Annotated in this window: 55 protein-coding genes, 4 tRNA genes and 2 pseudogenes (1 of these 61 cut by a window edge); 29 read left to right on the top strand and 32 right to left on the bottom strand. The window is 66.4% G+C overall.

Annotated elements, in window-relative coordinates; all coding sequences use genetic code 11:
- From M3B11_RS05015 to M3B11_RS05005, 3 genes are all read left to right on the top strand, one after another.
- On the top strand, window positions 1–1,431 hold the 3' portion of the coding sequence (locus M3B11_RS05015; RefSeq protein WP_259875647.1) for a fatty acyl-CoA synthetase. It extends 81 nt beyond the left edge of the window; 1,431 of the gene's 1,512 nt are visible here — the last part of the coding sequence; the start codon falls outside the window, past its left edge; the stop codon is at window positions 1,429–1,431.
- Between the two features lie 111 nt (window positions 1,432–1,542).
- Window positions 1,543–1,616: transfer RNA gene (locus M3B11_RS05010), tRNA-Val, on the top strand.
- A 269-nt stretch (window positions 1,617–1,885) separates the two neighbouring features.
- Entirely contained in the window at window positions 1,886–2,992 is a 1,107-nt protein-coding gene (locus M3B11_RS05005; protein ID WP_259875646.1) for a glycosyltransferase, read from the top strand.
- 51 nt (window positions 2,993–3,043) lie between these two features.
- Here M3B11_RS05005 and M3B11_RS05000 read toward each other — a convergent pair whose 3' ends face one another.
- Entirely contained in the window at window positions 3,044–3,433 is a 390-nt protein-coding gene (locus tag M3B11_RS05000; RefSeq protein WP_259875645.1) for a DUF4870 domain-containing protein, read from the bottom strand.
- A gap of 113 nt (window positions 3,434–3,546) precedes the next feature.
- On the opposite strand from M3B11_RS05000, the gene M3B11_RS04995 reads away from it, so the two are divergent.
- The 7 genes and pseudogenes from M3B11_RS04995 to M3B11_RS13380 all read left to right on the top strand — a co-directional run bounded on the left by M3B11_RS04995 (window position 3,547) and on the right by M3B11_RS13380 (window position 7,953).
- A complete protein-coding gene (locus M3B11_RS04995; protein WP_102159913.1) occupies window positions 3,547–4,209 on the top strand; it encodes a hypothetical protein in 663 nt (220 codons plus the stop codon).
- Window positions 4,206–4,502: a transcriptional regulator gene (locus tag M3B11_RS04990; protein WP_102159911.1), complete on the top strand. Its 297-nt coding sequence runs from the start codon at window positions 4,206–4,208 to the stop codon at window positions 4,500–4,502. The genes M3B11_RS04995 and M3B11_RS04990 overlap by 4 nt, the downstream gene beginning before the upstream one ends.
- A complete protein-coding gene (locus M3B11_RS04985) occupies window positions 4,502–5,446 on the top strand; it encodes an ABC transporter ATP-binding protein (protein ID WP_259875644.1) in 945 nt (314 codons plus the stop codon). Before M3B11_RS04990 ends, M3B11_RS04985 begins: the two co-directional genes overlap by 1 nt.
- A 24-nt stretch (window positions 5,447–5,470) precedes the next feature.
- Window positions 5,471–6,262 (top strand): ABC transporter permease, encoded by a 792-nt coding sequence (locus M3B11_RS04980; RefSeq protein ID WP_102159908.1) that lies wholly within the window; start codon window positions 5,471–5,473, stop codon window positions 6,260–6,262.
- 95 nt (window positions 6,263–6,357) lie between these two features.
- Window positions 6,358–7,724 (top strand): annotated as a pseudogene (locus tag M3B11_RS04975) (FAD-binding dehydrogenase).
- 4 nt (window positions 7,725–7,728) lie between these two features.
- Window positions 7,729–7,857, top strand: a complete 129-nt coding sequence (locus M3B11_RS04970; RefSeq protein WP_259875643.1) for a hypothetical protein — start codon at window positions 7,729–7,731, stop codon at window positions 7,855–7,857.
- The gene (locus M3B11_RS13380) at window positions 7,858–7,953 is read left to right on the top strand and encodes an NUDIX domain-containing protein (RefSeq protein WP_257995013.1); all 96 of its coding nucleotides are present in this window, start codon (window positions 7,858–7,860) and stop codon (window positions 7,951–7,953) included.
- A 14-nt stretch (window positions 7,954–7,967) separates the two neighbouring features.
- Here M3B11_RS13380 and M3B11_RS04960 read toward each other — a convergent pair whose 3' ends face one another.
- From M3B11_RS04960 to M3B11_RS04935, 6 genes are all read right to left on the bottom strand, one after another.
- Window positions 7,968–8,567 (bottom strand): DNA-3-methyladenine glycosylase I, encoded by a 600-nt coding sequence (locus M3B11_RS04960; RefSeq protein ID WP_259875642.1) that lies wholly within the window; start codon window positions 8,565–8,567, stop codon window positions 7,968–7,970.
- Complete coding sequence (locus tag M3B11_RS04955) at window positions 8,564–9,157, bottom strand: methylated-DNA--[protein]-cysteine S-methyltransferase (RefSeq protein ID WP_396121531.1); 594 nt, start codon at window positions 9,155–9,157, stop codon at window positions 8,564–8,566. The genes M3B11_RS04960 and M3B11_RS04955 overlap by 4 nt, the downstream gene beginning before the upstream one ends.
- Window positions 9,158–9,201: 44 nt before the next feature.
- On the bottom strand, window positions 9,202–10,038 hold the full coding sequence (locus tag M3B11_RS04950; RefSeq protein ID WP_259875641.1) for a M48 family metalloprotease: 837 nt from the start codon (window positions 10,036–10,038) through the stop codon (window positions 9,202–9,204).
- Window positions 10,039–10,041: 3 nt separating this feature from the next.
- Entirely contained in the window at window positions 10,042–10,476 is a 435-nt protein-coding gene (locus M3B11_RS04945) for a BlaI/MecI/CopY family transcriptional regulator (RefSeq protein ID WP_175294640.1), read from the bottom strand.
- Between the two features lie 26 nt (window positions 10,477–10,502).
- Entirely contained in the window at window positions 10,503–10,898 is a 396-nt protein-coding gene (locus tag M3B11_RS04940) for a hypothetical protein (RefSeq protein WP_259875640.1), read from the bottom strand.
- A 73-nt stretch (window positions 10,899–10,971) separates the two neighbouring features.
- Window positions 10,972–11,454 (bottom strand): TetR family transcriptional regulator, encoded by a 483-nt coding sequence (locus M3B11_RS04935; RefSeq protein WP_259875639.1) that lies wholly within the window; start codon window positions 11,452–11,454, stop codon window positions 10,972–10,974.
- A 75-nt stretch (window positions 11,455–11,529) separates the two neighbouring features.
- Here M3B11_RS04935 and M3B11_RS04930 point away from each other — a divergent pair.
- Window positions 11,530–11,603 (top strand) — tRNA-Pro (locus tag M3B11_RS04930).
- Between the two features lie 27 nt (window positions 11,604–11,630).
- Here M3B11_RS04930 and M3B11_RS04925 read toward each other — a convergent pair.
- Both M3B11_RS04925 and M3B11_RS04920 read right to left on the bottom strand, forming a co-directional pair.
- On the bottom strand, window positions 11,631–12,026 hold the full coding sequence (locus M3B11_RS04925) for an HIT family protein (RefSeq protein ID WP_259875638.1): 396 nt from the start codon (window positions 12,024–12,026) through the stop codon (window positions 11,631–11,633).
- A 138-nt stretch (window positions 12,027–12,164) separates the two neighbouring features.
- Window positions 12,165–12,611: a DUF3052 domain-containing protein gene (locus M3B11_RS04920; protein ID WP_165883034.1), complete on the bottom strand. Its 447-nt coding sequence runs from the start codon at window positions 12,609–12,611 to the stop codon at window positions 12,165–12,167.
- A gap of 282 nt (window positions 12,612–12,893) precedes the next feature.
- Between M3B11_RS04920 and aceE the strand changes: the two genes are divergently transcribed.
- The 6 genes from aceE to M3B11_RS04890 all read left to right on the top strand — a co-directional run bounded on the left by aceE (window position 12,894) and on the right by M3B11_RS04890 (window position 20,759).
- On the top strand, window positions 12,894–15,653 hold the full coding sequence (aceE, locus tag M3B11_RS04915; RefSeq protein WP_259875637.1) for a pyruvate dehydrogenase (acetyl-transferring), homodimeric type: 2,760 nt from the start codon (window positions 12,894–12,896) through the stop codon (window positions 15,651–15,653).
- 102 nt (window positions 15,654–15,755) lie between these two features.
- Window positions 15,756–16,967, top strand: coding sequence for a CdaR family transcriptional regulator (locus M3B11_RS04910; protein WP_259875636.1), 1,212 nt, complete (start codon window positions 15,756–15,758; stop codon window positions 16,965–16,967).
- A gap of 58 nt (window positions 16,968–17,025) precedes the next feature.
- On the top strand, window positions 17,026–17,964 hold the full coding sequence (locus M3B11_RS04905) for an ACP S-malonyltransferase (RefSeq protein WP_259875635.1): 939 nt from the start codon (window positions 17,026–17,028) through the stop codon (window positions 17,962–17,964).
- A gap of 41 nt (window positions 17,965–18,005) precedes the next feature.
- Window positions 18,006–19,016, top strand: coding sequence for a beta-ketoacyl-ACP synthase III (locus M3B11_RS04900; RefSeq protein WP_259875634.1), 1,011 nt, complete (start codon window positions 18,006–18,008; stop codon window positions 19,014–19,016).
- A gap of 168 nt (window positions 19,017–19,184) precedes the next feature.
- The gene (locus M3B11_RS04895; RefSeq protein WP_102159882.1) at window positions 19,185–19,436 is read left to right on the top strand and encodes an acyl carrier protein; all 252 of its coding nucleotides are present in this window, start codon (window positions 19,185–19,187) and stop codon (window positions 19,434–19,436) included.
- Window positions 19,437–19,517: 81 nt separating this feature from the next.
- Window positions 19,518–20,759, top strand: coding sequence for a beta-ketoacyl synthase (locus M3B11_RS04890; protein ID WP_259875633.1), 1,242 nt, complete (start codon window positions 19,518–19,520; stop codon window positions 20,757–20,759).
- Between the two features lie 249 nt (window positions 20,760–21,008).
- On the opposite strand, the gene M3B11_RS04885 is transcribed toward M3B11_RS04890, so the two are convergent.
- Window positions 21,009–21,500 (bottom strand): DUF3145 domain-containing protein, encoded by a 492-nt coding sequence (locus tag M3B11_RS04885; RefSeq protein WP_102160700.1) that lies wholly within the window; start codon window positions 21,498–21,500, stop codon window positions 21,009–21,011.
- Between the two features lie 175 nt (window positions 21,501–21,675).
- Between M3B11_RS04885 and M3B11_RS04880 the strand changes: the two genes are divergently transcribed.
- Window positions 21,676–21,749, top strand: a tRNA-Ile gene (locus M3B11_RS04880).
- 322 nt (window positions 21,750–22,071) lie between these two features.
- Here M3B11_RS04880 and M3B11_RS04875 read toward each other — a convergent pair.
- From M3B11_RS04875 to M3B11_RS04865, 3 genes are all read right to left on the bottom strand, one after another.
- The gene (locus M3B11_RS04875; protein ID WP_259875632.1) at window positions 22,072–23,337 is read right to left on the bottom strand and encodes an EAL domain-containing protein; all 1,266 of its coding nucleotides are present in this window, start codon (window positions 23,335–23,337) and stop codon (window positions 22,072–22,074) included.
- A gap of 170 nt (window positions 23,338–23,507) precedes the next feature.
- Window positions 23,508–26,765 carry a beta-phosphoglucomutase family hydrolase gene (locus M3B11_RS04870; protein WP_259875631.1) on the bottom strand — a complete coding sequence of 1,086 codons (3,258 nt, stop codon included), beginning with the start codon at window positions 26,763–26,765 and terminating at the stop codon, window positions 23,508–23,510.
- A gap of 152 nt (window positions 26,766–26,917) precedes the next feature.
- Window positions 26,918–28,357, bottom strand: coding sequence for an MFS transporter (locus M3B11_RS04865; protein WP_259875630.1), 1,440 nt, complete (start codon window positions 28,355–28,357; stop codon window positions 26,918–26,920).
- Between the two features lie 132 nt (window positions 28,358–28,489).
- Here M3B11_RS04865 and gluQRS point away from each other — a divergent pair, with 132 nt between their 5' ends.
- The gene (gluQRS, locus tag M3B11_RS04860) at window positions 28,490–29,527 is read left to right on the top strand and encodes a tRNA glutamyl-Q(34) synthetase GluQRS (protein WP_259875629.1); all 1,038 of its coding nucleotides are present in this window, start codon (window positions 28,490–28,492) and stop codon (window positions 29,525–29,527) included.
- Window positions 29,528–29,555: 28 nt separating this feature from the next.
- Here the strand turns inward: gluQRS and M3B11_RS04855 are convergent, their stop codons facing one another.
- Both M3B11_RS04855 and M3B11_RS04850 read right to left on the bottom strand, forming a co-directional pair.
- Window positions 29,556–30,764 carry a glycosyltransferase gene (locus M3B11_RS04855; protein ID WP_259875628.1) on the bottom strand — a complete coding sequence of 403 codons (1,209 nt, stop codon included), beginning with the start codon at window positions 30,762–30,764 and terminating at the stop codon, window positions 29,556–29,558.
- Window positions 30,761–31,672 (bottom strand): DMT family transporter, encoded by a 912-nt coding sequence (locus M3B11_RS04850; RefSeq protein ID WP_259875627.1) that lies wholly within the window; start codon window positions 31,670–31,672, stop codon window positions 30,761–30,763. The genes M3B11_RS04855 and M3B11_RS04850 overlap by 4 nt, the downstream gene beginning before the upstream one ends.
- 255 nt (window positions 31,673–31,927) lie before the next feature.
- Here M3B11_RS04850 and M3B11_RS04845 point away from each other — a divergent pair.
- Window positions 31,928–32,003 (top strand) — tRNA-Asn (locus M3B11_RS04845).
- 72 nt (window positions 32,004–32,075) lie between these two features.
- On the opposite strand, the gene M3B11_RS04840 is transcribed toward M3B11_RS04845, so the two are convergent.
- The 5 genes from M3B11_RS04840 to M3B11_RS04820 all read right to left on the bottom strand — a co-directional run bounded on the left by M3B11_RS04840 (window position 32,076) and on the right by M3B11_RS04820 (window position 36,033).
- On the bottom strand, window positions 32,076–32,396 hold the full coding sequence (locus M3B11_RS04840; protein ID WP_259875626.1) for a GNAT family N-acetyltransferase: 321 nt from the start codon (window positions 32,394–32,396) through the stop codon (window positions 32,076–32,078).
- A gap of 34 nt (window positions 32,397–32,430) precedes the next feature.
- A complete protein-coding gene (locus M3B11_RS04835; protein ID WP_259875625.1) occupies window positions 32,431–34,014 on the bottom strand; it encodes an amidohydrolase in 1,584 nt (527 codons plus the stop codon).
- Window positions 34,015–34,053: 39 nt separating this feature from the next.
- The gene (locus tag M3B11_RS04830) at window positions 34,054–35,085 is read right to left on the bottom strand and encodes a transporter substrate-binding domain-containing protein (protein WP_259875624.1); all 1,032 of its coding nucleotides are present in this window, start codon (window positions 35,083–35,085) and stop codon (window positions 34,054–34,056) included.
- Window positions 35,072–35,398, bottom strand: coding sequence for a hypothetical protein (locus tag M3B11_RS04825; RefSeq protein ID WP_259875623.1), 327 nt, complete (start codon window positions 35,396–35,398; stop codon window positions 35,072–35,074). Before M3B11_RS04825 ends, M3B11_RS04830 begins: the two co-directional genes overlap by 14 nt.
- Before the next feature lie 83 nt (window positions 35,399–35,481).
- On the bottom strand, window positions 35,482–36,033 hold the full coding sequence (locus M3B11_RS04820) for a hypothetical protein (RefSeq protein WP_259875622.1): 552 nt from the start codon (window positions 36,031–36,033) through the stop codon (window positions 35,482–35,484).
- Between the two features lie 218 nt (window positions 36,034–36,251).
- Here M3B11_RS04820 and M3B11_RS04815 point away from each other — a divergent pair, with 218 nt between their 5' ends.
- Window positions 36,252–37,889, top strand: coding sequence for a thiamine pyrophosphate-dependent enzyme (locus M3B11_RS04815; protein ID WP_259875621.1), 1,638 nt, complete (start codon window positions 36,252–36,254; stop codon window positions 37,887–37,889).
- Window positions 37,890–37,900: 11 nt separating this feature from the next.
- Here the strand turns inward: M3B11_RS04815 and M3B11_RS04810 are convergent, their stop codons facing one another.
- The 4 genes from M3B11_RS04810 to M3B11_RS04795 all read right to left on the bottom strand — a co-directional run bounded on the left by M3B11_RS04810 (window position 37,901) and on the right by M3B11_RS04795 (window position 40,745).
- On the bottom strand, window positions 37,901–38,608 hold the full coding sequence (locus tag M3B11_RS04810) for an ABC transporter ATP-binding protein (protein ID WP_259875620.1): 708 nt from the start codon (window positions 38,606–38,608) through the stop codon (window positions 37,901–37,903).
- The gene (locus M3B11_RS04805; RefSeq protein WP_259875619.1) at window positions 38,605–39,390 is read right to left on the bottom strand and encodes an ABC transporter permease; all 786 of its coding nucleotides are present in this window, start codon (window positions 39,388–39,390) and stop codon (window positions 38,605–38,607) included. The genes M3B11_RS04810 and M3B11_RS04805 overlap by 4 nt, the downstream gene beginning before the upstream one ends.
- Entirely contained in the window at window positions 39,387–40,157 is a 771-nt protein-coding gene (gene modA / locus M3B11_RS04800) for a molybdate ABC transporter substrate-binding protein (RefSeq protein WP_259875618.1), read from the bottom strand. Before modA ends, M3B11_RS04805 begins: the two co-directional genes overlap by 4 nt.
- Window positions 40,158–40,346: 189 nt before the next feature.
- Window positions 40,347–40,745, bottom strand: a complete 399-nt coding sequence (locus tag M3B11_RS04795) for a molybdopterin-binding protein (protein ID WP_102159852.1) — start codon at window positions 40,743–40,745, stop codon at window positions 40,347–40,349.
- A 184-nt stretch (window positions 40,746–40,929) separates the two neighbouring features.
- On the opposite strand from M3B11_RS04795, the gene M3B11_RS04790 reads away from it, so the two are divergent.
- Together M3B11_RS04790 and M3B11_RS04785 are read left to right on the top strand one after the other, a co-directional pair.
- Window positions 40,930–41,346: a thioesterase family protein gene (locus tag M3B11_RS04790; RefSeq protein WP_165883055.1), complete on the top strand. Its 417-nt coding sequence runs from the start codon at window positions 40,930–40,932 to the stop codon at window positions 41,344–41,346.
- Window positions 41,347–41,419: 73 nt separating this feature from the next.
- Complete coding sequence (locus M3B11_RS04785; protein WP_165883056.1) at window positions 41,420–41,683, top strand: hypothetical protein; 264 nt, start codon at window positions 41,420–41,422, stop codon at window positions 41,681–41,683.
- Window positions 41,684–41,997: 314 nt separating this feature from the next.
- Here the strand turns inward: M3B11_RS04785 and chrA are convergent, their stop codons facing one another.
- A complete protein-coding gene (chrA, locus tag M3B11_RS04780) occupies window positions 41,998–43,248 on the bottom strand; it encodes a chromate efflux transporter (RefSeq protein WP_217005183.1) in 1,251 nt (416 codons plus the stop codon).
- A gap of 9 nt (window positions 43,249–43,257) precedes the next feature.
- A complete protein-coding gene (locus M3B11_RS04775; protein ID WP_259875617.1) occupies window positions 43,258–43,512 on the bottom strand; it encodes a hypothetical protein in 255 nt (84 codons plus the stop codon).
- A gap of 117 nt (window positions 43,513–43,629) precedes the next feature.
- On the opposite strand from M3B11_RS04775, the gene M3B11_RS04770 reads away from it, so the two are divergent.
- Complete coding sequence (locus M3B11_RS04770; RefSeq protein WP_259875616.1) at window positions 43,630–44,835, top strand: hypothetical protein; 1,206 nt, start codon at window positions 43,630–43,632, stop codon at window positions 44,833–44,835.
- A 169-nt stretch (window positions 44,836–45,004) separates the two neighbouring features.
- On the opposite strand, the gene M3B11_RS04765 is transcribed toward M3B11_RS04770, so the two are convergent.
- On the bottom strand, window positions 45,005–45,616 hold the full coding sequence (locus M3B11_RS04765; protein ID WP_259875615.1) for a TetR family transcriptional regulator: 612 nt from the start codon (window positions 45,614–45,616) through the stop codon (window positions 45,005–45,007).
- Window positions 45,617–45,682: 66 nt separating this feature from the next.
- Between M3B11_RS04765 and M3B11_RS04760 the strand changes: the two genes are divergently transcribed.
- Both M3B11_RS04760 and panC read left to right on the top strand, forming a co-directional pair.
- Window positions 45,683–46,288: a GNAT family N-acetyltransferase gene (locus M3B11_RS04760; protein ID WP_259875614.1), complete on the top strand. Its 606-nt coding sequence runs from the start codon at window positions 45,683–45,685 to the stop codon at window positions 46,286–46,288.
- 1 nt (window position 46,289) lies between these two features.
- Window positions 46,290–47,204, top strand: coding sequence for a pantoate--beta-alanine ligase (gene panC, locus M3B11_RS04755; protein ID WP_259875613.1), 915 nt, complete (start codon window positions 46,290–46,292; stop codon window positions 47,202–47,204).
- Window positions 47,205–47,527: 323 nt separating this feature from the next.
- Here the strand turns inward: panC and M3B11_RS04745 are convergent, their stop codons facing one another.
- Window positions 47,528–47,806 (bottom strand): hypothetical protein, encoded by a 279-nt coding sequence (locus tag M3B11_RS04745; protein WP_259875612.1) that lies wholly within the window; start codon window positions 47,804–47,806, stop codon window positions 47,528–47,530.
- A gap of 143 nt (window positions 47,807–47,949) precedes the next feature.
- On the opposite strand from M3B11_RS04745, the gene M3B11_RS04740 reads away from it, so the two are divergent.
- The 3 genes and pseudogenes from M3B11_RS04740 to M3B11_RS04730 all read left to right on the top strand — a co-directional run.
- Complete coding sequence (locus tag M3B11_RS04740; RefSeq protein WP_259875611.1) at window positions 47,950–48,453, top strand: MarR family winged helix-turn-helix transcriptional regulator; 504 nt, start codon at window positions 47,950–47,952, stop codon at window positions 48,451–48,453.
- A complete protein-coding gene (locus M3B11_RS04735) occupies window positions 48,453–49,769 on the top strand; it encodes a hypothetical protein (protein ID WP_259875610.1) in 1,317 nt (438 codons plus the stop codon). The genes M3B11_RS04740 and M3B11_RS04735 overlap by 1 nt, the downstream gene beginning before the upstream one ends.
- A gap of 171 nt (window positions 49,770–49,940) precedes the next feature.
- A pseudogene (locus M3B11_RS04730) lies at window positions 49,941–50,087 on the top strand (IS3 family transposase); the annotation flags it as partial.
- A gap of 50 nt (window positions 50,088–50,137) precedes the next feature.
- Here the strand turns inward: M3B11_RS04730 and M3B11_RS04725 are convergent.
- From M3B11_RS04725 to M3B11_RS04710, 4 genes are all read right to left on the bottom strand, one after another.
- A protein-coding gene (locus tag M3B11_RS04725) for an IS3 family transposase (protein ID WP_259875609.1) occupies window positions 50,138–51,372 on the bottom strand; the annotation gives its coding sequence in 2 pieces (ribosomal slippage) (window positions 50,138–51,090 and window positions 51,090–51,372; 1,236 coding nt in all).
- Window positions 51,373–52,073: 701 nt separating this feature from the next.
- A complete protein-coding gene (locus tag M3B11_RS04720; RefSeq protein WP_259875608.1) occupies window positions 52,074–52,943 on the bottom strand; it encodes a DNA adenine methylase in 870 nt (289 codons plus the stop codon).
- Window positions 52,940–54,457, bottom strand: a complete 1,518-nt coding sequence (locus M3B11_RS04715) for a hypothetical protein (protein WP_259875607.1) — start codon at window positions 54,455–54,457, stop codon at window positions 52,940–52,942. Before M3B11_RS04715 ends, M3B11_RS04720 begins: the two co-directional genes overlap by 4 nt.
- A gap of 343 nt (window positions 54,458–54,800) precedes the next feature.
- On the bottom strand, window positions 54,801–55,516 hold a 716-nt coding region (locus M3B11_RS04710; protein WP_259875606.1), incomplete at its 5' end, for a recombinase family protein.

Genomic DNA, 55,516 nt, shown 5'->3' with positions numbered 1-55,516 from the left:
GGCGTCGTCTTCGCCGACCGCACGTGGACCTACCCGCAGCTCGATGTCGCCGTCACCGCCGTGGCCCGGCATCTGGTCTCACTCGGACTCAGCAAGGGTGAGCGCGTCGCCGCCTACGGCAAGAACTCCGACCTGTATCTCATCGTGTTCCTCGCTGCCGCGCGGGCCGGCCTTATCCACGTGCCGGTGAACTATCAGCTCAAGGAGGACGAGCTCCAGTACATCCTCACCGACTCCGGCGCCGGTGTCGTCATCGCTGATGCCGACCTCATGGAGCATGTCGAGAACACCGAGGCCGGCCGGGCCGCCCAGCGCCTGACGATGGATGGCCTGGTGCCGGTCGCCACCGCTGCAGATGTCGAGCCAGTCGCCGACGGCGAGTTCGATGTCATCGACACCGACGCCGTCCAGCTGCTCTACACCTCGGGAACCACCTCGGCACCCAAGGGCGCAGTGATGACGCACCGGTCGCTCATGCATGAATACCTCAGCTGCCTTGACGTCCTCGACTTCTCTGCTGAAGACCGGCAGGTCCACGCGCTGCCGATGTACCACTCAGCGCAGATGCACGTGTTCCTGCTGCCGAGCCTGCTCAAGGGCTCATACAACGTCATCGTGCCTGCTCCGGTGCCGGCTGAGCTCATCGAGATCTTCGCCGCCGAGCGGATCACCTCATTCTTCGCTGCGCCGACGGTATGGGTGGCGCTGGCGAACACCCCGGCGTTCTTCGCACGCGATCTCTCCAGCCTCAAGCGGGCCTACTACGGCGCATCGATCATGCCCGGCCCGGTGCTGAAGAAGCTGCGCGAGCATCTTCCGGAGCTCGGCTTCTACAACTGCTTCGGCCAGTCAGAGCTCGGACCGCTGTGCACGGTGCTCCGGCCCGAGGAGCACGACGATCATCCCGGCTCGGCAGGCCGGCCGGTGCTGTTCGTCGACGCCCGCGTCGTCGACCCTACGGGCAAGGAAGTCGCCCCCGGTGAGCAGGGCGAGATCGTCTACCGGTCCCCGCAGCTCATGCGCGAGTACTGGAACAAGCCCGAAGCGACCGAAGAGGCGCTGCGGGGTGGCTGGTTCCACTCCGGTGACCTCGTAGTGGCCGATGACCAGGGCTTCATCGAGGTCGTCGACCGGGTCAAGGACGTCATCAACACCGGTGGCGTGCTGGTGGCCTCCCGCCAGGTCGAGGACGCGATCTTCGAACTCGATGCCGTGGCCGAGGTCGCAGTCGTCGGCATGCCCGATGACAAGTGGATCGAGGCGATCACCGCGTTCGTCGTACCGAAGGGCGAGATCACTGAGGAGCAGGTGGTCGACCACGTCAAGGGCCGTCTGGCACCGTTCAAGGTGCCCAAGGCCGTGCACTTCGTTCAGGAGCTGCCGAAGAACACCTCGGGCAAGATCCTCAAGCGCGAACTGCGCGACCGGTGAGCGGGAGAGCCGGGTCGTGCCGCTGGGCGCGAAAGCCGGGTCGTGCCGCTGGGCGCGTCCCGGCTTGCTCGTATGGCATACTGTTGTCCGGCCGGAGGCGACTCCGGCTGAGGGCCTATAGCTCAGTTGGCTAGAGCATCTCGTTTACACCGAGAGGGTCGGGGGTTCGAGTCCCTCTGGGCCCACATTGTGAAGTCTCGGGACATCGTTCATTCGATGTCCCGAGGCTTCTTTCTGCTTCAGCGGCGATCTTGCGCGTCACCGTTCCGGGTTTCGGGGTCGGCTGCATGCATGCGCACGTGCGTGCGGTGTCTCGGCGGTCGTGCAGTCGGGTCTGCGCATTCGCGGAGATCCCGCTCGACCGCGGTGACCGGCACTGCTGCAGTAACCTGAGCGAAGAACGCACCAGCGCGTGCGATCCAGCTCCCGATACCGATAGCGAGAGGATGCGGCAGTGAAGGCACTCTTCTTCACCGCTGACCTCGGGGGCAATGTCCCGCCGGTCCTTGCTGTGGCGCAGGAGCTGGCCGGCAGAGGCTGGGATATCGAAGTCGCCGGCCTGGCCGCTGGCGAATCCGCATTCGCCCAGCCGCGCTTCCCGGCAGGGATCGCCGCCGGCCCCGTCTCGGGAATGGGTATCACGCGGATCGCGTCGATCGCCGGAATCACTGCCAGCCGGAACGCTCGCAACGACGCTGCGGCGATCATCGCCTCCAGCCAGCCGGATGTCGTTGCCGTTGACTGCCTGCTGCTCACTCCGCTGCGCGCCGCCCTCGCCTCCGGCATCCCGGTCGCCGTCCTTGCTCACACCGTCGGCGCGTACTGGTCCCGGCTGTATCACCCATTCACCGCCACGAGCCTCGGCCTGTTCGGTGTGAGCCTGAGCATGTACTGGGACCAGGCCGCGGTACGGCTCATGCTCACCGATGCCGAACTCGACCCCGGCAGCCGCGATCCAGTGCTGAGCCACTGGACGTGGACTGGATCGACCGAACAGGCGTCCCCTCCGAGCCCACGCGCATCTGGGCACCGCCCCCGTGTCCTCGTCTCACTGTCGACGACGGACTGGCCGGGCATGCGGCCGATCTACCGGCGCGTCATCGAAGCGCTTTCCCACCTGCCCGTCGATGGCATCGTCACCACCGGCAGCGCAGCATTCACCGATCCACTCAGCGGCGCGGGCAATGTCGAGGTGCACGGCTGGCTCGATCATGCCGCGCTCATGCCGCAGGTGGATCTGCTCATCGGGCATGGCGGCCATTCGACGACGTTCAAGGCACTCGCCCACGGCATCCCGGTCCTCGTTCTGCCGGTCAACCCGGTCTCGGATGAAGCCGGGATCGGCGATGTGCTCAGAGCTCGCGGTCTGGGGATGCGCTTGCGGCCGTGGGCGCGTCCGCGCAGGCTGGCGGCTGCGATCGCTGCGCTGCTGACGAACAGCGCTGTGCACGAGAACGCCGCATCCCATGGACGGCGCCTGCGCAGCCTGCGGTCTGGTGCTGCTGTCGCGGCCGACCATGTCGTCCGCATCGCCGCCAGCCGGCACCCGAGCTCAGCCTGAGGCGGCCTGAAACCGTGACGTGCTCCTGCCCCGATAGTGCCGCGTACCCTTTCAACGCAGCAGCGGAAGGGTCAGCGGGTAGCGGTACTTCTCGTAGCGAGCAGCAGCCATCGCGGCGATGATCGGGATCAGGATGCTGACGATGTAGATGACGGCCCAGATGATCCAGGCTGCCGGCAGCAGGATAACGGTGAAGGCGAGGATCGAGGCGACCATCGAGGCCAGCGCCAGGGTGGCTGCGAAGTTGAAGGAGCCGGCTGCCGCGTTGCGGATGAGATCGCTTCTGTCTTTGTAGATGAACCAGAAGACGAGCGGGCCGACGAAGGCCAGCATCCCGAAGCTCAGCACCGCGGAGATGATGAGCGAGAGGTGGCACAGGATCGCCCAGGTGCGGTCGGTGGACTGGCAGCTGGTCGGGTGCGGGGCGTGCGTCTCGTTCATCCCCTCCATCCTCCCCTGCTCAACTGGGCGCGACCATGCGGTTTTCCTCCGCGTTCCCGCGGGGCCATTTAGAACGGTTGACACAAACCAGTTTGCATTACAAACTTGTTTGCATGAACCAGATTCCGGAGCCGAATCCCGAACCGCTCGACGCCGAGGGCGCACCAGCTCTCGATCCGCGTCACGCACTGGAGATCGCCACCTCCGGCCAGCGCACCATCAGCCGGCGTGAACAGCGCGCGGGGATCCTCACCTCACTGCTGTGGTCGGTTGCCTGGCTCGTCGCCTACAGCGCCATGGCTGCCGCTTCCGTCTTCGGGCTCATGCCCACAGCCATCGCCGGCATCATCTTCGCCGGCGGCATGACGACTGCCCTCATCGCCACGAGCATCATCAATATGCGCGCAGCCTCCGGCCGACGGGGGCCGGCCGCCCGACAGGGCACGCTCTACGGTGTCACCTGGGCGCTCGTCGTCACGGTCATCATCATCGCGAGCATGCAGGTGGGCACCTACCTGCCCGATCCCGAGGTCATCGGCTGGCTGGCGAATGCGATCGCCGTCTTCGGCGTGGGCATCATGATCGTCATGGGCGGCATCCTGTTCTCCGACCGGATCATGTTCGGATTCGGCATCGGAGCGATCGTGGCCCTCATCATCAGCCTGCTGGTCGGCCCGGCGCTCTTCACGCTCGTCTTCATAGCAGCGGCCCTGGCGGGACTCATCGTCAGCATCATCGCCCTGGCGCGCACCGGACGGGAAGCAGACCGGTCATGACGGCGCTGGATCCGGTCATCCACGCTGACTCGCGCCTGCGCATCATGGCCGCCCTAGCCGGACTGCCGGCCGGCGACGAGGTGCTCTTCACCCGCCTGCGAAAGGACCTGTCGATGACCGCCGGGAACCTCTCCACCCATCTGCGCAAGCTCGAAGAAGCCGGCTACCTCACCCAGACCAAGACCATCGAAGGCCGCACACCGGCCACCTATCTCGCACTCACCGCCACCGGCCGTGCGGCCTATGAGACCTACCTGACCAATCTGCGCACCATCCTGGAAGGAAACCCCTGATGTCACCGACCCCCACCCTCAGCCAACCGCACCCTCTGAACGCGCCCACCGCCTCGGGCGCGGCCGCTGTCACCGTCGACAACGCCGCCAAGTCATTCGGCACCACCACCGTGCTCTCGCGCATGAACCTGCACATCACCCCCGGCGAGGCCATCGGGATCCTCGGGCCCAACGGCGCAGGCAAGTCCACGCTGCTCTCCCTCATCACCGGTGAGCGGAGCCCCGATGCCGGCAGCGTGACGATCTTCGGCGCCAACCCGCGCACACCCGAGGCACGCCGCAGGATGGGCGTGACCCCGCAGGCGACCTCCCTGCCGGAGGTGCTCAAGGTCCGCGAAGTCCTCGATTTCGTCGCCGCGCACTACCCGAACCCGCTGCCGGCCAGCGAGCTGCTCGACGACCTTGACCTCACCGCACTGGCCGGCAAGCAGTGCGGCGGGCTCTCCGGCGGGCAGAAGCGCCGCGTCATGCTCGCTGTCGCGCTCGTCGGCAACCCCGACATGCTCGTCCTCGATGAGCCTACGACCGGCCTCGACGTCGAATCCCGCCAGCAGGTGTGGCAGCGCATCCAGGCCTTCAGCGCAGCAGGTGGCACCCTGCTTGTCACCAGCCACCACTTCGATGAGATCGAGTGCCTGGCAGACCGGGTCGTCATGCTCGCTGACGGGCAGATCGTCGTCGATGACCAGCTCGAACGCGTCCGCACAGCCGTCGAGCTGCGCCACGTCACCGTCACGCTGCCAGACACCCCCGAAGCCGTCATCACCGCACTGCCCGGTGTCACCGGCTTCCAGCCCGGCGAGGGTGCCCGGCGGGTCATCACCTGCAGCGATTCCGATGCCTTCATCCGTGCCCTCATCACCGAGGGCCTGCCATTCGCCGATCTCGAAGTGCGCGGCGCCAGTCTCGAAGAGGCCGTCGCCGTCCACACCGCAGGTCACTGAGCGACAGCCCTGAGAGGAACAGACATGTCCACCACCGCCGCACCCGCCGTGTACCTCCCGCATTTCATCTACCGCACCCGCGACACTCTGCGCGTGCCTGTCGTCGTCATCTCCGCCGCCGTCTTCCCCGTCATGGTCTTCGCGATCTTCTTCCTGCCCTTCATGGACAGCACCCCTGCCGACCAGCAGGCAGCCATTGCCCTGGCCGGGGTCGCCCAGCTCGGGCTCATGGGCGTGGTGAGCACGTTCCTGTTCAACTACGGCATCGGCATCGCCGAAGAGCGCAAGGCCGAATGGTCGAACTACCTGCGAACCCTGCCGGCCGGCCCGGGCCCGTTCTTCTCCGCCCGCGTGGCGGTGGCCGTCATCGTCGTACTCATCGCCGTCGTGCCGCTGTTCATCGTCGCAATAGCCGCCACCCCGGTCCTCGAGCCCTTCATCGCCGGTGAGCTGGGCTGGTGGCGGCTGGCCGCACTCATCCCGGCGTGGATCCTGGCAGCGCTGCCGTTCCTGTTCGGCGGGCTGCTCATCGGCTACCTCGCCACGCCGAAGGCCGCGGTGGCGATCACCCAGATCGCGTTCCTGCCCTTCGCTGCAGTCGGCGGGCTCATCCTGCCGGTACAGGCGATGCCCGGCTGGCTCAACGCGATCTCCGAGTTCACCCCGGCCCGCCCCGGCCGCAATGCCGTCACCGCACTCATCGGCGAGGGCTCGGTCGACATGCTCAATGTCGTCGTGTGGCTCGGCTGGCTCGTCCCGCTCATCATCGCCGCCGTGTGGGCGCACCGCCGCGATGAGGGCCGCCGCTTCTCCTGATTCGCACGAGAATCTCCGCGCCTGGTCACCGGCAGCGACAAGCATCACATAAGCTTGCTGGTGAAGCTGTGCGCGCACGGACACAGGGAGCTGCCATGCACATCGTCGTCATCGGTTCAGGCCTGGCTGGCCTGGTCGCAGCCACCGAGGCCTGCGCAGCCGGGGCGACGGTGACCCTTGTCGACCAGGAGTCAGAGAACAACCTCGGCGGCCAGGCCTACTGGTCCTTCGGCGGCCTGTTCCTCATCGACTCGCCTGAGCAGCAGAGGATGGGCATCCGCGACTCCCTCGACCTGGCCCACCGGGACTGGATGTCGACGGCCGGCTTCGATGAGGCCGATGTGTGGCCGCGCCGCTGGGCGGGATCACCGGGGCGGCCGGGCCCGTGCTCGCCGACGATCCCGCCCTGCGCGGACGGCCCACCACGCCCGAGGCGGTCGGCGACTTCTCGATCGCTGCCGATGCCGTCATCATCGCCTCCGGTGGGATCGGCGGGAACCACGAGCTTGTCCGCTCCGCCTGGCCCACGCGTCTGGGTGCTGCCCCGGAGTCGCTGCTCACCGGCGTGCCGGCCAACGTCGACGGGTCGATGTTCCCCGTCGCCCAGGCTGCTGGCGCGCACATCCACGCCCCGGATCGCATGTGGCACTACGCCGAAGGGATCCGGAACTGGAACCCGATCTGGCCCGGCCACGGCGTCCGCATCCTGCCCGGGCCTTCCTCCCTGTGGCTCGACGCCGCAGGCGACCGCCTGCCAGCCCCGAACTTCCCCGGCTTCGACACGCTCGGCACACTCGGCCACCTCCGCTCCGGTGGGCATGAGCACTCCTGGTTCCTCCTGAATGAGCGGATCATCTCGAAGGAGTTCGCGCTGTCCGGCTCGGAGCAGAACCCCGATCTCACCGGGCGCTCGGTCCGCAGGCTCGCCGGCCGCCTCGGCTCCGGGCCACCCGGGCCGGTGGCCGACTTCCTGCGCCACGGCGAGGACTTCCTCGCGGCCGCAACAGTCCCTGAACTCGTCGACAAGATGGCCCGGCTCGAACCGGCCCATGCACTCGATGCCGCAGCGATCGGCGAGGTCATCGCCGCCCGGGATGCGCAGCTGGCCAACGGCTTCGGCAAGGATGCGCAGCTGGCAGCCATCCGCGATGCCCGTGGCTACCGGGGCGATCGGCTCATGCGCACCGCTGCCCCGCACCGGCTGACCGATCCGGCTGCCGGCCCGCTCATCGCCGTCAGGCTGCGGACGCTGACCCGCAAGACCCTCGGCGGGCTGCACACGGACCTCGACGCCCGTGTCCTCGATGCCTCCGGCCGGCCGATCTCCGGTCTCTTCGCTGCCGGTGAGGCGGCTGGTTTCGGCGGTGGTGGGATGCACGGTCACCGGTCGCTGGAGGGCACGTTCCTGGGTGGCTGTCTGTTCTCCGGCCGGGTCGCCGGCCGTGCGGCGGCCCGGGGCTGAGCCGATGCTCACCTCTGCTCATGCCGCTTCCGCTCCCGAGGTGGTTCCCGCCGCAGGTGCGGTCGTCGCCGAGGGCCGTGGCCGGGTGCTCCTCACCAAGCGCGGTCTGCAGCCGCATTGCGGCCGCTGGTGACTGCCCGGCGGGACGGTCGAGCCCGGTGAGGCCCGGCAGCAGGCCGCCGCTCGCGAGGTGTTTGAGCAGACCGGTCTGCAGGGTCGAGGGTGCTGACGGCTGGCAGACAATCATTCCCAGATGCCGGAGGCTCCGCGCCGGTGGGAGCCGATGAGGTGGGTGTCGACCATCCCGATGGCCTCCATGAGCGCATAGGCGCTCGTCGGACCGACGAACCGGAAGCCGCGGGCCTTGAGTGCTGTCGCCAGTGCCGCCGACTCCGGTGAGGAGGTGGGGATGTCCGCCAACGTGCACGGTCGCGGGGTCTCTGCGGGCTGGAATGACCAGATGAGATCGGGTAGCCCGCCGTCGGCCCGCAGGTCGATCGTCGCCTGCGCATTGGTGATCGTGGCCTGGATCTTGGCGGCGTTGCGGATGATGCGCGCATCATCGAGCAGCCGGGAGACGTCAGCTTGCGTGTACCGGGCGACCGTGTCGGGGTCGAAGTCGGCGAACACCTCGCGGAAGGCCTCCCGTTTGCGCAGCACCGTCGCCCACGACAGTCCGGCCTGAAAGGCCTCCAGGCTGATGCGCTCGAACAGTCCGGCTTCATCGCGCACCGGCATGCCCCATTCGGAGTCGTAGTAATGCTGCAGGAGCGGATCGGCTACCGCCCAGGCCGGGCGGGCCAGTCCGTCTTCGCCGATGACGAGCCCTGTCGTCGCGCTCATGCCGCGGTTTCCAACTCGAGCAGCTGCTGCTTGGCCGGCAGCCCACCGCGGTAGCCGCCGAGACTGCCATCGGAGCGCAGCACCCGGTGGCAGGGCACGATGACCGGGATCGGGTTCTGGGCGCATGCGGTGCCGACGGCGCGCACGGCTGTCGGCTGGCCGATTGCAGCTGCGACCTCGCTGTAGCTTCGGGTCCTCCCGTAGGGGATCTGTGAGAGCTGCTGCTGCACCTCCAGGCGGAACCCAGCCGACAGCCGACGGTCGAGCGGGATGTCGAAATAGCGTCGCCGCCCGGCGAAGTACTCCTCGACCTGGGCTGCGATCGGCGCCAGCTGCGCTTCGGCTGCCAGTATGCGTGGGCTGATCTTCTCTGCCAGCTCGGTGAGCACTGCGTCGTGATCTTCGCTGTCGAAGGCCACCCGCACCATCCCGCTCGGGGTGGCCGCCAGCAGCAGTGCGCCGATCGGCGAGTCGATGATGGTGTAGCCGACGTCGACGAGTCCGGCCTCGCCTGCGTGGTCGTCAAGCAGCCGGCGCATGCGGCGCATGTGCTCTTCGTCGAGTGGGAAGAGGTGGCTGAGGTCCTTCATGGGAGTGCTCCGTTCTCTGCCAGGTGGCCGGTGCCGGGGCTGGCTCAGGCAACACGGAAGTCTGCTGGCACCGTGAGCCGGTGGGTCAGCGTCCACTCCCCGAGTGTCAGGCGTTCGGCACGCAGGTCGAGGGAGGGATCGCCGGTCTGTGCGGATACGGCGGCCAGTGCGTTGGCGAGGTGGACGGCACCGGCGCGATCGGCGGCGATATCGTCTGCGGCGAGTTCGACGAGCAGGGTGACGCTGCGATGCATCGCCTGCCCGTAGCGCAGTGCCGTGGGCGTCATGGCAGCAGTGAGTGCGGCGGTGCGCAGGGTCGCCTCGTGTCGGCAGCGGACGTGAGCGTATTCGTGGGCGACGATCGTCTGCAGCTGAGCGTCGGTCAGCAGCTGCTGCATCCCGGTCGAGACGATGACCATCGGCCGGCACCCGACGCCCGCCTCGGCGGGGGTGTGAGCCACCGCGTAGGAGAACACCTCGGGCGATTCGACCCGGGCGAGGACGAAGGCCTCGCGCTGACTGCGGGAGATGATGTGGGGTTCGAGTGCTGCAATCGCGGCATGGACTGAGCGCACACTGGCGTGGTGGCGGTGCTTGAGGCGCATCCACACGGCGGCTGCGGCGATCATGACGATGCTGACGGCGACCGGGATGAGCAGGTGGGCTGGGTGCAGGTACCCGGCGACGCCGGTGACGGCTGCCAGCACACCGGAGAGGACCGCTGTGACCAGCCCGATGATGATGGTCACGAGGGAGGCCATCCACAGCCGCAGCGCGGTGGCAGGGCGGCGCAGCGCCCAGGAGCCCGGTGCCAGCAGGCGCGGGACGGTGATGATGAGGGCCGCGGTTGCGGCCGCGCTGAGGGCGAGGAGCGTGAGCATTGCTCAGCTGCGCCTGCGGTCTCGTTTCCGTGCAGCGGCGCGGGCGGCATCCTTGCGGGCATGCCGGGTCTGCGCCTGCTGCAGCGAGGAGCGCAGCACGTCGAGGTCGGTGTCGCTCAGGTGTCCGGCGAAGGCCATGAGGGTCTTCTGCCGGTCACCGGAGGAGGACAGGACGCTGACCATCCGGTCGCTGGCGTAGACGTCGCGGGTCTGTGCGGCGCGGAAGCGGATCTTGCGCGGTGAGGGATCGGAGCGCACGACCATGTCCTTGCGCTCGAGGCGTTCGAGAGTCGTCATGATCGTCGAGTAGTTCGGCTTGCGTCCGGCGAAGCGTTCGCTCACGTCGTTGGCACTCAGCTGCTCATCAGCGTCCCAGAGGATCTCCATGACCTCAGCTTCGAGTTCGCCGCGCTCGCGCCGGCTGTTGAGTCCTGTCATCGCTCACCCTCCTGGGTGGGATGATATCAGCCCCCGTGTGTGCAGTGCTCGTGCAGACCGCGCATCTGCCCTTCGAGTGCCGTCAGCGGCTTGTGTCCCTCACCGTAGGCACGGATGGCCTGGGCCGGAGCCTTGAGCTGGGCCGTGTACTTCTCGTCACCGGCATCGGACTGCTCGTCCATCCACGCAGCGGCCGCTTCCGGGGCGCCTTCGGTGTTGCCGGGGAAGCTGTCCTCGCACTCCTCGAAGACAAGACAGCTACCAGCTGAGACCGCCGGCAGCTCTGCTGCCGCGCTGTCATCGCCAGCGCCGTTGCCGCCGAGTGCTGGCGGCTCCTCCTCGGGATCCTGACCACCGGCGGTGAGCAGCAGGGCGCTGATGGCAACGGCAGCGGCAGTGCGGATGCGAAGTCGTGTCGTCATAGCACCATCGACGTACGGGCCGGCGGGCTCGATCTCCTGCGGCGCCACTGGCTGGGCAGGCGCTCCGCTGGTCTCACAGCAGCTGGGCGACGCCGCGCTCGAACCGTGCGCCGGCGTCCGGATCCTGTCGGTCGAAGTCGCTGCGGTGCTGTTCGATGATGAGGGCACCGACGATGTAGTCCATCAGCGTCTCTCCCCCGCTGTGCCGGATGGCCGCGGGAATGAGCGCCTCCCCTTCGAGGGCCAGGCCGAGAGCGTAGATCTCGGCGCCGTCGCGGTAGCGCAGCAGCACGGTGCGCAGCGCCCAGGCGAGGTCGGCGGCCGCGGTGCCCTCCGCCTCGGCGGCCGCGGTGCCCTCCGCCTCGGCGACGGCGGTGGCGAGCATCTGGCGGGCCAGCAGCACGAACAGGTCCTGCTTGTTCTTTACGTGCCAGTACAGCGCGGAGGGCTGCACGTCGAGTTCGCGGGCGAGCCGGCGCATCGACAGGTCACCCATGCCGAATCGCGAGAGGATCCGCAGCGATGTGTCGATGATCGCCTGTTGCGACAGCGCCATTCAGGTCTCTCTTCCAGCGCCTGGAGACGCGGTTTTTGACGTCGGCATCTCTAGGGGTATAGTGGTCTCCGCTGACGGGATATAGCGCAGCTTGGTAGCGCGCCTCGTTCGGGACGAGGAGGTCGTGGGTTCGAATCCCGCTATCCCGACTGATCCGGCCGGTGGCCTGGTGAGACTCAGAGTTCGTCTCTGATCCGCTGGGCCACCGGCTTCAGCGTTTCCGGGCCCTGCATCTCGCTGGCCCGCTTGTGCATGTCGAAGTCGGCCACGGAGTTCGTCGGCCACACGTGCACATGGGTGTGGGGAACCTCATAGCCCTGGATGAGTACGCCGATCCGCTCGCAGTCGAAGGCCCTCTGCTGGGCGGCGCCGATGCGCTGGGCGACGTCCATGAGGTGTGCGAGCAGGTCGGCCGGCACGTCGATCCAGTGGGAGATCTCCTCGCGGGGGACGACGAGGGTGTGCCCCTCGGTCTGCGGCAGCGCGTCGAGGAACGCGACACAGCGGTCGTCTTCGTAGACGATGGCGCCGGGAATCTCGCCGTTGATGATCTTGGTGAAAAGCGTCGCCACTTTCCATCACTCCTTCGCATTCGTAGGTGGGAGCCGACCATACCCGATAGGCAGGTGCGGCTGGATGCTCGGCTGTCGTTGGGGCTGCGCTCAGCAGTCCGGGCAGCTGGCGGGTGGCCAGGCTGCCCGGTTCGAGTGTCAGCTGAAGTTCTTCTTGGCTTCGAGCCGGAAGCCGGACCAGTCGGGTGCTGCGCTGATGGTCTTCGTCATATGCATGCCCGCGGTCGGAGCTGCGTTGGTGATGTCGCCGGGCGGGATGTGCCCGTCGCGCTTGGCTTTGGGGGTCAGGAGCCAGATGATGCCGCCGTCGGCCAGGGTAGTCTGTGCGTCGACGATGCCGTCGATGAGATCAGGATCGTCAGAGCGCCACCACATGACGATGACGTCGAACACATCGTCGACGTCCTCATCTGCCATCTCCTCTCCGATCACCGCCTCGATCTCGTCGCGCAGGTCGAAGTCCACATCATCGTCATAGCCGATTTCCTGGACGTACTTTCCGGGGGCGAGGCCGAGGGTGTTCGCAGCGCTGCTGTCAGCATCCGCGTCCTGTGCAAGGGTCCTTTCGGAAGGAGTTGTGCTCATACCCCATATTGTTGCCCCCTTCACTGCCCTGAGCAACTGTTCGGGCCGGTCTGCCGCGTTCTCATGCCGTAGGGCCGCCCTTCGCACCCGCCCACATCGACATTTCCACGATACGGGTGCAACTTCCACATAGTGATTGGATTCATTCCACAATGAGGCCCGATGTGCCTTAGGGTTGATACCGAACCCCAAGGGCGGGATGCCGCTGCGCCCACGGTCGCTGTGTGTCCCCCGCCCGCCGTCCGCCCGACGGTGAGTCCGTCCCTACGAGAGGACATGAAAGTGGCCAATCAGAAGCGAGGAATCATCCTCAACGGCCTGCCCAGCCAGGTCCCAGACGTCGACCCCGAGGAGACTCAGGAGTGGCTCGACTCCCTTGATTCGCTGGTCGAGGCGGGCGGTCGCTCCCGTGCCCGCTACATCATGCTCAGCCTCATCCAGCGTGCCCGCGAGCAGAGCCTCGGGGTGCCCAGCCTCACGGCGACTGACTACATCAACTCGATTGGCCCCGAGGATGAGCCCTGGTTCCCCGGTGACGAGGAACTCGAGCGCCGGTTCCGCCGTTGGATCCGCTGGAACGCAGCGGTCATGGTCCACCGCGCCCAGCGGCCGGGTATCGAGGTCGGCGGCCATATCTCCACCTACGCCTCGGCAGCGACGCTGTACGAGGTCGGCCAGAACCACTTCTTCCGCGGCAAGGACCACCCCGGTGGCGGAGATCACGTCTTCTACCAGGGCCATGCCTCGCCGGGAATGTACGCGCGCGCCTATCTCGAAGGACGCCTGACCGAGGACCAGCTCGACGGCTTCCGCCAGCAGGCCTCGCACTGGATCGACGGCGAGCCGGCCGGTCTCCCGTCCTACCCGCACCCGCACCAGATGCCGGACTTCTGGGAGCACCCGACGGTGTCCATGGGCCTGGGTCCGATGAACGCGATTGCGCAGGCGCAGTTCAACAAGTACCTGCACAACCGCGGCATCAAGGACACCTCCGAGCAGCGTGTGTGGGCGTTCCTCGGCGATGGTGAGATGGACGAGCCCGAAAGCCGCGGCATGCTGCAGTACGCCGCCTATGAGGAGCTCGACAACCTCACCTTCGTCATCAACTGCAATCTGCAGCGCCTCGACGGCCCGGTGCGCGGCAACGGCAAGATCATCCAGGAACTGGAGTCGTTCTTCCGCGGTGCAGGCTGGAACGTCGTCAAGGTCATCTGGGGACGCGAGTGGGATGCCCTGCTCGCCCGCGACCGAGACGGCGCGCTCGTCAACCTCATGAACAACACCCCCGACGGTGACTACCAGACCTACAAGGGTGAGGACGGCGGCTTCGTTCGCGACAACTTCTTCGGCCGCGATCCGCGCACGAAGGCCCTCGTCGAGGACTACACCGATGAGCAGATCTGGCAGCTCAAGCGCGGCGGCCATGACTACCGCAAGGTCTACGCCGCCTACAAGGCAGCTGTCGAGCACACCGGCCAGCCGACGGTCATCCTCGCCAAGACGATCAAGGGCTACTCGCTCGGACCGCACTTCGAGGCCCGCAACGCCACCCACCAGATGAAGAAGGTGGATCTGGAGGATCTCAAGACGATCCGCGATCACTTCTCGATTCCGATCTCGGACAAGGATCTGGAGGAGAACCCGCAGCTGCCGCCGTACTACCACCCGGGACCCGACGCCCCGGAGATCAAGTACATGCTCGAGCGGCGCCGTCAGCTCGGCGGCTTCAGCCCCGAGCGCCGCGACAAGCACGTGCCGGTCAAGCTGCCGGAGGACAAGCTCTACGACGCCGCCCGGAAGGGCTCGGGCAAGCAGGAGATCGCCACGACGATGGCGTTCGTACGCATCCTCAAGGACCTCATGCGCGACAAGGAGTTCGGCAAGCGCGTCGTGCCGATCATCCCTGATGAGGCCCGCACATTCGGCATGGACTCCTTCTTCCCGACCGCGAAGATCTACAACCCGCACGGGCAGAACTACGTCTCGGTCGACCGCGATCTCTTCCTGGCCTACAAGGAGGCGACCGACGGACAGCTGCTGCACATGGGCATCAACGAGGGCGGCTCGACTGCCGCGTTCTCGGCGGCCGGCACCTCATACGCCGCCCACGGCGAGCCGATGATCCCGTTCTACATCTTCTACTCGATGTTCGGCTTCCAGCGCACCGGCGATGCCTTCTGGGCAGCCTGCGACCAGATGGCCCGCGGATTCATCCTCGGCGCCACTGCAGGCCGCACGACGCTGGTGGCGGAAGGGCTGCAGCACGGCGATGGGCACTCCCACGTGCTGGCGTCGACATTCCCGTCGATCATCTCCTACGACCCGGCATACAGCTACGAGATGGCGCACATCGTGCGCGACGGCCTGCAGCGGATGTACGGCGAGGACGACGGTCGCGACCCGAACGTCATGTACTACATCACGATGTACAACGAGCCGATGGTCCAGCCCAAGGAACCCGAGGACCTCGATGTCGAAGGCGTGCTCAAGGGCATCTACAAGCTCAAGGACGGGCCCGAACTCGACGGGCCGAAGGTCCAGCTGCTTGCCTCCGGCGTGGGAGTGCCGTGGATCCTGGAGGCCCAGGAGCTGCTGGAGAAGGACTGGAACGTCTCGGCCGATGTGTGGTCGGTGACCTCATGGCAGGAGCTGCGCCGTGACGGCCTGGCCTGCGATGACGAGCGTCTGCTCCATCCCGACGCCGAGGCGCGGGTGCCGTTTGTCACGCAGCAGCTGGCTGATGCTGAGGGCCCGGTCATCGCCACCAGCGACCACACCCGGACCGTGCCGGACATGATCCGCCAGTACGTCCCCGGCCACTTCACGTCGCTGGGCGCCGACGGCTACGCGATCTCCGATACGCGCCCGGCCGCTCGCCGGCACTTCCTCATCGATGCCCCTTCGGTCGTCGTCCAGGCGCTCATCAGCCTCGGCGACCTCGGCATCGTCGATCCGAAGCTCGCCGCCGAGGCGTCGAAGAAGTACCAGCTCGACGATCCGCGGGCCGGCGCCACCGGCTCGACCGAAGGTGCCAGCGCCTGATCGCACGCAGCTGCTGAGCACACAGAAGCGGGAGGGAAGCACCCCGCCCGCTTTTGTGTCCGGCGCACAAATCCTTTGTCGCCTTTCATGTAGTGTGGCCTCATGCCCGTTCGCTCTGAGGAAGCCGCCGCCCATGTGCGCGCCCGCGCCGAGACGACCCGCCGACTCAAGGCCGGTCAGGCCCTGCTGCACAAGCTGACCCTGCAGCGACTCGAGGCCCGCCTGCCGTGGTACCGCTCGATGAGCGCCGCCGACCGCGGCTGGGTCGTCGTACTGGCGAACTCCGGCATCGCCTCGTTCATCGACTGGTACCGCGACCCCGGCGCACAGTTGCGGGTCGTTCAGGACATCTTCCAGTCCGCCCCCCGCGAACTCGTCCGCTCCGTGTCGCTGCAGCAGACGCTGCAGCTGCTGCGCGTCGTCGTCGAAGTCGTCGAAGAGCGCGTCGGCGACCTGGCCCGGCCCAATGAGCAGGCCCAGCTGCGCGAAGCCGTGCTGGTGTACTCCCGGGAGATCGCCTTTGCTGCCGCCGACATCTACGCTCGCGCCGCTGAGGCGCGCGGTTCGTGGGACGCCCGGTTGGAGGCGATGGTCGTCGACGCACTTGTGCGCGGGGACTCGGTCGATGAGCTCGCCAGCCGCACGGCGGCCTTCGGGTGGCGCACCGAAGGCTCGGTGTACGTCGTCGTCGGCCGCGCCCCGCAGCGAGCCGCACACAAGAGCATCGACGAGATCCGCGCAGCCGCCCAGAAGTGGGCCGAGGATGCGCTCGTCGGGGTGCACGACGACCGGCTGCTCATCGTCATCGGCGGTGTTGAGGACATCGACCAGGCCGCCACCGCGCTCTCGCAGTTCTTCGGTCCCTCCGAAGTCGTCATCGGACCTGAGGTCAGCACGCTGGCCGAAGCCGCCACCTCGGCAGCGGCAGCCGGCTGGGCGCTGCGCACCGCCTCGGCGCGCCCGATCGTCACCCGGCCCGTCCATGCCCGCGACCTGCTACCCGAGCGCGCGATCGCCGGCGACACGAGCGCGGTGCGCGAGCTCATCACCTGCTACTACGAACCGCTCAACTCCGGCAGCGGCCAGCTTCTCGACACCGTTGCCGCCTACGTCGAGTTCGGCGGCTCGCTGGAGAACACCGCTCGTTCCCTGCACGTGCACCCGAACACCGTGCGGTACCGTCTGCGCAAGATCGCCGACCTCATCGGCATCGATCCGACCGCGGCACGCGCTGGTTTCGTCATCAGAATTGCGTTGGTGTACGGCCAACTGTCAGAAGCCGGGCAATTGTCGAACCTGAACAAATCCCCGTGACGAACCTCCACATTGACGTAAGTTGAAATACGACCTCGACTGATTGGAAGCTACTCCAGTGCTAGTTATCGCCTGCCCGGGCCAGGGCGCCCAGAAGCCCGGATTCCTCTCCTCCTGGCTCGATCGCCCGGCATTCGCCGCAACACTCGATGCGCTCTCCGCCGCCGCGGACCTCGACCTGCGCACCCACGGCACAGAGTCCGATGACGAGACGATCAAGAGCACCGATATCGCCCAGCCGCTGCTCGTCGCCTCGGCGATCGCCGCCTACCGGGAGCTCTTCTCCGACCTCGACGTCTCCCCAGATGTCGTCGCAGGTCACTCCGTCGGTGAGATCGGCGCCGCGAATATCGCCGGCGTGCTCGACGACGCCGCAGCGATGAAGTTCGTCATGACGCGTGCGACCGGCATGGCTGCGGCCTCCGCCGCCGCGCCCACCGGGATGGCCGCGGTCGTCGGCGGGGAGCCGGACGATGTGCTTGCCGCCATCGAATCCGCCGGCCTGTCCCCTGCCAACGTCAACGGCGCGGGACAGACCGTCGCCGCTGGCGCAGTCGAGAACATCGAGAAGCTCGCCGAGAACCCGCCCGAGCGCGCCCGCGTCATCCCACTCAAAGTCGCAGGCGCATTCCACACCTCCTACATGGGATCGGCCCAGGCCCCCCTGGCCACCCTGGCCTCGAACCTGGAAGCCCAGGACCCGCAGCTGGCGATCCTGACCAACGCCACCGGCGAACCGGTCGAGTCCGGTTCTGCGTACCTCGACCTGCTTGTCAAGCAGGTGACGAATCCGGTGCGCTGGGATCTGTGCCAGAAGCAGCTGCTCGACATGGGCGTCACCGGCCTGGTCGAACTCGTGCCCGGCGGCACGCTCACCGGGCTGGCCAAGCGAGCGATGCGCGGAGTCGAGACCTTCGCACTGAAGTCGGCTGCCGATCTCGATGACGCCCGCGCCTTCGTCCAGGCCCACGCCGCCAAGGCCCCTGCAGAATCCTGAAGCGGCCGCACACGCAGCTGTAGACAGAGAAGAGGTTTTCTATGACAGCACCGACACTGCAGACCACGCCGGCCGGCCGGTACTCCACCATCACCGGCATCGGCGGCTACCGCGGTGAGATCACAGTGCGCAATGACGACATCGTCGAGCCGATCGACTCCTCCGATGAGTGGATCCGCCAGCGCACCGGGATCATCACCCGCCGCTACGCCAGCGAAGACGTCGGCGTCGCCGAGATGAGCGAGGAGGCCGCACAGGAGGCGATCGCCAACGCCGGTCTCAAGCCCACCGACATCGGCGGCATCATCATCGCCACCGTCACCTTCGCCCACCCGACGCCGTCCGTGGCAGCGATGCTGACCGACCGGCTGGGCACCGGCCCGATTCCCGCCTGGGACATCTCAGCTGCCTGCGCTGGCTACTGCTACGCCATCGCGCAGGCCGACGGACTGGTGCGGTCCGGCGTCATGGACAACGTGCTCGTCATCGGCGCGGAGAAGCTCTCCGACTGGATCGACCCTACCGACCGGTCGATCTCCTTCATCCTCGCCGACGGCGCTGGCGCCGTCGTCGTCTCCGCCAGCGACACGCCGGGCATCGGACAGAGTGTGTGGGGCTCGAAGGGTGAGAACTGGGACACCATCCACATGACCAACTCGCTGCTCGATCTGAAGAAGAACCCCGCAGGCGCCACCTGGCCCACGCTGCGCCAGGACGGGCCCAGCGTGTTCCGCTGGGCCGTGTGGGAGATGGCCGAAGTCGCCAAGGAGGCCCTCGACGCCGCTGGTGTCGAAGCCGGCGACTTGGCGGCCTTCGTGCCTCATCAGGCGAATATGCGCATCATCGACGAGCTCGCCAAGCAGCTGAAGCTGCCCGACTCCGTCGTCATCGGCCGCGACATCGCCGACAACGGCAACACGTCCTCGGCGTCGATTCCGCTGGCCACCGAACGGCTGCTGCGCGAGCATCCGGAGCTCTCCGGTGGGCTGTCGCTGCAGATCGGCTTCGGCGCCGGGCTCGTCTACGGGGCGCAGGTCGTCACGCTGCCGTGAACACCCCGGCTGGGATGACGGCGCACCCGCCACGGCCTGCCGTGGCACCCCGCTCCTTGCATATGCGCAGCGAGCATGACGTAGGATTCTGACGGGACAACTCGTCGAATCACGTTCCACAAGCCGGCCGGTGAAGCTGGCCGGGAAGCATTGAGAAAGAAGGAAGATATGGCACATAGCGAAGCTGAAGTCCTCGCAGGACTCGCTGACATCGTGAACGAAGAGACCGGCCTGGCCACCGAAGCTGTCGAGCCGAGCAAGTCCTTCACCGATGATCTCGACATCGACTCGATCTCGATGATGACGATCGTCGTCAACGCTGAGAAGAAGTTCGGCGTGAAGATCCCGGATGACGATGTCAAGGATCTCGTCACCGTGCAGGACGCTGTCGACTACATCGTCAAAGCACAGCAGGCCTAAGAATTCCGGTCACGGGGCGGCCGGCCCGTGCGGTCTCACCGCCCCGTGATGGACCCCAACCGATTCGACGAGGTTGATCACATGACTTCCACAGTTGTCGTCACCGGCATCGGTGCCGTCACACCCATCGGCACGACCGCCGAAGCCACCTGGCAGGCAGCGCTCAAGGGAACCTCGGGCGCCCATACTCTCGACAACAGCTGGTCAGAGGACTATGGCATTCCTGTCAGCTTCGCCGCCACCGTCGACCGCAGCGTCGTCGACGAGCGCCTCAAACGCGTGCAGGCCAAGCGACTCGACCCCTCCAGCCAGTACGCTCTCATCGCCGCCCGCGAGGCGTGGGAGGACGCACAGACCCCCGAGACCGACCCGGAGCGGCTCGCAGTCTCCTGGGCCACCGGCATCGGCGGCGTCTGGACGCTGCTCAACGCCTGGGACACCCTGCGCGAAGAGGGCTCCCGCCGCGTCATGCCGCTGACGGTGCCGATGCTCATGCCGAACGCACCGGCTGCCGCCATCGGCATGGACCTCAAGGCCCGTGCTGCCGTGCAGACCGTCGTCTCCGCGTGTGCATCCTCGACCGAAAGCCTCGGCCAGGCACTCGACGTCATCCGCTCCGGCAAGGCCGACGTCGTCATCGCCGGCGGTTCGGAGTCCGCCGTGCACCCGATCACCATGTCCGCGTTCTCCTCCATGCAGGCGCTCTCACGCCGCAATGACTCCCCGGAGACGGCTTCACGCCCCTACGACGTCGATCGCGACGGATTCGTCATGGGCGAGGGAGCCGGCGCGCTCGTGCTCGAAACCGAAGAGCACGCCAAGGCCCGCGGCGCCAAGATCTACGCTGAGATCGCCGGATGGGGCGTGTCGAACGATTCGCACCACATCACCGCAAACGAGCCGGAGGGCAAGTACGCGCTGCACGCGATGCAGCATGCCGTCGACAACGCCGGCATCGACGTCGCTGACATCAAGCACATCAACGCCCACGCCACCTCGACCCCGGTCGGTGACGTGCCCGAATCCCTGGCGGTCAACGCGCTGCTGGGTGAAAACGTCTCCGAGGCGCTCGTCTCTGCGACGAAGTCCATGACCGGGCACCTGCTCGGCGGTGCTGGCGCAGTTGAAGCGATCCTCGCTGTGCTGGCAACTCACCACCGTGTCGCCCCGCCGACGATCAACATCGAGAACCTCGACCCGGAGATCAAGCTCAACGTCGTTCGCGACACCCCGGCGGATCTGCCCAGCGGAGACTTCGCTGCGCTGACGAACTCCTTCGGATTCGGCGGCCACAACGCCGTGTGCGTCATCAAAACCGTCTGACCGGAGCGCAACCGGTTTCCGGTTGGGCGCGGCTCAGGGCCTGCAGTCATCTGCGACTGCAGGCCCTGATGCGTCTGTGTTCCGGCTCGAACCCAACGCGTAAGCCAGGAGCCCGAGCGTGCGAGCTGGGAGCCGAGCGTGTGAGCCAAGAGGCCGGCATCGCTGAGGCGGCCTGCGGGCAGGAGGAAGACACCGAAAGGCCAGGTGTGCCCCGCAACAGCTGCCGCGATGCCAGCGCTTGTCAGTGAGTCAGACTGCGGTGGTCAGCCAGCGCACCGGAGCGCCGTCGCCGGCGTAGCGGAAGGCTTCGAGCTCGTTGTCCCATGCTTCACCCAGGGCGCGCTGCATGAGCGATTCAAGCTTCTCGGGATTGCCGGCTGCGCGCTCCATGACAGAGCGGATGATGTCTTCGGAGACCATGATGTTGCCGTGCACGTCGGTCACGGCATGGTAGATGCCCAAGCGCGGTGTGTGGCTCCAGCGACCGCCATCGGCGCCCGGAGAGGGCTCCTCGGTCACCTCGTAGCGCACGCCTTCCCAGCCGCGCAGCGCTGAGGCGATGCGCGCACCGGAGCCTGCCGGGGCACGCCAGCAGATCTCGGCACGGAACGTGCCGGGTGCGGCCGGCTGCGGCGACCAATCGAAGGCCGCCTGCGCGCCGATTGCCCCGCCCGCGGCCCATTCGATGTGAGGGCACAGCGCACGAGGTGCTGAGTGGACGAAGAGTACGCCCTGAGTCATATCCATTTCTGCCTCCTGAGCTTTCGGATACGTCTTCCCCTACGATCCGAACAGGAGGATGGCACCAGCATAGACGATCGCCGTCCCTGGTCAAAAGACATTCGTCCAGGTGGCGTCCGTTCTCTGTTAATCTATTGCTGGCCTCGGCCTGCTGGTGTTCACGCAGGCGACGCTGGCCCCCATAGCTCAGCTGGTTAGAGCAGAGAACTCATAATTCTTTGGTCGTCGGTTCAAGTCCGACTGGGGGCACAATCGGACAGTCATCAGCTCCGATCACGCATACGTGACCGCAGGAGCAGGCGCATCTGGCGAGAGAACGGATTCCCAAAGCGACAACTCGGGCTGGCTCTTCTGCAGTTGGTGCAGAAGTGATGCAGGCCATCTCTCTCAACATCGCCTGCACATCAGTGCAGGCGGGTCACCCGCGCATCTTGCCGGTCGCGGAGGCGAGGCCCGCCGCGTCTTCGCTCCAGCGACGACCCCGCTGTCCGAAAACCCCAGGAGGACACCCGGCCGGAAGAGGAGCGGCTCGGTCCCTCGTCGGCACCGCATGATCCGATCCCGGATGCGCTCAGCGTTCTGAGTTGACTCGGGTGAGGACCGCCCGGGCGGCGTCGACGCAGGCGTAGCGGTCGGTGGTGATATAAACATCGAACTCGACGCGCCCCTCGGGCCCCGGGTCGTTCTTCCGAGAAGCAGTCACCATGCCCGACCAGTCCGGTCCGACGACGATGAGCCCGTATTCGTTGCGCAGCGGGTCGGAGTGGTCGATGCGACCGCTGCGCACACCGGGCACCGGTGCGACATCGAAGCCGCCGGAGAGCATCGCGGAGAACCCGCAGACCTGCTGGATGGATGCGAACCGCTCGGCGGTGTCCTCCCACACGTCTTCCTGCTCGCCGTAGATGCCGATGATGACGATCGAGCTCGAACCATTGAGCGCGCGGCGCTGGAGCGATTCGAGTTCGGAGCCCACGAGCGCCTCGTCCATGATGAGTGGGTCGTGCTTGAGGCTCTGGCAGATGGAGAATGGGGTGCCCTGCACCAGCCGGTTGCGGGTGAAGTGGTCGACGAGCGGGTCGTCGTAGAGCTTGTCGACAGGGCTGGGCGCCCGGGTCGGCGCACCGATGAGCGGGCCGGTGACATAGCGGGCGCCGATCGCACGCACCCGGCGCATATCCGCCTCAGTCGCCACTCCCTCAGCGATGACGACGGCGTCGGTGCGTTCGACGTGAGCGTGCAGCAGGCGGATGAGCTCGGCGAGTTCGCCGCGGTCCTCCATATGCAGCACATCCCGATGCAGGCTTACGACCGAGGGGTTGACCAGCGGCAGGAAGGCGGCCGTGCGCAGATCGGGGCCGATCGACTTCATGCCGATGCCCCAGCCGAGCTGGCGGGCCTGGCGCACCGAGCGCAGCACGGTGGCCGGCGCCCCGGCGATCCGGTCGGGGTCGAGCTGCAGGATGACCGAGCGCGCTGGTTCGTCCGTGCGGTCTTCGAGGGTGACAAGCGACTCGGGTTCAGCCCCGAGGAACAGCCGGGTGGAGGCGCCCAGCCCGGCAGAGGCGGCATCGCGAAGGGCGATCGAGCGCAGGGAGGAATCGAAGTCGCCGATCATGCCGCAGGTGCGCACATCAGCACGCAGGGCTGCGAACTCATCGATGCGGTCGCGGTCGTTCCCAGCGTCCCCATCCGCCCGGGCTGGAAGCACTGTGTAGCCGACGGTCTCAAAACTCGACGCCTCTGCGACCGGTGCGAAGTAGCTGTTGACGAGGCCATGCCGGATCAGTCCTTCGATCTCGCCCGACGCCGATACATCGGCGGGTGTCGACAGCACGAGATGTCCTTCCGTTGGCAGCTGAGTCCTGTAGAGCGCTTTCAGTTTCTCACACGCGGCGGACACCGATCACGGCAGAAAGTCATTTATGACAAGACTGATACACGACAGCCGGAAATCGATATCTGCACCCCTGCAGAAAGGCGCCCACCGCCTCGGGAGCGGAACGCTCAGCTCTTCGGATCCTCGCCGACGATCTCGATCGCACCGGTCATGGCGACGGCCTCGTGGTGGTGTTCGGGCAGGCTGAAGTGCAGCGTCTCTCCCCCGTCGAGGAGGCGCTCGTCGTCCCACACACGGACTTTGACCTTCGAGGTTTCGTGCGAGCGGCTGGTGAGGACGAGTTCGCGCGCCGAGCAGCGCACGTCGATGACCTGGCCCTGGAACAGCACCCTGAAGCGCACGCCGGTGAGCTTCTCCGGCAGGCGGGGGCGGAACTCGATGCGGTCGTAGCGGATGAGCACGCCGACGAAGGCGCGCACGACGACATCGACGGTGCCGGCCATCGCGCCGAGGTGGATGCCCTCCTGGGTGGTGCCCCATTGGGTGTCGTGCAGGTCGATGACCAGCGATTCCTGCCACACGTCCCAGGCTTCGGGCCGGCCGATCGCGGCCAGCACGGCGGCGTTGACGACATTGGACAGGCTGGAGCCGTTCGTCGACCGGGCAGTGTAGTAGTCGACGGTCTGCTCGACCTGGCTCATCGTGTACCGGTAGCCCATCCGGCCGAGTTCGCGGATGAGGCCGTTGACGCCGAGCAGGTAGATGAGCATCGTGACATCGGCCTGCTTTGACAGCTTGTAGTTGTTCGTCGAGTCTCCCTCGGCCTCCATGATGAGATCCATCCGCCCGATGTTGCCGTACTTCTTGCGGTAGGCGGCCCAGTCGAGCTCTTCCAGGTCGTCGTAGCCGTCGAACTGGCTGATGATGCCGTCGGCGTTGAACGGCACCGCCAGGCGGGCGGCGAGCCGGCCCCACAGAGTGATCTCGGCCGGCTGGATGTTGAGCCGGAAGATGAGGTCCTCGGCGGCATAGGAGGGCAGCAGCCGGAAGATCTCGACCGCGTGGCGACACACCCAGGCGGTCATGATATTGGTGTAGGCATTGTCGCGCAGCCCTGAGCCGGGCGTGCCGGGATAGCCGTCGTGGAACTCATCAGGGCCCATGACGTCGTTGATGTGGAAGCGGTCGGTCTCGGCGTCATACGTGGCCAATGAGGCGAACAGCCGGGTGATCTCGATGACGAGCTCGCCGCCCTGCTCGGCCAGCCAGCCGACGTCCTCCGTGGCGCGGTAATGCTGCCATGCGTTGTAGGCGATCGCTAGGCCGACATGCTTCTGCCGCCAGGAGTGGTCCGGCATCCAGCGTCCAGCCCGCCGGTTGAACAGCTCGACCGGGGTCTCCTCACGGCCGTCCGAACCCGACTGCCACGGAAACAGCGCTCCTTCGAGCCCGGCTTCGCGGGCGAGGTGGCGGGCTGCGTTGAGCCGGCGCCAGCGGTAGAGCAGCAGCGATTTCGAGATCTCGGGCAGCCGCAGGTTCACCAGCGGCAGCACGAAGAGCTCATCCCAGAAGATGTGGCCGCGATACCCTTCTCCGTGCAGGCCGCGGGCCGGGGTGCCGGTGTCGGCGAAAACCGTGTGCGGAGACAGTGACTGCAGCAGGTGAAAGGTGTGCAGGTGCAGCAGCAGCTGGGTGTTGGAGTCGGCTTCGACCTCGACGTCGAAGCGCTCCCAGAGCCGCTGCAGAGCAGCGGTGTGCCCGGGCAGCAGGTTCTCGTAGCCGATCTCCGGCAGCCAGTTGAGCTCATCCACTGCGCCTTCGCGAACGGAGGTGAGCGCATCGTCTCGGGAGTTGACCAGAGCGGTCGTCGTGTCGATGCCGACGGTGGCCCCCTGCCGCATGTCGATCGTGGCATCGGTGAAGATGCCGGCGGGATACTCAACCGAATGCACCTTCACACCCGCCTCCTCATCGGTCTGCCGGACGGCGTGCTCTCCGATATGGATCTGCGTGCGCTGGGCGATGGCGATGCGCAGCTTGCTCTGGCTCGTCTCGACTTCGGCCAGCAGCGTGCCGTCGGCGGCGAACTGCTGGAAGGTCGTCATCAGATGCTTCTTCGACAGCGCATCGTACTCCCGGACGTTGTCGTTGATGACGTTCATGTCGATACCGGTGCGCACGACGATCGGATCGGCGGTGTTGACCGGCGTGATCTGCGTGAGCGTCGCTGCGAGATGCTTGCGGTCCATCGAGACGAGCCGCTGCTGGCGGATGATGAGCTCGCGCTCCTGCGCGTCGGTCAGCGCCAATTCGCGGGTGAGCACACCGTTGGCGAACGACAGGGTGCGCTGACCGCTGACGATCGCCAACCCGCCGGCTGAGAACCAGTCCCCGTCGGCGAACCGGATGTCGCAGACGTTCCAGTTCGGCAGATTGACCAGCGACTCGTGCTCCAGGTCCCGGCCGTTGACATGGCTCCACAGCCGGTTGAAGATCCCAGCCATGTACGAACCGGGGTAATGGGAGTGCCCAGCCGGCGCCTCGGGAGCGGCTCCGCGCAGCGACATGTACCCGTTCGCCAGCGTCGTCAGCGCCTCCCGGCGGCCCTCATGCTCAGGCTCGAAGCCGGCGAAGCTCAGCTCCCAGGGATCCTGGGGCACGATGCCCAGGTCGAGCTCATTGGCGTCGGTGACGACCACATCGGCCCCGGCTGCCTCCAGATCGGCGCGGTTGCGGTCGCGGGCGATGCCGACGACGAGGCCGAACTCACCAGTGCGGGCGGCCTGGACACCGGAGACGGCGTCTTCGAGCACCGCGCAGTCCCGCGGTGGGAAGCCGAGCAGTTCGGCGGCAGCGATGAAGGTGTCAGGGGCGGGCTTGCCAGGCAGGCCGCGGTCGCGGGCGACCTGACCGTCGATGACGACGTCGAAGAGGTCGGCGATGCCGGCGGTCTCCAAAAGCTGCGGGGCGTTGCGGCTGGCGGTCACCAGCCCGATCGGGGTGCCGCCCCGGCGCAGCCGCTCGATGAGCTTGACGGTGCCGGAGAACACTTCGATGCCCTCGCGTTCGAGCAGCACGGAGAAGTAGTCGTTCTTGCGCCGGGCCAGGCCGTGGATGGTGTGCGCCGAGGACGGATCGCCGTCATCGCCCTCGGGCAGGAAGATGTTGCGGGCGTTGAGGAAGGTGCGCACGCCGTCTTCACGCGGGCGGCCGTCGACGTAGCGGCGGTAGTCCTCGACCCCGTCGAAGGGCGTGGTGTCGATGTGGTGGCCCAGCGGCAGGTCGCCGCTGGTGACCTCGGGACTGGCGAGCACGTCGTCGAACAGCCGCTTCCAGGCGATTGCATGCAGAGACGCCGTGTCGGTGACGACGCCGTCCATGTCGAAGATGACGGCTGACCATGGGGTTGTGACGATCGTGTTCATAGTCTCCTGCTCGCTGGACGAAGGTGTGCGGCGCACAGCGACCGAAGACGCCGGCTTGCATCCAGCCTAGCGAGATCCCGGCGACATGACACTCACCGGCAGATGAACGTCCGGTGGCGGCCCGCCGGGCAGTTCGCCGTGCACCATGCGCCTCAGCTGCGCGCAGATGCCGCCTGCCGGCCCTGCCGCCAGTCGACGATGCCGACCACCGCCGAGGCGGTGACGACGACTGCGATGACGGAGAAAGCTGCGCTGAAGGCGGCTGTCCAGCCCCAACCGGCCTGCACGGCGAAGAACACCGAGGTGACCACCGCCAGGCCCATGGCGGTGCCCATCCGCTGCCCGGTCTGCAATACCCCGCCGGCGGCGCCGGCGTAGGCGATCGGCACCTCTACGAGGGCCAGCGTCTGGTTGGGACTGATGACCAGGCCCTGAGCGATGCCGATGAACGACACAGCGATGACGACGAGGGCGAACGGCCAGCCAGCGGTGTCGTGCATGATGACGGCGCCGACGCCGGCCAGCAGCCCGAAGATCGCCAGTGCCATGCCGACGAGGACGAGAGGGCGGCCGAGGCGGATGACGTACTGGCCGGCGATCGCCGAGGAGATCGCCGAGCAGATCGCAGCAGGCAGGCCGATGAGCCCGGCCTGCAGGGCGGTGAAGCCCAGCCCGTTCTGGGCGTAGACGGCGATGACGACCCACACGCTGGTGGTGCCGAAGAAGTACAGGGAGATGAGCAGTGCGCCGTTGGCGAAGGTGCGGGTGCGGAACAGGTCCATGTCGACCATCGGGCTGCGGCCGCGGCGCTTGTAGCGGTTCTCCCAGATGACCCAGGCGATGATGAGCGCGATTCCGAGCACCCCGAGGAAGAGGTAGGGCAGGGCTGCTGCGCCGACGAGCAGCGGCACGAGCACCCCGAGGGTTCCCAGGCCCAGCAGCGTCACACCGACGAGGTCGAGGTCGGGCCTGGCACCCGGCGCCGTGGCGGTCTCCGGGGGCTCCCATGCTGAGCGGGGGAAGAAGATCATCGCCAGCGTCACGGCGAGGATGACGAAGGGCACATTGATGAGGAACGACATCCGCCAGCCGAGGTCCTCGCCGAAGAACCGCACGAGCACCCCGCCGAGTGCCGGCCCGACGGCGACGGACACGCCGATCGCCGAACCCATCAGCCCGAAGGCCCTGCCCCGGGCAGCACCGGAGAAGTACTGCTGGATGAGCCCGACGACCTGCGGGTTCAGCAGGCCGGAACCCACACCCATGAGCAGGCGGGCGAGGTTGAGCACGAGCGGGTTCGGGGCGAAGCCGGCCAGCAGCGAGGCTGTGCCGAAGACGATGAGGCCGGCGATGAAGAGCCTGCCGCGACCGAAAAGGTCACCCGCGCGTCCGGCGGGCACAAGGACGACGCCGAAGGTCAGGGTGTAGCCGGTGAGCACCCATTGCAGTGCGGTGTTCGACGCGTCGAGGGAGCTGCCGATGGCCGGCAGCACGACATTGACGATCGACACCGACAGCAGCGACATGAACAGCGGGACAAGGGCGATGAGGAGGATGCGGCGCTGATCGTCGCTCATCTCGGGGGTCTGCACTGACCCAGTCTGTTCCTCCGCGTGCCGTTTGTCTGCCATTTCTCCATTCCTACACCGCGGCCGGTGGCCTGGCAACACTGCGCGGTCGGTGCTGCGCACGGCCGGTGGAGCTGGTCTCGTTACGATGGGCGCATGGACAGCTTCCCGCCATCTCCATCGCCTGCCGAGAGGGCACCAGTCGCCGCGCGGGCTGCCGGCCGCTACGCCCCGAGCCCAAGCGGCCGGTTGCACATCGGAAATCTGCGCACCGGGGTGCTCGCCTGGCTGTGCGCGCACTCCACGGGCCGGGACTTCCGCTGGCGGATCGAAGACCTCGACCGGGTCCAGGCCGGGGCTGCCGAACAGCAGCTGGCCGACTTCGCCGCACTCGGCATCACCCCCGATGGACCGCTCGTCGTCCAGTCAGAGCGCACGGAGCTCTACGGGGACGTCATCGACGCGCTCGCTGCGGCCGGGTTCGTCTATGAGTGCTACTGCTCGCGCAGAGACATCCAGTCCGCGCCCTCTGCTCCGCACACTCCCCCAGGTGCCTATCCGGGCACCTGCCGGGATCTGACAGCGTCGGTTCGTGAGGCTGAGCGCACCCGGCTGGCGGGGAACGGCCGGCAGCCGGCGCTGCGGTTGGATGCGCAGGCCGCTGCGCAGCTGCTGGAGGTGCCGGTGCGGGCCTCCGGTCCCGAGGTGGTGGTCGCCGATGTGCTGCTCGGTGACGTCCGCGGGTTCATCGATGACTTCGTGCTGCGCCGCGGTGACGGCGTCCATTCCTACCACCTGGCGGTCGTCGTCGATGATCTGGCGATGGGCATCGACCAGGTGGTGCGGGCCGATGACCTGGCGTCCTCGACGCCGCGGCAGGTGTTCTTCGCCTGGCTGCTGGACCGAGTCTGTCAGGAGCTCATCGGCACAGGATCCGGGGGTGCGGAGATCGAATGGGTGCATGTGCCGCTCGTACTCGGGCCCAGCGGGCAGCGCCTGGCCAAGCGCGACGGTGCCGTGACACTCGGTGATCTGGCCGGCACCGGTTTCGACTTCTTCGCCTGGCTCGGCAGCTCGCTCGGCTTCGGCCCGTGGGATGGCCTGGAGCAGGCGCGCGGGGAGTTCGATCTGACTGCCCTGAGGCGGCAGCCGGCGATCTTCGATCCGGAAGACTGGGTTCAGCCGTCTGGCTGACTGGGTTCAGGCGTCCGGCCGACCGGGTTCAGCCGACTGTCGGCTGAGCCTCGGCCAACACCTGCCGGTAGATCGCTTCGAAGGTGTCAAGAGTGTGGCGCACGTCGTGACGGGACACGAGTTCCCGGGAGGCCTGTCCCATCTGCTGCCGGTCCGCGTCGCTCATCGTCAGCAGCCGGGTGAAGGCATCGGTCAGTGCGTCGACGCTGCGCGGTTCGAACAGATAGCCGTTCTCCCCGTGACGGCACAGATGCGGCAGCGCGACCGCGTCGGCGAGGACGACCGGTTTGCCTGAGGCCATCGCCTCCAGAGTCGCGATGCTCTGCAGCTCAGCGGTGCTGGGCATGCAGAAGAACGTCGCATCCTGGTAGGCGCGCACGAGCTCCTCGTCGCTGACCTTGCCGCGCAGCCGCACCCGGTCGGCGACACCGAGCTCGGCGGCCAGGGCGCGCAGCGGCTCGGTCTCAGATCCGGCGCCGATGATGTCAGCGTGCAGGTTGAGGCTCGGGTCGGTGCGCGCGAGGGCTGCGATGAGGTCGCCGATGTTCTTCTCCAGTGACAGCCGCCCGACGAACAGCACCGTCGGGTGCGACTGCTCGACGTCATCAGCGGTGAAGAAGTGGGACAGGTCGATGCCGCAGGACACCGCTTGGATGGCGCTGCGGAACCCGTTCTCCGTCAGCAGATCTGCAGACAGCTGGGTCGGCACGGTGAGATAGTCGGCTTTCTCGAAGCACCGCCGTAGATCCCACCAGGCGGCAGCGCTGCCGTATCGCAGCAGCCTCTCGGGCGCATTGAGGTAGGGCCGGACGTTGTCGGGCATGAAGTGGTTCGTCGCCACCACCGGGATGCCGCGCTTGCGGGATTCGCTGAGCGCATAGCGGCCGATGACGAAGTGCGCCTGCGCATGCACGACATCGGGGCGGATGAGGTCGAGCAGGCGGGACACCTCGGGCTTGGTCTCCCAGGGCATGCAGATCGTCCACGTCGGGTGCAGGTACCAGCGGTGGGAGCGGATGCGGTGGACGAGCACGCCGTCCTCCCGCGCCGTCGACGGTGTGCCGGTGGCCGAGGGGCAGATGACGTGCACCTCGTGGCCGCGGGCGACCAGCCCGGTGGCCAGGGTCTGCGCGAAGGTCGCGGCACCGTTGACCTCGGGGGCGTAGGTCTCGGTGGGGATGCAGATGCGCAGGGTGGTGCGGTCAGCCGGGGCAGTGCTCTGCTCGGTCTCAGTCAACGATCGTCCTCATCGGGGTGGGTGCCGTACTTGTCGTTCATGCGCTGGCGCTCCTTGGCCACCACGTCTGGATGATACCGGGACAGCGCGATGACCGCCCAGCATGCGATCGCCCCGGTGACGGCCATGAGCACGAGCTGGAGGATGGAGGCCTCCATGGCTTCGCCGAGCACTATCGAACCGAGCAGCACCGCGAAGATCGGGTCGATGACGGTCAGGCCGGCGATGACCATCTCCGGTGGCCCGGCGGCATAGGCGGCCTGGACGAACCACGAGCCGATGATCCCGGCCAGCGCGAGGCTGATGACGTTGAACCAGGTGATTCCGCCGAGCCCAGAGTCGAAGAACTGGTTGGAGATGATGTGTACGTTCGTTGCGACGGTGGCGAACAGCAGGCCGGAGCCGGTGATGAGCAGCAGTTGCGGCGGGTGGTTGCGCACGAGGATGACGACGCCGAAGATCACCGCGAGCGCCAGCGCGATCCAGGCAACGCGGTGGGCGCTGGACCCGTAGTGCACCTCGTAGCGGCCGATGACCGCCGCCACGGCGACGAAGGCGGCAAGGGAGAGCCCGCAGGCGGCCACGGCGAGGATGATCGTGCGGGTGAGCGCCAAGCCGCGGTGGACGACGGCGAGGATGACAGCGGTGATGAGAGCGACCGCGCCGATCGGCTGAACGACCATCACCGGGGCGATGGCCAGGGCGATGATGTTGGCGGCGTTGCCGAGGATGAGGACGATGAGACCGAGCAGCCAGGTGCGGTTGGTGAAGATGCGGGCGAACTCTTGGACCCGGAAGCGGGTGGAGTCCTCCTCTCGCTGGTTGACACCGCTGTGCTGCAGCAGCGCGGCGTACGCCAGTGCGATCGCAGCGAACAGCGCCAGGCTGATGGCCAGTAGGGTCGTCACCCGGCCAGTGTAGCCCGCGGCCCTCAGGTGAGGCTCACACGGCGCCAGGCGGTTCCTCACATACGGGACTCGGCGGCGCCTCGCATCCGGGACTCGGCGGCGCCTCGCATCCGGGACTCAGCCACGCAGTGCGTGCCGGGATCCGGTGCGGATCGACTCAATCGGGCGTGAGGCACGTCACCGTTGGGGTGATTTGAGAACTGCGCGACCCCGGTGCTAGAGTTGTTTCTCGCGTGATCATCACGATGACGCTATTCCTCCGTAGCTCAGTTGGCAGAGCATTCGACTGTTAATCGAAGGGTCGCTGGTTCGAGCCCAGCCGGGGGAGCCACTGCCCCGCTCTGTGCGAGCGGGGCTTTTTCGTGCCTGCAGGCTGCCGCTGATGAGCTCATGCGGTCCGGGCTCACCGCGCGGCAACGAGTCCGCGGTACTGCGGGAAGCGCTCGAGGTAGCGCGCGACGTATGAGCACATCGGGATGATCCTCTCGTCGCGCTCGGCCAGCTGTTGAAGCACCTTCGTCACGAGGGTGCGCGCGTAGCCCTGCCGACCGAAGGCCTCGTCGATGATAGTGTGCTGGAGCTCGTACACCCCAGGTTCGGGCATCGTGTAGCCGAGGAATCCGACGAAGGTCCGCTCCGGCCCGGACAGCCACAGTTCGAACCGGTCGCGTGAGAGGTTGTCGACGACCTCGACGGGATTGCTGACGAGAACAGGGTCTTCCATGGCGGAACTCCTCCTGGGGTCGGTGGTGATGAGTCTAGCTCAGAGGCTGTCTTTCGCCGGCGACGTAGACCGCGCTGGGTGCGAGGTGAAGCCACTCCGCCGGGTCGAGGGCGAAGGGGTCGCGCTCATAGAGCTGGAAGTCGGCGTGCGCGCCGGGGGCCAGCGTGCCGAGTGTGTCCTCTTCGAAGGAGGTGTAGGCCGCGTCCGAGGTATAGGCGCGGATCGCCTCGGCGAGCGTAATGCCCTGCTCGGCATCGAGGACCTGGCCGGTCTTCGTCGTCCGGGTCACCGCCCCGTAGATGCCCTCCCACGGGTTGCCGTTGGTGACCGGGACGTCGGAGTTGCCCGGCGCGATGATGCCGCGGTCGATGAAGGATCGGTGCGGATAGACCCGCGGCATCCGGTCGCGCCCGAGCACCTTGAGGTAGGAGTCGCCGAGGTGGTAGATGAAGCCGACGGATGAGCAGGCGATGATGTTCCACTCAGCGAGGAAGTCGAGATCCTCCGCAGACGGCAGGGTGCAGTGCTCGATGCGGGTGCGGCGGGTGCGCACCGCCTCATCGTCGCCGATGTTCGTGAGGGCACGGCGAGCCTGCGCGATGGCGGCATCGCCGATGCTGTGGATGGCCAGCCGCAGCCCGCCGGCGACCGCCGCACGCAGATGCCTGGTGAGGGTCGTATCGTCGATGTAGAGGATCCCGGTCTCGTCGCTGTGCTCGTACGGGCAGCACAGGGCAGCGGTCTTGCCGCCCACTCCCCCGTCGAGGACGAACTTCGCGCCCTGGATGCGCATCCAGTCGTCGCCGAGCCCGCTGGTGACACCGGCGGCCAGTGCTGCGTCGAGAATGCCGTCGTAGCCCATCTGGGTCAGGGCCCACAGCCACGGGCGCAGTCGAATGCTCAGCTGCCGGCTGGCGGCGAGTTCGGTGTACAGGCGCAGGTCGGTGCGGCTGGTGGACATGTCGTGGACGGTGGTGATGCCCCAGTCGAGGAACTGCTGCTGGGCGCGGGCGAACCCGCCGGAGAGCTCATCGGGGGCGTAGTCGGGGACGGTGATGAGATCCATCGCCTTCTCCTGGCACAACCCGGTCAGCCGGCCGCTGCCGTCCCTGACCAGCCGGCCGCCGACCGGGTCCGGGGTGTCTTCGTCGACGCCGCAGACGTCGAGTGCCTTCGAATTCACCAGCAGCATGTGCCGGCAGGTGCGGGTGAGCACAACCGGATGGTCCGGTGCCGCGGCGTCGAGGTCCGCGCGGGTGGGCACCCGGTCGTCTTCGAGGTATGTCTCATCCCAGCCGGCTCCGCGGATCCACCCGCCGGGCTCAGTGCCGTTCGCGACCTCGCGGATGGCTTTCTGGATGTCGGCGATGCTGTCGACGACATCGGGGCGCACATCGACCTGCAGGAGGGTCCGGTCGTACATGCTCGGGTGCCCATGGCTTTCGATGAACCCGGGCATGACGCACTGGCCGTCGACATCGATGACCTCACCAGCATGTGCATCTGCGGCATCGTCGCCGCTGGCGGTGATCCGGCCGTTGCTGATGTGCAGCGTGGTCGGTGCGGTGAAGTGGTCCTCGGCTAGCAGGCGCGCATTGCGCAGCGTGATCTGGCTCATGCTCCAACCCTAATGCAGGGTTGCCTGCGCCGGGCGTGGTCACGGCCTCGGGGGTGGGGTCATCTCGACGTCGCTGCCGAAGGCTGCCTCGACGGCGTGGGCCCATTCGCCGTCGTCGGCCGCAGCGGCGATCCCTTCGGCGATCGCCTCTGCCAGGGCGGGGTCCTCGGTGCGCATCCGGATCCAGTATCCGGCCGGGCGCAGCCGGTCCTCGCTCAGCGTCAGCGCCTGCGGGTCCTGCGCGGCGAGTGCCTGCAGGTCGAGGTCGGGTCCGACGACGGCGTCGACGTCGCCGGCTGTCAGTGCGGCGGCGCAGTCGGTCAGCGATTCGCGTTCGACGACCGCAGCGGTGGTCTGGTCCTCGATCGCCTGCTTGCCGGTTGAGTCGGGCAGTGCGCAGACCTGCTGGCCGGTCAGCTCGCTGAACTCCTGGAGATCCGATGCTGCCGGGCTCAGCAGACCCTGGCCGCCGAGGTGGTAGGGCCCGGCCAGATCGGCTGGGATTGCGTGGGCGCCAGTGGCAGAGTCGCCGGTGCCCGTGTCGCCTATGGCAGTGCCCTCGGCGGTTTCGCCTGCCTCACCGGCGGACTCGGTGGCCTCCGTCGCCGAGGCGGCGGCGGCCGGTCCGGGTGCCGGGTCGAGTCCCTCGATGGGCTGGCCGTCGGTGTCGATAAGGAGGTCAGCGGCTGGTTCCTCGCCTGCGAGCAGGGAAGCCGTGTCCGCGGATGCATCGACCCATGTGATCTGGTGGGAGGCGAAGCCGAGGCGCCCAGCGATGAGGCTGCCGATCTCGGCGTGGAACCCGGCCGGCACAGTCTTCCCTGCGGAGAGATATCCCAGCCCCGGTTGGTCGAAGGGCACCCCGATGCGCAGCATCGCCGCGTCGCTGGCATCCGTCCAGATCGGGCTGTCCTTGACGGCGGCGTTGGAGTCGACGGTGTAGTCGTGGGCGGGTTCAGCACTGCTGTCGGCCTCATCGGTGATCCCGCAGCCGGCGGCGAGCAGTGCGATTCCTGCGAGGGCGGCTGCGGTGGAGAGCCTGCAGCGTGCTCCGGTATCAGAAGTCGGCACGCGTCATCACCGGGATCACGTGGTAGGCCGGCTCCTCGTACGGGTGGGCGGCGAGCATCGCGTCGAGTGCGGTGGCGGTGAGCTCGGCTGGGCAGATGACTTCAATGCGCTCTTCGGCGACTTCTTCACAAGTGCCGATGTCGCCGATCGCCGGGTTGGCGCCAGCGCCCGGGGTGAAGCGGCCGGTGCCGCGACTGGAGAAGGAGCAGCCGGTGTAATCGCCGATGGCCCCGGCCCCGCCTGCAGCCAGTGCGGCGCGCACGGCATCGGCAGATTCGATGGGTGTGTAGACGACGATGACACAGTTCGACATGACTTCAGCCTAGCGGCTTGACCGCCTGCTGCCGGTGCGTCAACACGCCCTGTCGTGTGGCGCGTGCGGGAGCCCGGTCACTGTCATGAGACGAGCGCGGGAGCGCGGTCAGCTGCTGGTGAGCACCTCGGTGAGGACCGCACCAGCAGGTGCCGGGTCGTCACCGGTGCTTGGACCGGCGGGGTCGACAATGCCGACGTCGACGAATCCGCCGCGCTGTCCGATCGCCCCCGGGTCCGCTGTGCCGGAATGCCCAGGTCGACGCGCTCGATGCCGAGCGCGGCCAGCACCTCGGCATCGGGAGGATCAGGATGACCGGGACGAAGGCGTGCTCGTCTGCCGCCTCGATGCGACCGGTGCGCCACATCGACTTCCGAGGTGTAGGACCAGTCCGGAACCTGGGTGCGCGAACGCGGGTTCGTCTGCCTCGCCCACGCCAGGGTGGCCCGCTGACGGGAGGAGTCGATCTCGGTGAGCTCGATGACCTTCGCGGCCGCCGGGGCGTGCAGGCCGGCAGGCCGCAGCAGATGCTTGAGCTGATCGTGGGCCCGGCCTGCGGCGCGTGGATCCGTCCAGGGGCCTGCTGCCGCTGCGGCAGCGGCGAGCGTCCAGCCGGTGCGCCTCGCCCGGGCCATCTCGTCTCCCCCATCGACGCGGCAGCCCCAGACTCTGGGATCCGGCCGCTGCCGGAAGGCTGGAAGCCACCGGTGCCAGCCTAGCGTGACACACCTCGGACGCGGCCGTCCGGCACCTCGGTCACTAGCCCGTGAGACAGGCGGCAGGCCTGCGGACAGCTTGGTACAGTTTCTCCAATCCACCTAGAGCCCCACGTCACACAGAGGATGTGAGCAGCATGCCAGCTTCCGAGATCTCCGCCGGTCATGTGATCGTCAAGTCATTGGCCGCCCATGGCGTCAAGCGCGTCTATGTCGTGCCCGGCGAGAGTTTCCTCGACGTGCTCGATGGGCTGCACGACTCGCCGATCGAGACCGTCGTGTGCCGCCATGAGGGCGGGGCCGCCTATATGGCTGAGGCCGACGGCAAGCTCGGCGAACTGCCGGGCATCGCCATGGTCACCCGCGGCCCGGGTGCAGCGAACGCACACGTGGGCCTGCACACCGCCTGGCAGGATTCGACGGCGATGGTGCTCTTCGTCGGGCTCATCCCGTTCGAGCACCGGGAGAAGGAGGCTTTCCAGGAGTTCGACCCCAAGGCGTGGTTCGACACCGGTGCCAAGCGCGTCATGATCCTCGACCACCCGGAGCGGGCCTCCGAGGTGGTCGCCGAGGCGATGTTCGCTGCGGTCTCCGGGCGTCCCGGCCCGGTGGTCGTCGGCCTGCCCGAGGACATCATCACCCAGCCCAACGACGGGATCATCCACCCGCAGATCCCCGTCGCGCAGGGCGGCATGACGGTCACGGACTGGAAGGCGCTGAAGTCCGCGCTCATGGAGGCTGAGCGGCCGCTGTTCGTCTTCGGCGGCAATGACTGGACCGGTGAGGGTGCCGACACCTTCACCCAGTGGCTGGAGGCGCACAATCTGCCGGCAGCTGCCGAGTGGCGCTGTGAGGGCACCGTCCCGTTCGGCTCCCCGAGCTATGTCGGCCCGCTGGGCTATGGACGCCCGCAGCACACCCACGAGGTGCTCGACGGCTCGGATCTGCTCGTCTTCGTCGGCACTGTTCCCGGTGACGTCATCACCGACGGGTTCACCGCCCGGCAGAATTGGGAGCGCAAGAACTTCATCGTCACCATCGACCCGTCGCTGCGCGGGCGCTCAGGGCCGGTGACCCACCAGATCGTGGCCAAGCCCGATGTGTTCGTCCGCGACCTCGTGCGCATGGACCTGCCGGTGTGCGATTCGTGGCGGACGTGGACGAACGAGCTGCGCGCCAAGCAGGTCGAGTTCTCCACCCCGCCGTCGGCTGAGCCCGGTGACGGGCAGGCGAAGATGGCGACGATGATGGCCAATCTCGTCAAGCGTCTCGATGAGGATGCGATGGTGACCTTCGGTGCCGGTGAGCACACGAACTGGGCGCACCGGTACTTCCCGACCAACGGCTATGCCTCAATGATCTCGGCCCGCAACGGCTCGATGGGCTACTCGGTGCCGTCGGCGGTGGCAGCGAGCCTGCAATACCCGAAGCGGCAGGTCATCTCGATCGCCGGTGATGGTGAGTTCCTCATGAACGCCCAGGAGCTCGCCACCGCCAAGCAGTACGGCGCCACCCCGCTCATCATCGTGATGGACAACCAGGAGTACGGCACGATCCGGACCCACCAGGAGCGGGCGTACCCACAGCGGATCTCGGGCACGCAGCTGGAGAATCCGGACTTCGCGCTCTACGCGCAGGCCTTCGGCGGATTCGGTATCCGGGTCGAACAGGACGAGGATATCCCCGGTGCCCTCGATGAGGCGCTGAAGGCGACCGAGAACGGTCAGTTCGCCCTCATCCATCTCATCGTCGAACAGCGCGTCAAGGCCTACTGAAAGACAGCGCGTCAGCTGAAGAAGCGGCTGGCGAATCCGGGCACCGGGTTCGCCACCGCTTCAGCTGTGGTCCCCGCCTGGACGACAGCGCCCTGGTCGAGCACGATCACCCGGTCGGCCAGCGCCTCGACGTCGACACGATCGTGACTGATGAGCAGTGCGGTGGCATCTCCGAGCAGCTCCGTCAGCAGCGCACGGATGTGCGGCGCGCTGTCACGGTCAAGGGCTGACATCGGCTCATCGAGCAGCAGCAGATCCGGTTCGGCGATCGCGGCCCGGGCGATCGCCGCCCGCTGGGCCTGCCCGCCGGAGAGCTGGTGCGGCCGCCGGTCCTCCATTCCGGCCAGGTCGACGCGTTCGAGCATCGCGGCGGCCCGGCTGTGGGCCTCGCGTCGGGCCACCCCGCGGCAGCGCAGACCGAAGGCGACGTTGTCGACGACGGTCATGGTGGGAAACAGCAGCGGCGCCTGTGCCAGCTGCACGATCCCGCGCTTGTGCGCAGGCACCCGCACCTTCCGGCCGGTGGTGCGCACAATCGGGCGCGCGCCGAGGGAGATCTCCGCCTCGGGCGGGGTCAGCAGCCCGGAGAGCACGTCGAAGGTCGTCGACTTGCCCGCCCCGTTCGGCCCGATGAGCGCCGTCGTCGACCCGGCCGGGACCGCGATGTCGATGTGGAGCCCGCGGGCCGGCAGCCGGAAGACAGCAGACAAGTCGCTCATGCGCGCGCCTGCTTGGGGGTGCGGTAGGTCGCCACGACGATGGTGAAGGCGATGACCATGAGCACGGCCGACAGAGCGATCGCCGAGGCCGGGTCGGTTTCGCGGGCCAGATAGATCTCCAGCGGCATCGTGCGGGTGCGGCCCTGCAGGGAGCCTGCGAAGGTGAGGGTGGCGCCGAACTCGCCCAGCGCCCGTGCGAAGCACAGCACCGTTCCCGACGCGAGGGCTGGGGCGAGCACCGGAACCGTCACCGTCAGCAGGGTGCGGGTGGGGCTGGCGCCCAGCCCTGCGGCGATGCGCTCATAGCGCGGGTCGGTGCTGCGCAGCGCGCCTTCGAGCGTCATGACCATGAAGGGCAACGACACGAAGGTCTGAGCCAGGACGACGGCGATGGCGGTGAAAGCGATCGAGATGCCGCCTGCTTCGAGGTAGCGGCCGATGAGGCCCATGCGCCCGAAGGTGTACAGCAGCGCGATACCGCCGACGACCGGCGGCAGCACCAACGGCAGCAGGCCCAGAGAGCGCAGCATTCGCCTGCCGGGGAACCGGGCGCGAGCGAGCACGAAGGCCAGCGGCACTCCGCCGAGCACGCACAGTCCGGTGGCCGCCAGCGAGGTCTGCAGCGACAGTCGCAGAGCACTCAGCGCCGAGTCCGAGCTGATGAGACCCCACAATGAAGCATAGGGCACCTGGGTCAGCAGCCCGATGATGGGCACGATGACGATGGCCGCCCCACAGGCTGCGGGCAGCCAGAGCCAGCGCGGCAGACCAGCGTGACTCACGGTGTGCCGAAGCCGGCGTCAGCCAGTGCGTCCCGGCCGGTGTCGGAGACCACGTAGTCGACCCACTGCCCGGCGGCCTCGGAGTTCTTCGAGGACTTCAGCACACCGATCGGGTAGTTGTTGATGACCTCGGCGGCTTCAGGGAAGTCCACGGCGGTGACGTCATCTCCGGCACCGGTGGCGTCGGTGACGTACACGAGTCCGGCGTCGGCCTGGCCGGAGGTGACCTTGCCGAGCACATCGGTCACTGCGTTCTCCTCGCTCACAGGTGAGAGATCGACACCGGCGAGCTCGGCCACCTCCTGGGTGGCGGCACCGCAGGGCACCTCGGGTGCGCAGATGACCAGTGAGATGTCATCGGCGCTCAGGCTGTGCAGGTCCTCGACGTCTCTGGGATTGTCTGGGGCGGTGACGATGGTGAGAGCGTTGGTGGCGAACCTCTGCGGCTGGCCTTCCATCAGTTCCTCGTCGGTCATCTTGTCCATGTTCCTCTCATTGGCTGAGGCGAACACGTCGGCAGGAGCCCCGGCCTGCATCTGGGCGGCAAGGTCGGGAGAACCGCCGAAGGAGAAGTCGACGGAGATGCCGGTCTCCTCCTCAAAGGACTCGCCGAGATCGGCGAAGACCTGGTTGAGAGAGGCAGCAGCGAAGACGATGATGGACCCGCTGTCGGATTCGCCGCCGTTGCCGGACCCGCTGGAGCAGGCGCTGAGCATGAGGGTGGCAACCGCCGTGAGCGCACCGGTGGTGGTGAGAGTCGATTTCATCAGTGTGATCCCCTTGCCGCGTCCATGCTGGCAGCAGTCCGTGCCCGCCTGAGAACACCCTAGCACTGCATATGCGTTCGACGCAGCAGATTTCATACGATGATCAACACTTATTCTCCATGTCGACCCGCAGCTGCGGATTCAACAGAACGCGGTCAGCTGCGCCTGCACTGAAGCCCAGCCTCCGAATCAGCGCCGCGGCATCTCCAGCAGCACCTGGGTGGCCTTGACGACGGCGGTCGTGACATCGCCGACTGTGAGCTCGAGTTCCTCAACAGCCTCAGCCGACATGAGCGAGACAACCCGGTGGGGGCCGCATTGAACATCGACCTGGGCCATGACGCCGTCCTTCTTCACGGCGGTCACGAGACCGACGAACCGGTTGCGCGCCGAGGACTGCACAGCCGCCGGATCCTTCGGCAGCACCGCGCTCGTGCGGGCCAACTCGGCCAGTTCGGCTCCATCGACGACGGCGCGCCCGCTGCCGTCGAGGCGCTGGGAGAGCTTTCCCGCGTGGATCCACCGGCGAAGGGTGTCATCACTGACCCCCATGAACAAAGCAGCATCGGAGATCCGCAGATCAGCCATGGCTCCACCTTTCCAAAATTCGGGATGACTGGTTCGAACTTCAATCATTCTGCCACGCCAGCACGCCACACGCAGATCTGACTGCATAGCGGAATTCATCCGCTGCGCACAGGAGCCGACATGCGGGGCCGCTTCCGGCACGTGGATGCTCTCGAAACTACCCCCACTGTGCCACGATGGGGGCATGCACGACGATCTCTCTCCAGCGGATTTTCCGCTCACCACGACAGACAAGCTGCGCTACTCCGACACCGACAGACAGGGCCACATCAACAACGCGGTCTTTGCGACGTTCTTCGAAACCGGCCGGGTCGAGATCATCTCCCGGATTGATCGGCACTCCGAGGTCTCCGATCGCGAATTCGTACTCGCGCGGATCACGATTGACTATCTGCAGGAAGTCCACTGGCCGGGCACCGTGACGATCGGCAGCCGGATCAGCCGGGTCGGCACCTCTTCGCTGACTGTCGAGCAGGTCATCTTCGTCGACGAGACCGTATGCGCACGGGCCGAATCGGTGATGGTGCAGATCCGCACAAGCACCCGCCGCTCCGAACCGTTCAACGATGCCACGCGGGAATTCTTCGACACCCTGAGCTGAGCAGTCACCGACACGCCCAGTGAGGTTTCCAAGCAGCTGGCAGTCGGCATAAGCTGGATGAGCAAAGGAGGCGATGACCATGACGAAGAGCGGACAGGAATCGAGCAGCTCAGGCTCGAAGGGTCTCGACAAGGTCGAAGAGGCGGCCGAGAAGGTGCTTGGCGACTCACAGGTCGGCAAGGGCGAACGCGTCGGCTATGTCGAAGACGATTCCGAAGCGCGGACTGCCACGACTGCGGCAGCACACGGAGATGAGGCGATTCTGCAGGAAGACGGCACCCACCGCATCATCAGCAAGACCGAAGGCGATCCACCCGTCGACACCTGGCGGCACTGAATCGCAGCATTGGGCAGAGCCCGTCGGGTCCCCGGCGGGCTCTGCTGCTGCCCACCGGATCTTCCGGCTGCGCGGTGTCCTCAAGCGCCGGCCCACAGCGCTCCGAGCCGCGACTGGCCGGGCGCTGAGAGCTCGTCATCAGCGACGTGGAGGTCCACACCGCACTCGAGGGGATGCCGCCGGCAAGCGGACCCGGCACGATTCGGCTCGCCCTGAGCATGCCGATCAGGCTCGCCCTGAGCATGCCGATCAGAAAGGGGCTGGCCCTCCCGTTCGCGCGTCCGCGGCGCTGCAGCCCCGCCGCGCCCAGCGGTTCAGAGGACGAGAAAGCCGAGCAGCCCGGCGGCGGCGACGACGGCCCAAGCCGGGGCCTTCCACACGCTTAGGGCGACGAAAGCGGCGGCTCCGATGACGAGGGTCAGCGGCGAGGTGATGCCGGTGGTGAACACCGGATGGTACAGCGCGGCTGCGAGGATCCCGACCACGCCGGCGTTGACGCCGCTCAATGCCCGGCGGGCCAGCCGGTGCCCGGAAAGCGTCTGCCACAGCGGCAGCGTGCCGATGACAAGCAGCGCCGCCGGCAGGAACACCGCGCCCAGCGCGATCGCCGCGCCCACCGCTCCCGTCGCCGAGGTGGTGCTCACCGTGCCGAGGTAAGCGGCGAAGGTGAACAGCGGGCCGGGCACCGCCTGGGCGGCACCGTAGCCGGCGAGGAAGGCATCGTTCGAGACGATCCCTGCCGGCACGAGCTCGGCTTGCAGCAGAGGCAGCACGACATGTCCGCCGCCGAACACGAGCGCGCCGGCGCGGTAGAACACATCTGCCAACTGCAGCGCATCGCTGCCGGTGAGCCGCGTGATGACCGGCAGCCCAATGAGCAGGAGGGCGAAGAGAATGAGGCTGCCGGCGGCCACCGGCATCGGCACACGCACCCTGAACGGGTGACTCTGCCCGCCTGAGGCGCCTGACGCCTCGGGCGCGGCCGGACGCAGCCATACCAGCCCGATGATGCCGGCGAGCACGATCGCAGCGACCTGCGCCCATGCGGTGGGCACGAGCAGGGCGATGGCCAGGGCGGCGACCGCGATGCTCGCCCGCGGTGCGTCGGGAGTCAGCGAGCGCGCCATGCCGAGCACCGCATGCGCGACGACGGCTACGGCTGCGACCTTGAGGCCGATGAGCCAGCCGGCGTCGCCGAGGTCGCCGAGGGCATGGATGCCGAAGCCGAAGGCCACCAACACGAGTGCCGAGGGCAGGGTGAAAGCGATCCAGGCGGCGATCATGCCGGCGAAGCCGGCGCGCTTGAGGCCCAGCGCCATGCCGACCTGGCTGGAGGCCGGGCCCGGCAGGAACTGGCACAGCGCGACGAGATCGGCATAAGCGCGGTCGCTGAGCCAGCGGCGGCGCTCGACGAAGGCCTCACGGAAGTACCCGAGGTGGGCGACCGGGCCGCCGAAGGAGGTGAGCCCGAGCCGCAGGAAGACCCAGAACACCTCAGCGACGGATCCCCGGCTGGCGGGTGCGGCTGCTGGTGGGCGGTCAGGGGAGGCGGCGGAAGCTGGCATACCTACCATTCAACGGCAGGCAAGTGAACAGGAGGCGAACGACGCCGGCGTCAGCGCACGGGCTGACGCAGGATGGTCCGGCGCCAGGGTGCAGGCCACCGGGTGGAGCGTTTCGATCGCGGCGGTGAATGCTGGGACCGTGTTCGGGCCACCGGCTCCGTGGACCATGAGATAGCTCGTATCCGGTACCTCGATCCGATCGAAACGGCCGGTGCGTGCGCGGTAGCACTCCAACGTCGTCGTGAAGTCGAGCTTGATGCTCACGGCAGTCCTCCGGTGAGTCGCTCCTGACTGCGATGTCCGACTCATCGGACGTCCCGCCGTACTGCCGGTGCTGAGGCGCACATGAACCTATGACATTATCCGCCGCGCGCTGCCACTATGACCGGCACGACTCTCCACGCATCACGCATCCCATCCCTCCTCACCGCCTCGGCTGCGGCGCTGTATCTGACAGTGCTCGCCGGCTGCGGCAGCACCAACTCGGACTCCGCCGGGCAGTCCCCTGAGCCCACCGAACGGCAGACCGCCGAGACCGCAGGCCCGGCTGAGCGCATCGCGCTGACCTATGACGGCGGCGTCATGGTGCTCGACGCAGAGTCGCACAAGGTGCTCGGCACCTTCGAAGCCGAAGGCTTCACCCGGCTCAACGCCGCAGGCGACAACCGGCACCTGTTCCTCACTGAAGGCGACGCGTTCCGGCTGCTCGACATGGGCACCTGGTCCGAACCGCACGGCGACCATTCGCACTCCTACACCACCGACCCGCTGCTGACCGACCAGCGCATCGAGGGCAGCCACCCGGGCCACCTCGTCAACCATGACGGCACCTCGGTCGCGTTCTTCGACGGCACTGGCGAGATCCATTCCTTCGATCCTGCCGAGCTCTCCGCTGATGCGCCGATCAAGACGGAGAAGGCCCAGGCGAAGGAGGCTCACCATGGTGTCGCCGTTGTGCGTGCCGACGGTTCGATGATCCACACCGTCGGCAATGAGGACACCCGCTCCGGTGTCGTCATCCGCGACGCCGAAGGCAAGGACGTCGCCGAGAACAGCGACTGCCCCGGCGTGCACGGTGAGGCTGCCGTCAAGGACGGAGTCATCACCGTCGGCTGCGAGAACGGCCTGCTCATCATCAAGGGCGATGAGATCACCAAGGTCGACTCCCCCGATGAGCACGGACGGATCGGCAACCAGCGCGGACACGAGGACTCCCCGGTCGTGCTCAGTGACTACAAGACCGATCCCGAGGCCGAGGTCGAGCGTCCGACGCGGGTGACCCTGACCGACACGACGAGCGGGAAGCTGACACTCGTCGACCTGCCGGCTGCGTATTCGTTCCGCTCACTGGGCCGCGGTGCTGAAGGTGAAGCGCTCGTTCACGGCACGGACGGGACCCTTCGGGTCATCGATCCGGAGTCGGGCACCATCGGCACGGAGATTCCGGTGACCGGTGAGATCGCCACCGCCTCCGGTGAGGTAAGTGCTGGAGCCGACGCGCACGGTCACGATGACGGCCACGGACACGACCATGACCATGGTGACGGACACGACCATGATCACGAGCACGACCGTCACAACCACTGATCTCTGATCCCGATGCCGGGGTGGTGCGCAGCGCGCCACCCCGGCATCTGCTGCATCCGATTTTCCGGGTTCGCACCACGGCTGCGGGACCCGGCTGCACACCTCGGCTGCGCACCTCGGCTGCGCGCCTCGGCTGCAGGTGCCGGGGTGGATTCCTGCGGTGGTCGTCTCAGCGCGTGGGTGCGGCAGCGAGCAGAGCCTGAACCGCAGCGGTGAGGATGTGTTCAGGGTCGACGGTGTGGCCGGCGTGCAACTCCGCATAGACCGGGGCGATGGTGGGATCGACCAGCGCGGCCTGTTCCCCTGCCGCCATCGCCGACGTCAGTGCCGAGCCGATCACGAGGTTCGACAGCGCATAGGCGCAGCCGAGCGGGTCGGCCATACCCGCATCGCGCAGCAGCACACACATCCGCTCCGACAGCGCCAGATAGTGCGGCCCGCGCGGTGTGCGCAGCGCGATCACCTGACCAGCCCACGGATGGCGGCGCAGATGGCGGAAGTACGCCACCATCAGCTCATCGATCGCAGCCTCGGCCACCGCCTGCTGCACGCTCCCGTCGTCAGCCAGCGCGGCATCGAGGGCGAGGTCGCGCAGATCGTCGACGCCGCGCACCCTCGAGTACAGGCTGGCCGCTGCGACACCGAGCCGCTCGGCAGCGGCGCGCATCGTCAGGGCCGCGAAGCCGCCCAAATCGAGCAGCTCAGCCGCTGCGCGGGCCAGCGCATCCACGTCGATCGCGCGGCGGCGCCGCACGGGCCTCGGTGCATCCCAGTAGCTCACGACACCAGCTTACCCTATGCGTGTTAGGTTAGCTCTGATGCCGTCACCGCCCGAAGGAGAGCCGCGATGACCGAGACTCCCCCTCCTCCACCTGACTGCCCGCCCCTGCAGCTGCCGGTGCTCACACCTCGGCTGCGGCTGCGCACCCACCGCCGCGACGATGCCGAGGCGCTGCTGGGCATCTACTCCCAGCCCGCCGTCGCCCGCTACCTGCTCGACGAAGCCTGGACGCCGACCCTGGCCGCTGAGAAAACAGCCGAGCGGCTCACCTGCACCGGTCTCGACACCTCGGCTGCGAGCCTGGCCCTCATCATCGAACACGACACTGCGGTGATCGGCGATGTCACGCTGTGGCAGACGGGCGGGACCCGGGCGACGGCGGAGATCGGCTGGGTTCTCGATCCCGCGCACAGCGGCCGCGGTTACGCCAGCGAGGCGGTCGCCGCCGTGCTCGCTGTGGCGTTCGATCACTACCGCCTGCACCGGGTGGGCGCGCAGATGGACGCCCGCAACACCGCCTCGGCCAGGCTGGCACGGCGGGTCGGCATGATCGCTGAGGCCCACCTGCGCCAGGACTGGTGGTCGAAGGGCGAATGGACCGACACCCTCATCTTCGGGATGCTCGCAGACGATAGGCTGGCCGGGACCTCCTCGCTCAACCCAGGGACCTGACATGGCCGAGCTCATCATCACCCGCACTGTCGCCGAGCTGCGCTCGGAGATGGCCGAACACATCCGCAACCGCGACGCCACCTCCGTCGGGCTCATCCCCACGATGGGTGCGCTACACGGCGGGCATGCCGCCCTCATGCAGGCCGCCCGGGCCGCGCACGAGGTCGTGGTCGCCTCGCTGTTCATCAATCCGCTGCAGTTCGAGTCGCCGCTCGACCTTGAGCGGTATCCGCGCGATCTGGCCGGAGACTGCCAGACGATGCAGGACGCCGGTGTCGATATCGTCTTCGCCCCGGAGGTCGAGGAGATGTACCCCGGCTATCCCGACGCGCCGATCATCCGGGTGTCCTCCGGCCGGATGGGCACCACCTTGGAGGGTGCCTCGCGGCCGAGTCACTTCGACGGGGTGGCCACGGTGGTGGCGAAGCTGTTCAACATCTTCGATCCGCCGGGACCGGCCCGTCTGCACGCGTACTTCGGTGAGAAGGACGCCCAGCAGGTGATGATCGTCAAGCGGATGGTCGAGGACATGAACTTCCCCGTCACCATCGAGCCGGTGCCCACGCAGCGCACGCCTGCCGGGCTGGCGATGTCGAGCAGAAACCTGCTGCTGAGCAGCGAGCAGGAGGAAGCGGCGCTGGCGCTGTCGAAGGCGCTGTTCGCGCTGCGGGAACGCGCCCACGCCGGCCGCGACTGGAATCTCGAAGGGCTGAGACGGCAGGTGCACAGCACCCCGGATGTCACACTTGACTATCTGGAGGCCGTCGACCCGGCGACTCTGGAGGCGACGACCGAGCTGCCGGCGCTTGCACTCATCGCCGCCTACGTCGGCAGTGTCCGGCTGATCGACAATCTGCACCTCGGCCCCGGCTCGCCGGCCTCAGGCACCTCTGAGCGCACCAGGCCGCTGCGGTAGGCCCACACGACCAGCTGCGTCCGATCGCGCACCCCGAGCCGCGGGGAGATCCGGGCGGGATGGGACTTCACCGCTGAGACCTCGACGTGCACCCGGGCGGCAATGCCGATCGCCTGCTGCGAGCGTGCCCCTGTTTCTGCAGCAGAACACGGATGTCGTCGCAGCTGCGGTCTGGGGCAGAGCGCCCCAGTTGCGCTGTTCGATCTCGGCGAGAGGAACAGCCCCAGACTGTGGGATGGCGGCGATCGCCCGCTGCAACGCTTCGCGCACGTCGACGGCCACGACAGTGCCTTCCTCCAGCCGTTCGCTGAGCTCGCGGGACGTCATACTCTCCCCGTGACCGAGGCGGGGGGCGGCGCCGTCTGACAGCCCACCTCGGCGGTGGGCTCACCGATCGCCGTGACCTCAGCTGCGTCAGGATCTGGCGCCAGGGTGAGCTCGCGCCAGGTCATCGTCAGGGCGTCGAAGAGCAGCACCCGGCCGAGCAGCGGCGTTCCGATGCGGTCAGCAGCTTGATCGCTTCGGCCGCCATGACCGGGCCGATGGTACCCGGCCCAGAACACGCTGACCTGGCCGTTGAAGCGCAGGATCGAACCACACACGCACGGTTAGCCGGCCAGCGTGCAGACATCCGGGACGACGGAGCGGAATCGCAAGGAAACCAGCAGGCTGAGACCAGTGCCTGTATGTAACTAGTTGTACACTTGTCGTAGAACAGCTGAGTGGAGCGCCTGAGGAGAAAGATGTGACAACCGCGAGCGACAACGCCAGGCCGGCCGATGACGAAGACTCCATCACGGGCGAGAAAGAGCTGATCTTCGCTGGAGTGCACACGCTGGCCAACCGCATGCAGGCGCATTACGACGCACGCTTGAGGCCACTGAGCTTCAAGCAGCTCCACGCCATGCTGATCCTCAGCCGCCTCCACAGACTTCCTCTGATCTCCCACTTGGCCCGGGTTCTGGGCACCTCGCATCAGAACACCGCGAAACTCGTGAGAGCACTCGAAAAGCTAGGTTTCGCCATGTGCCGCCCCCACCCGAGTGATCGACGTGGGCAGACTGTCGAGCTGACACCGGCAGCACAGGAATATCTGGCCCGCACCACTGACTTTGCCCAGGATGCCCTTGATGAGATCTTCGCCGGGATCGGCGACAGAGACGTTGCAACCTGCATGGCTGTTCTCGACCGAATGTCACTCAACCTCAACGGACAGAGTCTGCGACCAGACCCGGAGGTGCTGCGGTGATGGCGTGGGCATCCATCGCACTTGCCGCTGCCGCACTGGTTGCTGCTCCCCTGTACCGTACGGTTGCGGTCCTGTTCCTGGTGCTGGCCTTCGGGTTGATCTCCATAGAGTTCCTGCGCGGCGAACGCACTGTTGTTCATGTTGCGGCCGCAATCATCACCGTGCTGGCAACGGCTGTCACTGGGTGGAGCATTGTCGAGCTCAATCGCAGCGAACCGACGACGATGGTCGATGAAGCTGCCTACGAACGCGCCGCCGAGGGCACTCGGGACGTATTCCTCCCCTTCGTCGTCACCCAAGAGGGCATCACCGCAGTTGCGCTCCTGGAATTCGAGAAGAACTCTGATCCCGTCTACTCAGGCTTCGAACCGCAGCTCATCGAACGCCCAGGCGAAACGGGTATGCGGATCATCGGCTACCGCAATGATGGTGCCGCTGACTTCTATGACGACGTCGCGCTCACTCCTGAGGAGAACTTCGACAGCGGCGTCATCGGCTCCGGGGTCAACGAATACACCAGCGTGGCCATCGAGAAGCAGCGTTTTGAGGTCGACGACGAGGGTCGCTTCCACGTCTCCGCGGAGTTCCGCGACGTCGAGGGCAGGGACGTTGTCATCGACATCTCCGAGGGGTCGACGAACCGTGTCAAACCCTTCGACCTGCTCGCGCCAGTCGGGCACAGCTCCCAGAATCCCGACCTGTTTCCCTATTTCTTCCTCAACGATTTCGACTTCCTTCGCACTGGTGGAGGAGCGAACATGAAGCTCACGATCAACGGGGAACCTCGACCGCTGCAAGGCTTCCCAGTCCCAATACCGATACAAGGTGAGATGCGCAGCTTCGCCAAGTACAGCCTCGATGTGGAGATCATCGAAGTCTTCCCCGCTCGGGCGCCAGGCCGCTGGGTCCGCACAGAACCCGGACGTGACACCGTGGTGCTCGACGGCGTCACCTATCTGTTCGCAGGTCAGAACCTGGAGCGCATCCGCATCAATGATCACGAAATCACCTTCGACCCGGCACTCGACCTGACGGCGAGTTCCGAGGGCACGTTTGCGATCAACTCCTACCCAGCCCGAGGCAGCGTCGCAGGACCCTATGCGGTGGAAGCAGACGGAGAGACCGGCGACCTGGGGATCCGTGTCACTGAGGTCGAGTTGCCCGCCCACCGCGACGTCGGGGTCCGGATGCTCACGCGGTACGCGCTGAGGTTCTTCAAGGAGTGGCCGCAAGGTTATGAGTACCGCGCTGAGTTCGACCTTTCCACAGGTAGCGTTGAACCCGAGTGGATCAATCACACCCCTGCGACGAAGTAGAGTTGCCCTGGTGTGAATTGTGATGTCTAGCAGCAGTCAGCAGAAGCCAGCACGCTGTCCCAACACATCACCCCGCAACTACATGACAGAGCTGATCCGCCCCAAAGGCCCCCTGCACCTGTGGCCGAATGGTTGTGCGAGACAGGTTGAAGGAGGGCGGAGACCTTCTTCTCGCATCTGAAGACCTTGTTCTACCATCACGAGTCCTTCAGTACGCGGCCGGAGGCAAGGACTGCGGTGATAGAGTGCATCGAGGTTTGGTACAACCGTCAGCGTCCGAATGCCAGAGCCAGTTACAGTGCCCAGGCCCGCAAATAGTCGCTTTGCGACCCTGGGGTTCCCCGCAAGTTGTGGACACGTGAACCACATCACGCAGCCTGCGTAGACGCTTCTTCTCCGATCTGGCCGGCACTCTGCTCGGCCAAGAACTTCTCTTCGAACTCCACCGGCGGGACCATTCCCAACGCCGAGTGCAACCGCCGTCGGTTATAGACCACTTCGATCCAGCCAGCGACTGCCCGCATCGCTTCAGCCCGGGTCGGCCACACTCGCCGCTCGAAGAACTCCGTTTTCAACGACGACCAGAATGATTCCGACATCGCGTTATCCCAACACACCCCAGTCCGGCCCACCGATTGCTTAAGCCCCAGTTCGACAGATGCCTGATGCAACTGAGCCGACGTGTACTGCGCGCCTTTGTCCGCATGAAATATGACGTCATCTGGAACCATTTCTCTTAATGTATGAGCCATCCTCAACGCCCGTTCCACGAGGTCAGAATTCTGCCGATCGGCCATTGCCCAACCGATCACTCGGCGTGAGCACCCATCGCGGATCACACACAAATACACGAACCCTTCCCACGTGCGAAGATACGTAATATCGCTGATCCACACAGCATCCAACTCACCTCGATCCCAGACCCGTTTCACGAGGTCCGGAATGTGATGAGTCGCCACACCCGGCAGAGTCGTCACCGGCTTGAACCTGCGCGGACTGATCCCTTCAAGGCCCTGCCTGCGCAGCGATGCCGCGACCGTCTTCTCATCCACGCACACGCCTTGTCGAGCCAATTGCGCTGCCACTCGCGGTGCCCCGTAGACACCATCAGACTCCGCATGGACCGCTGCGACCTGCCCGTCAAGACTACGTTGCGCTCGCGCGCGCTTCGAAGCTCCGGCCTGCCGGCGCTTCTTCCATGCGTAGTACCCGGATCTCGTCACATCAAGGAGTCTGGCCATCCGGCGGATCGCGTAGCGTGCCTTCTCCGAGTCCATCAGTTCGAATTTCTCTTGTTTCGAGGCTTCGACGCGAAGAAGGCGGCTGCTTTTCCCAGGAACTCATTGTCCTGTTTCAGATCGAAGTTCTCCCGCCTCAACCGTGCCAATTCAGCCCGCTCATCCTCGTTCAACGCGCCCGTGGATTCCCCATCGACGCGACGCCGGCCCTTCTCTGCTTTCACCCAGGTGCCCAGGGTCTGCTCACCGACTCCGATTTCCCTGGCCACCGCAGCAATAGACCTGCCAGTGTCAATGACGAGACCCGCAGCCTCGACCCGATACTCCTGAGTATAAGAACGCCGCTGGCGCTTCTGATCTGACATACTGAACATCCTTCCAGCAGGACAGCAAATCCCGCTAACTCGGGTGTCCACTAATCGAGGGTAACCTCAACCCGTGATGATGGCCAGCGTTTCTGTCCGAAACCCGAAGCGATGACGCGAGACATCAACGCCAAAACAAAAAGAAATCTCGGGACATCGAGTGAACGATGTCCCGAGACTTCACAAATGTGGAGGTAGCGCGACAGTGTTCTAACCTTGCCCCGTCCTTGCAGTTGGCGGTCTCGTCGCATCGTGCGATCCGTCGGCGGCGCAAGAAGGCTGCCCTATCGCCGGCCTCCACGCGGCCGCTCCCAAGCCAGGTTCCGCGACTGACCTCGACGATGCTCGATGAGGCGGAACGCCGCTACCTGGATGGTGACACCCTACGGTTGATCGCGAGCGACCTGGGTGTAAGCCGTCAGCGTCTCGCTGGACGGTTGCGGGAACGAGGCGTTCGACTGCGTCGTGAGAAGCCATCATCGGAACAGGTGATCGAGATGTGCCGTCGCTACGAGCAGGGCGAGTCCCTGGCCAGGATCGGCGAGCGGCTCGGCTTCAATCCAAGCTCGGTTCGAGTGCACCTAATGCATGCGGGGATCACCCTGCGAGACACGCATGGCCGCGAGAGGTGAGCGAACCCGTGGGATTAGATCCCATCGTAGAATCAGCGGATCTCTAGCTCAGGATGGATCCCGAGGGCGCTAAGCGGTCCATCGGGCTACCCGACCTGCCGTGATCTCCAGGTCCGGAACAACCAGGTTTTCGGAGTAGATCACAGCTTCGGTTCCAACGTGTTGGCGATGCGCAGTGTGGGCGATGTCGAAAGTGGCGCATCTCCCGCCGCTATAGAGCAGATTCGTGATCCGTGGGTCATCATCGTAAGTGAGAATCCAAGGGAACTGGGCACTCGCCAGAACCCTCGCGAGTTCTAGGTGAGCTTCCGCGTCAAATGCATGCAGGTAAAGGCCTTCGCCTTGAACAAGGTACGGAGGATCTGCATAGACAAAAACGTCGGTCGAGACATCTTGAATCGAGCCAAGAAAATCTAACGCATCATATTCGGTGACGTAGATCCGATGGCGCATATCTGCGATAGCCTGGATCCTTGTCGAAAGTGACTCACGATTGAATCGCGCATCAATCTTCCACTTGCCAAGCTGTTCAAACCCGCCGATCGGCCCAGCATCCAGGATGCCCGACCGGTTCGTTCGGTTCAGGTAGAAAGTAGCGAATCCAAGCTCGAAGTCCTCCCGCCCCGCGGGAGTTGCATATATTTCGCTCTGTCGACGCCATTCCTCAATAGTTAAAGGTACAGACCGAATCTCTCTACAAAACTGATTCGGGAAATCTAGTGAGGCCCGCCAGAACGCCGCGATCCCAGGGTTCAGGTCATTCAAGTGGATTCGATCCACGACGCTGTCGCGCAAGAGATGCAGAGCCGCTCCCGCTCCCCCAGCAAAAGGTTCTGCATACTGACGTGGCTCAGGAGTTTGGGCAGAGATAAGCCTTGCGAGGTAAGGCGCAAGTCGGGCTTTTCCCCCTGGGTATCGAAGTGGTGATAGATACCTCATTGGATCGGCGTGCTCCCCATATGGGCGTTCATCTCGACAAGGACCGGGGTATAACGATCCGCCAAAGTCAAGACTTCCGCGGGCGTCCGGCCGCTATGGATGTCATGCACCGCGTACTGAGCGAGCCTGATGCTGTCCGCAGTCGTGTTGTGAAATGCCTTACGAAGCGGCGGCGTAGCCTCGGCCGTGCCAAGCGCATCCGAGGCTTGTGGATCAATTATCTTGATGGCGCTCTTGATTCTCTTGTCAAGATCCTTGGGCACGTTTTGCTGACCGTGCGACATGAGGAATTGATACGCCGTGAGATCAAGGATGACTCGCAGCATCACTGAGACTGTTTCGTTTTGACGTTGCACGCTAAGCAACGATGTTTGGCGCACCATCTCCTGGATACGTGGCGTGAACTTGTCTAGAACGAGCCCTCGAAGGATGTGCTCCCGGCCAGGTGTTGGGCGCGGAGGCCGTGGATCATTGGCCTCAGCCTTGCTGCTCCCATGGCTCTGACCGCCGCCATCTCCTGAGTACCCACTGTTCGTTGGCTCACCCTGGGCTCCGCCCGAACGAGCACCTGTCGCCCCAGCTGACCCCTGTGCCTCCTTGCCGGCACCGTGTGGCTCCCTTGCGCGCGTGTCTCCCATTCCGGGGAGGAGGTGAGAATACTTATTGAGGTAGTCACGGAAGTCGTCTACCGTATCCAGTTCCCGCGCCCAAGTCTTGCCGGACTCAGCCTTCGGTTGTGCAAAGTCGGTGAGCACCTGTCGGATGATCGGCAGGGAGAGCTCGGCTCCATGACGGAACGCCATCTTCCCATTCGAGAAGTCGAGGCCGATCATGTCGCGAACGACACTGCGATCCACAAACCTCTGGATGAACGTGTAGCGGGCACTACGGACCGTCTCTAGAGCGGCAAGCACGTCCGGCTCTTCTGCATACTCGCCGGACACAAGTTCGACGAATGCCATAGCGCGGGAAGCCTTAGCCGGATCGTTTCGTGCTCGACGACGATCCTTCATCGCGGCGCCCCATTCAACGGTGCCTGCGCCGCCTGCGCCACCCGTATGCTTTCTCTCGATCCAGACGTCCGCGTCCGCCTCATCTGGTGCTACCGCCACGCGCAACACTGCTGGCGGAGCGTAGGCGCTGTCGTCGACCAGCCGTTCAACACGAGAAAGATACTGCTTTTCCAGCGATTCGTCCTGGCGTAGCAGAGTAGGGTCAGCCCAAAGTCGGAGACACGTTAGACGGCGGTTTCCCTCCATCATCACGTAGCGTCCATCGCGAGCTACAACGATCGGGGTGTCAGAACTATTCATACGTCCGGACCGGGTCAAATCCCTGAGCATTTCGAGGCAGTCATCGCCGGCGGTGTTCAACATCAGCTCGAATGCATCGGTCTGCGATTGGGCATCTCGCGGAAACCGAGAGTTCCGTATATCGAGGTCAATCAGATCGAGAGCTATGTCTTCAACTGGGAAAGGCGGACGCATGGGCTTCTTAGTCGACGACTTAGCCATGCACGTCGCCCCTCTCCTACTAGTCTTGCCTCGCTACCGGCACGTCAGTTCTCCTCCTGGAGGTCTCCAGCACATCCTCCCACAGCCCGTGGACACGGTGCGACTTCTTGGCGCAACGTCCTTCCCCCGCCATGTCGCGAAGGGATGAGGGTGGCAGAGCGAGCCGCACCCAGCGGCCGGGAGCAGGGCCAGGCGCCGAGGCATTCGGGGCTGCTCTGGCGTAGGTCCTGCCGCCGCCGGGCGAGCAGTCCCCCGGGAACATCGACTTTGGTGTAAGCCTGCATGACTCCGAGGAGGAGCGCATCCTGCGTGCCCGTGATGTTCCCCCTTGCGACGTGGAGCGTCACCGCGGCGTCGTGAAGTGAGTAGCCGGGTCCGAGGTGCGGTCTTTGGTGACGTGGATGTCGACTCCGGCGTCGTGGAGCTGCTGGACGACGGCGACGTGATCGGCATACTTGGAACCGAGCCGAGCAAGGTCGGTGACGATGAGCCCGGTGACGTCCTCCCGCTGGGCGGCATCGAGCATGTGATGCAGGCCGTGGCGGCTGTGCCCGGTGTCGGTGAAGACCTCGATGATGGTCAGGCCGTGCTCGTTGGCGTAGCGGCGGCAGTCGGCTTCTTGCTGGTTCAGCCTGGTCGGGTTCTCCTCCGCGCTGTACCGGTAGGTGACGGCGTTCATGATGCACCCCCGGGCCATGACCAGAGTCTCGTCCGGCGTACCGTGCGTCTCGGCTTCGCGACGGGCGGCGCGGCGCTGGACGTGCTCGCGGTGCCGGGCACTGGCGAGGGCGATGAGGCTCATCGGGCCGAGCCAGAGCATCTTGAGCGCGTTCCATGCGCACAGCAGCACGACCAGATGCAGCCAACCCCAGCCGGGACCGGCCTGCTCGATGTGCTCGGTCAGGAGCTTGACGGCTGCGATGTAGGGAGCGGCGAGCAGCATCGCGGGGATGCCCCACTCGAGGCCGCGGCGGCTCATCACGGCGTCGCGGATGCGGTGCGTCGGCAGGAACCGGCGAACCGGGGCGACGGCTTCGGCGGTGCGCTGGCTCCGCCCCC

The sequence above is a fragment of the Brevibacterium sp. p3-SID960 genome, assembly GCF_025144725.1.
Taxonomy (GTDB): Bacteria; Actinomycetota; Actinomycetes; order Actinomycetales; family Brevibacteriaceae; genus Brevibacterium.
The sequence above is the reverse complement of the archived record's forward strand: the minus strand, read 5'-3'. Positions and strand labels throughout refer to the sequence as shown.

What these genes read in the sequence shown, in the direction of transcription:
- M3B11_RS04885 (WP_102160700.1), bottom strand. Translation starts at nt 21,500, where the DNA reads ATGACTCAGGGCGTACTCTTCGTCCACTCAGCACCTCGTGCGCTGTGC.
- M3B11_RS04970 (WP_259875643.1), top strand. Translation starts at nt 7,729, where the DNA reads ATGCTCACCTCTGCTCATGCCGCTTCCGCTCCCGAGGTGGTTCCCGCC.
- M3B11_RS04825 (WP_259875623.1), bottom strand. Translation starts at nt 35,398, where the DNA reads ATGTCGAACTGTGTCATCGTCGTCTACACACCCATCGAATCTGCCGAT.
- M3B11_RS04960 (WP_259875642.1), bottom strand. Translation starts at nt 8,567, where the DNA reads ATGAGCGCGACGACAGGGCTCGTCATCGGCGAAGACGGACTGGCCCGC.
- M3B11_RS04790 (WP_165883055.1), top strand. Translation starts at nt 40,930, where the DNA reads ATGCACGACGATCTCTCTCCAGCGGATTTTCCGCTCACCACGACAGAC.
- gluQRS (WP_259875629.1), top strand. Translation starts at nt 28,490, where the DNA reads ATGGACAGCTTCCCGCCATCTCCATCGCCTGCCGAGAGGGCACCAGTC.
- modA (WP_259875618.1), bottom strand. Translation starts at nt 40,157, where the DNA reads ATGAAATCGACTCTCACCACCACCGGTGCGCTCACGGCGGTTGCCACC.
- M3B11_RS04760 (WP_259875614.1), top strand. Translation starts at nt 45,683, where the DNA reads ATGACCGAGACTCCCCCTCCTCCACCTGACTGCCCGCCCCTGCAGCTG.
- chrA (WP_217005183.1), bottom strand. Translation starts at nt 43,248, where the DNA reads ATGCCAGCTTCCGCCGCCTCCCCTGACCGCCCACCAGCAGCCGCACCC.
- M3B11_RS04900 (WP_259875634.1), top strand. Translation starts at nt 18,006, where the DNA reads ATGACAGCACCGACACTGCAGACCACGCCGGCCGGCCGGTACTCCACC.
- M3B11_RS04720 (WP_259875608.1), bottom strand. Translation starts at nt 52,943, where the DNA reads ATGAGGTATCTATCACCACTTCGATACCCAGGGGGAAAAGCCCGACTT.
- M3B11_RS05000 (WP_259875645.1), bottom strand. Translation starts at nt 3,433, where the DNA reads ATGAACGAGACGCACGCCCCGCACCCGACCAGCTGCCAGTCCACCGAC.
- M3B11_RS04985 (WP_259875644.1), top strand. Translation starts at nt 4,502, where the DNA reads ATGTCACCGACCCCCACCCTCAGCCAACCGCACCCTCTGAACGCGCCC.
- M3B11_RS04810 (WP_259875620.1), bottom strand. Translation starts at nt 38,608, where the DNA reads ATGAGCGACTTGTCTGCTGTCTTCCGGCTGCCGGCCCGCGGGCTCCAC.
- M3B11_RS04990 (WP_102159911.1), top strand. Translation starts at nt 4,206, where the DNA reads ATGACGGCGCTGGATCCGGTCATCCACGCTGACTCGCGCCTGCGCATC.
- M3B11_RS04785 (WP_165883056.1), top strand. Translation starts at nt 41,420, where the DNA reads ATGACCATGACGAAGAGCGGACAGGAATCGAGCAGCTCAGGCTCGAAG.
- M3B11_RS04980 (WP_102159908.1), top strand. Translation starts at nt 5,471, where the DNA reads ATGTCCACCACCGCCGCACCCGCCGTGTACCTCCCGCATTTCATCTAC.
- M3B11_RS04715 (WP_259875607.1), bottom strand. Translation starts at nt 54,457, where the DNA reads ATGGCTAAGTCGTCGACTAAGAAGCCCATGCGTCCGCCTTTCCCAGTT.
- M3B11_RS04840 (WP_259875626.1), bottom strand. Translation starts at nt 32,396, where the DNA reads ATGGAAGACCCTGTTCTCGTCAGCAATCCCGTCGAGGTCGTCGACAAC.
- M3B11_RS04795 (WP_102159852.1), bottom strand. Translation starts at nt 40,745, where the DNA reads ATGGCTGATCTGCGGATCTCCGATGCTGCTTTGTTCATGGGGGTCAGT.
- M3B11_RS04890 (WP_259875633.1), top strand. Translation starts at nt 19,518, where the DNA reads ATGACTTCCACAGTTGTCGTCACCGGCATCGGTGCCGTCACACCCATC.
- M3B11_RS04920 (WP_165883034.1), bottom strand. Translation starts at nt 12,611, where the DNA reads ATGAGCACAACTCCTTCCGAAAGGACCCTTGCACAGGACGCGGATGCT.
- M3B11_RS04815 (WP_259875621.1), top strand. Translation starts at nt 36,252, where the DNA reads ATGCCAGCTTCCGAGATCTCCGCCGGTCATGTGATCGTCAAGTCATTG.
- M3B11_RS04945 (WP_175294640.1), bottom strand. Translation starts at nt 10,476, where the DNA reads ATGACAGGACTCAACAGCCGGCGCGAGCGCGGCGAACTCGAAGCTGAG.
- M3B11_RS04910 (WP_259875636.1), top strand. Translation starts at nt 15,756, where the DNA reads ATGCCCGTTCGCTCTGAGGAAGCCGCCGCCCATGTGCGCGCCCGCGCC.
- M3B11_RS04950 (WP_259875641.1), bottom strand. Translation starts at nt 10,038, where the DNA reads ATGCTCACGCTCCTCGCCCTCAGCGCGGCCGCAACCGCGGCCCTCATC.
- panC (WP_259875613.1), top strand. Translation starts at nt 46,290, where the DNA reads ATGGCCGAGCTCATCATCACCCGCACTGTCGCCGAGCTGCGCTCGGAG.
- M3B11_RS04820 (WP_259875622.1), bottom strand. Translation starts at nt 36,033, where the DNA reads ATGGCCCGGGCGAGGCGCACCGGCTGGACGCTCGCCGCTGCCGCAGCG.
- M3B11_RS04895 (WP_102159882.1), top strand. Translation starts at nt 19,185, where the DNA reads ATGGCACATAGCGAAGCTGAAGTCCTCGCAGGACTCGCTGACATCGTG.
- M3B11_RS04770 (WP_259875616.1), top strand. Translation starts at nt 43,630, where the DNA reads ATGACCGGCACGACTCTCCACGCATCACGCATCCCATCCCTCCTCACC.
- M3B11_RS04735 (WP_259875610.1), top strand. Translation starts at nt 48,453, where the DNA reads ATGGCGTGGGCATCCATCGCACTTGCCGCTGCCGCACTGGTTGCTGCT.
- M3B11_RS04870 (WP_259875631.1), bottom strand. Translation starts at nt 26,765, where the DNA reads ATGAACACGATCGTCACAACCCCATGGTCAGCCGTCATCTTCGACATG.
- M3B11_RS04935 (WP_259875639.1), bottom strand. Translation starts at nt 11,454, where the DNA reads ATGGCGCTGTCGCAACAGGCGATCATCGACACATCGCTGCGGATCCTC.
- M3B11_RS04955 (WP_396121531.1), bottom strand. Translation starts at nt 9,157, where the DNA reads ATGAAGGACCTCAGCCACCTCTTCCCACTCGACGAAGAGCACATGCGC.
- M3B11_RS04995 (WP_102159913.1), top strand. Translation starts at nt 3,547, where the DNA reads ATGAACCAGATTCCGGAGCCGAATCCCGAACCGCTCGACGCCGAGGGC.
- M3B11_RS04940 (WP_259875640.1), bottom strand. Translation starts at nt 10,898, where the DNA reads ATGACGACACGACTTCGCATCCGCACTGCCGCTGCCGTTGCCATCAGC.
- M3B11_RS04835 (WP_259875625.1), bottom strand. Translation starts at nt 34,014, where the DNA reads ATGAGCCAGATCACGCTGCGCAATGCGCGCCTGCTAGCCGAGGACCAC.